Consider the following 56,192-nt stretch of genomic DNA (forward strand, 5'->3'; position numbering starts at 1 on the left):
GGCGGGCACAGCGGCGGGCACAGAAGCGGGCATCGCGGCGGGCACAGCGGCGGGCGCTGAGGCGGGCACAGGGGCGGGCACAGGGGCGGGCGCTGATGCCGGCGCCGACATGGCCGCGGAGGTGCGCTCGTTCACCGCCGCGGGCGGCCGGCTCGCCGTGATCGGCCGCCACCACCTGCCCGTGGACGCGGTGCTGCCCGACAACGCCGCCGGCGGCGCCACGCTGATGCGGCACCTGCTCGACCTGGGCCACCGTCGCCTGGGCGTGCTGGGCGGGCCGCCGAACCTCACCACGGTCGAGGACCGCCTGGCCGGGCTGCGCACGGCGTTCGGCGCTGCCGGGCTCGACTGGCGCTCGGTCCCCGTCGTGCACGGCGACTTCACCCGTGAGGGAGGCGCGGCGGCGACCGCCAGGCTGATGCGCGCGCACCCTGACCTGACGGCGGTGGTCGCGCTCAACGACCCGATGGCGGTGGGCGCGCTGTCCTGGCTGCTCAACAGCGGGCGGAGGGTGCCCGGGGAGATCTCGGTGGCCGGGTTCGACGACGCGCCGGTGGCGCGCGACGTCTATCCGGCGCTCACCACGATCAGGCTGCCCATGGCCGACATGGGCAGGCAGGCGCTCGACCTGGTGCTCAGGCCGCCGGCGAGCCGGCCGCGCCGCCGCCGCACCACGCACGAGCTGGTGGTGAGGGCCTCCACGGCCTCGCCGCACACGTGAGCGGAGCGAACCGCCGCACGCTGGAGCGGAGCCACCCGCCGCACGCTGGAGCGGGGCCACCCCGTGCGCTGGAGCGGAGTCACCCCGCCGCACGCTGGAGCGGAGCCACCCGTGAGCGGGACTAGCCGACGACCCGCATCTCGCCGCTCCCCGGGTCCGTCATGTGCAGCTCGCCGCCGAGCCGCTCGCTGAGCAGGTCGAGCACCTTACGGCTGGACATGACGGTCCACAGGTCGCCCGCGAGGTGCGGGGCGCCCGCGGGGGCGGCGCCCATCCAGGCGTCCTTGCCCGCCCGCGTGGCGAACGTCGTCACGACGAATTCGCCGTCAGGGGTCGTGCAGTGTCCTGAGCGGATGCCGGCGCCGTCGGCCTGCAGGCGCGGCTCGCACCCGACCCTGGCGGACAGCTGCTCGACGGTGAGGGGGGCGGCGCCGGCCCGCCCGCCCGCCGCGAGGTAGCCGCCGCTCCCGCCGCCCGCGGAGCAGGCGGCGACCAGTCCGGCCAGCAGCGCGAGCGCGGCGAGGCGTCGGGGTGCCGTCATGCGCGAAGGTACGCCTTCCACGGGGGTCAGCACGGTCAGGAGGCCGGCGTGGGCGTCTGGGAGACCCGGTGGTCGGTCAGGTGCAGGTCGCCGTCGAGCCGCTCCTGGATCGCCTCCAGCACCTCTAGCGGGCCCAGGACGGTCCAGCGGGGGCCGACGAGGTGGGGGTTGTACTCGGGTGCCCGGTCCATCCACTCGTCCTTGAGCGCCTCGGTCTTGAACGTGTTGACGAAGAACCTGCCATCCGTGGTCTTGCAGAACCCGGTGCGCAGGTCGTCGGCCTCGACCTGCATCTTCGGCTTGCAGCCGACCTTGGCGGAGAGCTGCTCGACGGTCAGCGGGGCCGCGGGCCTCTGGCTCTCGCCTGCTGCGACGTAGTCGCTCCAGCTCCCTGAGGAGCACCCGGCGACCAGCCCGGCCAGCAGCGCGAAAGCGGCCAAGCGTGGAAAAGTCGTCATGTGCGGAGGTACGCAAGACCCGGCACCCCGGTTCACCGCAGGATGACGCACCCGCGCGCGGCGAGCCGGCGCAGCACTTCCGGCTCGCCGTCGAGCTTGTTCCACCGCAGGTCGAGCTTGTCCAGCGGGGGCAGCCGGTCCGGCAGCCCGCGCAGCCGGTTGTTGCGCAGGTCGAGATGCCTGAGCCCGGGCGGCAACGCGTCGGGCAGCGCGCCGAGCAGGTTGTCGCGCAGGTCGAGCACCCGCAGCTCCTCCAGCTCGGCGACGGCCGCGGGCAACCGGGTCAGCCGGTTGCCCTGGAGGTGCAGCTCACGCAGCCGGGTCAGCCCGCCGACCGTCTCGGGCAACGACTCCAGGCGGTTGTCGTAGAGCCGCAGCTCCACCAGCGCGGCCATCCTTCCCAGCGCCTCCGGCAGGCGGGTGAGCCGGTTCGCGGTCAGGTTGAGGTAGGCGAGACGGTCGAGCCGCCCGATCGCCGCGGGGACCTCGGTGAACAGGTTGTCGCTCAGGTAGAGGTAGTCGGTGAGCGCCAGGTCGCCGAGCTCGGGCGGGATGGAGGTGAGCCGGTTGTGCCCGAGGTCGAGCATGCGCAGCCGGGCCAGCCCGCCGACGGCCGCGGGCACCTCGGTCAGCGCGTTCTCGGCCAGGTTGAGCGACTCCAGCCGGGTCAGCTTCCACAACGAGCCCGGCACCTCGGTCAGCGCGTTCCGGCCCGCCGCCAGGTGCCGCAGCCGCCCGCCGAGCCGCTCTGGCAGCGTGCGGACGCGGTTGCCGTACAGGGAGAGCGACTCCAGGCGCGGCGGGCAGGCCGGGACGGCCGTCAGCGCGTTGCCGTCGAGGTGCAGCGCGCGCAGCGCGGCCAGCCCCGACAGGTCGGGCAGGGCGCGCAGGCGGTTGCCGTCGAGCCTGAGCTCCTCCAGCGAGCCGAGCCCGGCCACCCATCCGGGCACCTCGGTGATCGCGTTCCAGGCCAGGTCGATCAGGCGGACGTCGTCGGGAACGTCGGGGAAGGAGGTCAGCCCCGCTCCGGGGGCACGCAGATCCGGCACGACACCGGATCATTCCATGGCGGCACGGAGCTCGCGGAGCTCGCGGAGCTCGAAGAGCTCGGACGGGGAGATGGGCATGCGGTCGACGTCGATGCCCTCGGCGTCCTCGACCGCCGAGGCGATGACCGCGGAGACGGGGATCACGCCGGCCTCGCCCGCGCCCTTGATGCCGAGGGGGTTCAGCGGCGAGGGCGTCTCCAGGTGGGCGGTCTCGACGTGCGGGATCTCGGTGGCGTACGGCATGAGGAAGTCCATGAAGGAGGCGTTCACCAGCTGGCCGTGCGAGTCGTACACCATGCGCTCGTAGAGCGCCCCGCCGATGCCCTGCGCCACTCCGCCGTGGATCTGCCCTTCGACGATCATGGGGTTGATCAGCCGCCCGCAGTCGTGCACGACGGCGTAGCGCACCACCTTGATCTCGGCGGTGTCGGGGTCGGTCTCGACGATGGCGGCGTGCATGCCCGACGCGAACGTGGACCTGACCGGCGAGTAGTAGTCGCGCCCCTCCAGGCCCGGCTCCTCCCCCTCGGCGACCGGCGGCCGGTCGGGGGAGGCCGTAGCGGAGAACTGGGTCGCCTTGGCCGCCTCGTCGTCGAAGGCGTACCTCAGCGGGTTGGCCAGCACGGCCACCGTGGACAGCGGGATCGACGCCGACGGCGCCCCCGCCACGTGCACCATCCCGTCGTCGATCGCCAGGTCCGCCGGGTCGGCCTCCAGCGCGTCGGCGGCGATGCGCAGCGCCTTCTCGCGTACTTTCCTGCAGGCGAGGGCGATGGCGTTGCCGCTCATGACGGCCGCGCGGGAGGCGAACGTGCCGACCGCGTAGCCGAACCTGCGGGTGTCGCCGGTGACCACGCTGACCCGCTCGATCGGCACGCCCAGCTCGGTGGCGGCGATCTGGGCGAACACCGTCTCGTGCCCCTGCCCCTGCGAGGTGAGCCCGGTGGAGACGTGCACCCGGCCGTCGGAGGTGACCTGCACGTGCCCGCCCTCGTAGGGGCCGACGCCGGTGCCCTCGACGTAGCAGCCTATGCCGATGCCGCGCCCGGGACGCCTCTCGTGCTCGTCCCAGCCGATCAGCTCCTTGATCATGCGGAGCATCTCCGGGTAGTTCCCGCTATCGTAGATCAGCGGGCGCCCGTCCTGGAAGGTCATGTGCTGGTCGTACGGGAACTCCTCCGGCCCGATGAAGTTGACCGCCCGCACCTCCGTGCGGTCCTTGCCCAGATGGCGGGCGATCTTGTCCATGGTCCGCTCCATGCAGAACACGGCCTGCGGCCTGCCCGCCCCCCGGTAGGGGGTGACCTGCACGGTGTTGGTGTAGACGGAGGTGAACGCGACGCGGTAGGCGCCGATCTTGTACGGTCCCAGCAGCTGGGTGGACGTCACGATCGGCACGATGATCCCGTAGGGCGTGTAGGCGCCGTGGTCGTGCCGGATCGTCACGTCCAGTCCGAGGACGCGGCCGTCGTCGTCGAAGCCGACCCGCACGTGCTGGATCTGCGCGCGCTCGTGGGCGGAGGAGATGAAGTGTTCCCTGCGGTCCTCCGCCCACTTGACCTCGCGCCCGAGCGTCATGGCGGCCCACGGCACGAGGATCTCCTCGGGCCACGGGTGCACGATCTTCACGCCGAAGCCGCCGCCGACGTCGGGCGCGATCACCTCGACGTGTGGCAGCGGCAGGCCGAGCGTGGCGGCGACGGCCATGCGGACGCTGGTGGAGGTCTGGGTGCTGGAGTAGACGCGCAGGTCCCTGCCGTCCCAGCGGGCGTAGACGCCGCGTCCTTCCAAAGGCATGCTGGCGCTGCGCTCGATGTCGAGCCGGAAGGAGAGCGTGTGCGGCGCGGCCTCGATCACCTCGCCGGCGCCGCGGCCGTCGGCCGCCGCGACCTCCTGCACGAGGTGGGCGCCGACGTTGCCGGGCACGTCCTCGTGCACGAGCGCGGCCCCCTGCACGGCCTCCTCCAGGCCGACGACGGGCTTGAGCGGCTCGTAGTCGACCTCGATGAGCGCGCAGGCGTCCTCGGCGGCATACCTGTCGCTCGCCACGACCATGACGACCGGCTCGCCGACGTGCCTGACCACGTCGCGGGCCAGCGGGTAGGCGGTGCGGCCGTGGGTGAGCGCCGGATGCGGGATCAGCAGCGGCAGCGCCCTGCCCACCCGCTCGGGCAGGTCCTCCCAGGTGTAGATCGCGACGAGCCCCGGCACGTCCAGGGCGGGGGCCACGTCGATGTCGCGGATGCGGGCGTGGGCGTGCGGCGAGCGGACGAAGGCGGCGGCGAGCGCGTCGCGGCCCAGGTCGTCGAGGTAGCGCCCCTGCCCGGTGAGCAGCCTGGGGTCCTCGCGCCGCTGCACGGGCTCCCCGAACAGCCTCGTCGTCATGTCTCCTCCGCCAGCAGCTCGGCGGCCCGGTGGACGGCCTTGACGATGTTCTGGTAGCCGGTGCACCGGCACAGGTTGCCCGAGATGCCCTCGACGATCTCGTCGTCCGACGGCGCCGGATTGTCCCTGAGGAACGCGGTGACCGTGCACAGGAACCCCGGCGTGCAGAACCCGCACTGCAGCCCGTGGCACTCCGCGAACGCCCGCTGCACCGGCGACAGCGCTGGTTTCACCTCCTCCACGTCGTGAGGGCGGCTCGGCCGCTCGGTGCCGCCGCCTTCCCCCGTCGCTCCGGTCGCCGCGCTCCCTGCGCTCCTCAGTCCACGCGGCGGCGCTCCCTCGCGGGCGAGGCCCTCTACGGTGGTGATCTCCTGCCCGTCCACGGTTACCGCGAACGTCAGGCACGACCGCACGGGCCGGCCGTCGAGCAGCACCGTGCAGCAGCCGCAGACGCCGTGCTCGCAGCCGACGTGGGTGCCGGTCAGGCCGAGGTCGTGGCGCAGGCAGTCGGACAACAACCGGCGGGCGGGCACGTTCACCCGCCTGGTCGCGCCGTTCACGACGAGCGTGATCTCATGCTCCACGGGCTGCCGCCCCTTCCCTGGCCGCGTTCCGCAGCGCCCGCTCGGCGAGCACGCCCACCAGGTGCCGCCGGTAGGCGGCCGAGGCGTGCACGTCGCTCTCCGGCTCGGTCTCCTCCTGTACGGCCCGCGCCGCCTCCGCCCAGCCGCCGGCCGCGCTCCCGGACGCTCCCGTCATGTCCACTTCCCCGAACGCCCCGGTCACGTCCGCTCCCCCACTTGCCCCGGGCACGTCCACTCCCCCGCACGCCCCGGTCACGTCCACGACGACGGGCACGGGTCCGACGCCGACGCAGGCGACCCTGGCGGCGGTGACGCGCGCGTCACCGTCCACCGTGACCACGGCGCAGACCCCGGCCAGCGCGTAGTCGCCGTGCCTGCGGGCCACCTCCTCGAAGGCGGTGCCGGTGCGCGGGGCCAGCGCGGGGAAGAACGCCGACACGGCCAGCTCGCCCGGCTCGACCGCCGACTCCAGGGGCCCGACGAAGAACTCCCGCGCCGGCACCTCCCGCTCCACGGCCCGGCCGTCCCAGCGGGCCAGCCGGACCGTGCCGTCCAGCACCGCCAGCACGGCCGGCAGCTCGGCGGCGGGGTCGGCGTGCACGAGGCTGCCCACCACCGTGCCCCGGTTGCGGATCGCCGGGTGGGCGACCAGCTTCAGCGCCCGCGTGAGCAGCGGGTGCGCTCCGGCGTGCTCGGCATCGGAGTGCCTGACCAGCGCGCCCACCCTGACGCCCGCCGGGGTAGCGTCGATCGCGGACAGGGAGCCGATCCGGTTGATGTCGACGAGATGCTCGGGCGCGGCCAGTCGCATGTTCATCAGGGGGATCAGGCTCTGCCCGCCGGCCAGCACCTTGCCGCGCACCTGCGCGAGCGTGCGCAGCGCCGCGCCGACGTCACGGGGTGCGTGGTACGCGAACGGCGGCGGCTTCACGCGGGCTCGCTCCCGGCCGGCACGGGGGCACGCCCGGCGATGGCCCTGAGCAAGTGGTAGCCGCCGAGCACCACGATGGTGCCGAGCGCGATGCCCTCCAAGGTGAAGTCGCCCCCGATGAAGTGCTGCACAGGTCCGATGGCCAGGATGATGCCCGCCCCGGTCGGAACCATGTTCACGGGGTCGGCGAAATCCACCCGGTTCTCGATCCAGATCTTCGCGCCGAGCAGCCCGATCATGCCGTAGAGGATCACGGTGACGCCGCCGAGCACGCCTCCGGGAGTGGCCGCGACCAGCGCGCCGAACTTGGGGCACAGGCCGAACAGGATCGCGATGACCCCCGCGATGTAGTAGGCGGCCGTGGAGTAGACCTTGGTGGCCGCCATGACGCCGATGTTCTCGGCGTACGTCGTGGTGGGCGAGCCGCCCACTGAGCTGGCGAGCGCGGTGGTGAGGCCGTCGGCCGCGACGGCGCGGCCCACGTACGGGTCGACGTCGGTGCCCGTCATCTCGCCGACCGCTTTGACGTGGCCGATGTTCTCGGCGATGAGCGCGATGATCGCGGGCAGTACGAGCAGCACGGCGGAGGTCTTGAAGTCGGGCCCGTGGAACTCCGGCAAGCCGATCCATTCCGCCTCGGCCACCGGCTCGAAGTTCACCCGGTCGTGCGGGAACGCCGTCGCCACGCAGTACGTGCCCTCGGACTCGCAGGCGGCCCCGGACGCGCCCCGCAGGTTCTGGCCGGGCAGCACCGACGTGATCGGCCCGGCCAGCCTGTCCAGCACCCAGGACAGCACGAACCCCGCGACGAGCCCGACCAGCACGCCGATCCGGCCGATGAACCCCTTGAACAGCACGATCACCACGAACGTGATCAGCATCGTGACGAGGGCGACCCAGTGGTCCTGCGGCCAGTAGGTGTCCGCCACCACGAACGCCAGCCCGAACCCGATCAGCATCACCACCGCGCCCGTGACCACGGGCGGGAAGACCCGGTGGATGATCTGCACGCCGAGGAAGTGGATGGCCAGCCCGGCCAGCGCCAGCACGAGCCCGGCGACCAGAATGGCGCCGGTCACGATCGCGTCCGCTCCCGCGGTGTCGCCTCCCGCCGCCGCCCTGATGGCGAACACCCCGCCGACGAAGGACGCGCTGGTGCCGAGGTAGCTCGGCACCTTGCCCTTCACGATCAGCAGGAACAGGATCGTCGAGACCCCTGACATCATCACGGCGATGTTCGGGTCCAGCCCCATCACCAGGGGGAAGACGAACGTCGCGCCGAACATCGCGATCACGTGCTGCGCCCCGAACCCCACCATCCGGGGCCAGCTCAGCCGCTCGTCGGGCCTGACCACCTCTCCCGGGGCCAGATGCTTGCCGTCACCGTGCTTGGTCCATCCCAAAACCATGAGAGCCCCTCTTGTACCGGGCGTTGCGCTGGGCCGGCGACACGCTTTCCGTTGCGGGCACATTAGGCCCGCCGGACCACTCCTACACGGGCATGATCTGCCAAATCTACGCCGGGAACCAGAGAAAAGCTCTCGCGCGCGGGCCTTCGGCGCCCGGGACGCCTGTCAGGTGCCGTGCGCCGCCCGCGCTCATTCGACCCGGATCGAGAACCCCTCGCCGCTGACCACCTGGCCCGACCGGATCTTGGCCCGCTTCCGCAGCTCCACCTCGCCGTCCACGAGCACCATGCCCTCGGCGACGAGCTGCTTGGCCATGCCGCCCGTCTCCGTGATGCCGCAGTATTTCAGCAGGTCGCACAGCGGGATGAAGTCGGAGCGCAGTTCGAAGTCCACGGGCCCCAAGCCTAGACGCACCACCCGCCGCCTAGATGCCGCGCATGCGCAGCACGTGCAGGGCCAGGGTGAGGTTGAGCCGCAGGTGGGGGTCGTCCGTGAAGCCGCCGAGCAGCCGCTCCAACTTCCCGATCCGGTAGCGCAGCGTGTTGTAGTGGAAATGCAGCCGCCTGGCCGTCTCGGCCACGTTCAGGTTGGTCTCCAGAAGGGCCTGGAGGGTGCGCCGCAGGTCGGCGTTCTCGGCGTCGTCGTCGGTGGCCAGCGGCCCGAGCGTCTCGCGGACGAACGCGTGCAGCTCGTCGGTGTCGTTCACCAGCGACAGCAGCCGGTAGACGCCGAGCTGATCGAAATGGGCCACCGCGCCGGGCCCGTGCAGCTGCCGCCCGACCCTGGCGGCCTTCAGCGCCTGCGCATAGGCCTCGGGCAGCGTCTCCGCGCCCGGGCTCGGCCGGGACGTGCCGGTCGAGAACGTCGCGGGCGGCGCGTCGGCGAAGGCGCAGGCGGCGTCCTTGGCCATCCTGGCCACGTCGGCGGAGGCGTCGACCACGGCCACCACCTCGTGCGAGAAACCCGCCACCGCCCCGTGCGGGTCGTGCCGCCTGATCGCGGCCGTCCAGCAGGCCACCAGCCGGTCCTGGGCGCTGCGCTCGTCGCCGTCGGGGTCGAGCTCGGCCACCAGCACGGTCACGGGCCGCGACAGGTCCCATCCGAACGCCCCGGCCCTGGCCGTGACCCGCTCGACCGTGCCGGCCCGTCCGGTGAGCACGTCGCGCAGGAAGTCGGCCCGGTACTTGCTCTCGACGGCGTTGACCGCCTCCTGGCGGGTGACGACGAGCGCGGCGACGGTGGCGGCGCGTTCGAGGATGCCGATGTCGCTGTCCCTGATGGCCGCGGACGGGCTGTAGGCGACGATCCTGCCGTGGTGGTGCCCTCCTGCCAGCACCGGCACCGAGGCGAACGACCGCGCCCGCCCCGCGTCCGGCGTACGGGCCGCCTCGGCCGCCGGGGAGCCCTCGTGGGTGATCGACTCGCACAGGACGGTCACGTGTCCGGCGGGCCCGGCGGCGGCCAGCACGCGGCCCGAACCGTCGACCGCGGCCACCGACACGTCGAGCAGGTTGGCCACCTCGGCGGTGACCTCGTTGAGCCCGCCTCCGGCCAGCACCACCTGCACCAGCGCCCGGTGCGCCTCCTCGGCGCGGGCGAGCACGGCGGCCTGGCGGTTGAGGATGTCGGTGAGCACCTGGTTGAGGATGTCGTCGAAGCCGACGTCGTTCGGGAGCAGGATGAGCGGGAAGCCGAGCCTGTCGGCCTGCTCGGCCATCTCGGCGGGCAGCTCGTCGACGTAGCGGCCCAGCTTGATCGCCAGGGCGGACAGGCCGCGCTCGTCCAGGTCGGCCACCAGCCTGCCGAGCGACTGCGGCGTGTTGCGCAGCGGGTAGCCGGTGGTGAGCAGCAGCTCGTGCGGCTTGACCCAGGCCAGGATGTCGGGCACTTCCATGACGTTGAGCCGCTGCACGATGCGGCCCAGCCCGCTCTCGCCCGCGATCAGCCTGGCATCGGCGAGGGTGGACACGCCGAGCACCTCGCCGACGGACACGCCATGGGTGATCGTTCCGGTGCTCGCCAGCCGGACGGGGGGCTCCATGGATGAGATTGTGACCCCGGAGACCGTCTGTCAGGAAGAGCCAACCTTCCCGCTCACTGTTGGCAAATTTACCCGTACGGAGGGTTCCCGGCCCGTTCTACGGTCAGGACCAGGGTCGGTTGGGAGGTTTGGTGACGGTCAGTACTCACGCGAGACGTACCCGCGTCCACGTCACGGGAGCGGCCAGCACGGCGGTACGTCCCGTCCTGGAGTCGTCCCGCCGCCCGGCGCGCGTGCTCGCCGCGTTTCCCGGCGGGATCTACCTGGAGGTCAGGACCGATCTCGAACCTTCCGTGATCGCGGTCATCACCGGCGAGGCGATCCGGCTGCCCAACTCCGTACTGCTGTCCGGCCCGCTCCCGAGAGTCACGGTGGGTGACGACGCCTCGGTGGGCGACCGTTCGATCGAGCTGGGCCCGCTCAACCTGACCGTCCGGCGCTGGTGGGATCCCTCGCCGCCGCTGGGCACGGTCGACCGGGCGAGCCTCGCGCGCGCCGCGGCCCGCCTGACCGACCCGCCCGAGCCCGGCCTGGCCGGCAACGCCGCGGTCGACATGCTGGCGGGCGGATGCGCCAAGGGCTGGCTGCTGGGCGCGGTGACGGCGGCCGAGCAGCTGGTGGGCCTGGGGCCGGGGCTCACGCCGAGCGGCGACGACGTCCTGGCCGGGCTGCTGGTGACGCTGCGGCATGTGGGCGCGGCGGCCGGCGTGGAGCGGGCGGTCTGGCTGGCCGGCTGGCTCGGCGCGACGGTCACCTTCGACGCCCGCACGCGGACGACGCCCATCTCGGCCACGCTGCTGCACTGCGCGGCCAGAGGCGCGGCCAGCCCCGAGGTGATCGGGGTCCTGCGCGGCATCGCCGGCACGCAGCCGCTCGAACCCGCGCTGCGGCGGCTGCACCGGCTCGGCCACACCTCGGGGGCCGATCTGGCGCAGGGCATCGCCATCGGGGTGAACGCGGTCCTCTCCTTGGGCGACCAGGAGCCGGGCCGGTGAACGACGCCGCTGCACGTGAAGTGGTGCTGGTACGGCGGGGGACTTATCACGACTCGGTGACCCTCATGCGGGTCAGCCGGGCACTGTCCGACATGCCGGGCGTGACGGCGGCCATGGTCGCCATGGCCACCGATCTCAACGTCTCCATCCTGCGCGAGCTGGGGTTCACGATCCCGGAGACCGACCCGGGCGACCTGCTGATCGCCGTACGCGCGAGCGACACCGAGGCCGCCGTCGAGGAGGCCGACCGGCAACTGACCACCTTCCAGCGGGCGGATCCGGCGCCGGAGCACCAGCCGCCGCTGACCACACGCTCGGCCGCGCGGACCCCGGCTGACCTGGTTCTCGTCTCCACGCCCGGCGAGCACGCCTTCGCCGAGGCGCTGGACGCCGTCGAGGCGGGCCTGCCCGTCATGATCTTCAGCGACGGCATGCCCGTGTGGCAGGAACGCCTGCTCAAGGAGCGGGCGCTCCTTCAGCGGGCCGGGGACGTCCTCGTGATGGGCCCCGACTGCGGCACGGCGGTGATCGGCGGCGTCGGCCTGGGCTTCGCGAACGTCCTCCGCCCCGGCCCCGTGGGCGTGGTGGCGGCCTCGGGCACCGGCGCGCAGCAGGTGACGTCCCTGCTCGACTGGGCGGGCACGGGCGTCAGCCACGTGCTCGGCGTGGGCGGCAGGGACCTGTCGGCCGAGGTGGGCGGCCTGTCGGCGATGCGGGCCCTGCGCATGCTGGACGACGATCCGGCCACCGAGCTGATCGTGCTCATCTCCAAGCCGCCGTCGCCGGAGGTGGCGCGGGCCGTGGAGGAGGCCGTGGGCCGGCTGCGCACGCCCGTCGTACGCGCGATGCTCCAGGAGGGCGCGCCCGACCTCACGGAGGCGACGGAGCGGGTGCTGCGCGCGCTCGGCAGGCCCGTCCCCGAATGGCCGTCCTGGCCGTCGTGGCCGGGCGGCCGCCCGGCCGCCAAGGCGATCAAGGGCTTCTACGCCGGCGGCACGCTCGGTGCGGAGGCCGCGATGATCGCCGGCTCCCGCGACATCGTCGACTACGGCGACGACGCCTACACCAGGGGACGCGCCCATCCCATGATCGACCCGGCGCTCCGCGTCGAGGCGCTCGCCCACACCCAGGACACCGACGTGGTGCTCATGGACGTCGTGCTCGGCCACGGCGCCGACCCCGACCCCGCCGCCTCGCTCGCGCACGCCGTAGCCCGCGCCCCCGCCACCGTCGTCGTCGCCCTCATCGGCACCGAGGGCGACCCCCAGGACCTGCACCGCCAGGCCGCCGCCTTCCGCGAGGCGGGCGCGGCCGTGTTCACCTCCAACGCCCAGGCCGCCCGGCACGCCAGGAGCCTGCTGTGACCCTGCTCTCCGCACCGCCCCGCGTCGTCACCGTCGGCGCCGGCCTCCTCGACGACGCGCTCAGGGCCCAGGCCGTGCCGACGGTCCCCGTGGCGTGGCGGCCGCCGCTGCCCGGCACTGCCGAGGCGCTGGCCAGGGTCCTCGCCGACCCGCGCAGGCACGCCGCCAACGAGCTGGCCGTCAGCCGGCTGACCTCCGCCCGCCCGCACCTGGTGGGCGTACGGCGCGCCTCCGAGGTGCTGGCGGAGGGGACGTTCCTGCACGCGGGCCCGCCCATCACGTGGGAGCGCGCGTCCGGCCCGATGCGCGGCGCCCTCATCGGCGCGATGCTGCTGGAGGGCCTGGCGGGCGACGAGCACGAGGCCGGGCGCGCGCTCGCCGCGGGCGGCGTCACGCTGCGCCCGTGCCACGAGCACGCCACCGTGGGCCCGATGGCGGGCGTGGTGAGCCCGTCCATGTGGTTGTTCGAAGTGCGCGACGAGGAGCACGGCGGCACCGCCTACTGCTCGCTCAACGAGGGCCTGGGCAAGGTGCTCCGCTACGGCGCGTACGGGCCGGAGGTGCTGGAGCGGCTGCGCTGGATGGACGAGGTGCTCGGCCCCGCCCTGGCCGCGGCGCTGGAGCGCACCGGGCCGCTCGACCTGCGTTCGCTGATCGCTCAGGCGCTGCAGATGGGCGACGAGTTGCACAACCGCAACCGCGCCGCCACCTCGCTGCTGCTGCGCGAGCTGGCACCCGCCGTGGTCGAGGCCGCCCCCGGCGCCGCCGCGCAGGTGCTGCGCTTCATCAACGGCAACGACCACTTCTTCCTCAACGCCGGCATGGCCGCGGCCAAGGTCAGCACCGACGCCGCCCGCGACGTGCCCGGTTCCTCGCTGGTGGTCGCGATGGCACGCAACGGCACCGACTTCGGCGTGCAGGTCTCGGGGCTGGGCGGACGCTGGTTCACCGGCCCGGCCGGCGTGCCCGACGGGCTTTATCTCGGCGCGTACGGCCCCGGCGACGCCAACCCGGACATCGGCGACTCCACCATCACCGAGACCTCCGGCCTGGGCGGCTTCGCGATGGCGGCCTCGCCCGCCATCGTGCGCTTCGTCGGCGGCGAGGTCTCCGACGCCGTCAGGGCCACCCGTTCGATGTACGAGATCACGCTCGCCGAGCATCCCGCCTACCAGATCCCGGGTCTCGGTTTCCGCGGCACTCCCGCCGGCATCGACGTCGCTCTGGTGGCCAGGACGGGCCTGCTGCCCGTCGTCAACACCGGGATCGCGGGACGCGTGGCAGGCACGGGTCAGGTCGGCGCGGGCCTGGTCAAGCCGCCCGCCGAGGCGTTCACCAGCGCGTTGCTGGCGTTGGCAGGCTCAGTAAGTGACCCCTTTGAATAGCGAAATAGCCGCACGTCAGCACTATTGTCAGGCAATGTCAGCTTCCCTTGCGGTTATAGCGCCGATATCGTAACGAACCTCAGGCCAGCAAGAAACCCGCTGCGGCCCCGGTGCCGCGCCTGGAAAAAGCCCATTGCGGCATGCGTCCGGCGGATTTCTCAGTGGCAATCTGCAAGTAGCGTGAGAACGCACGTGACGGATGAGGCGAAATGGGGGCGGGAACATGGCAGCCGACCGCTTGCTCAGCGGCCCCGGCGCGGAGGGAGGCCCCCCGAGCGGCACCCCGCAGAGCCAGGGCCGCCTGATCGGCCGGCGCTACCGGTTGATGTCGCCCGTCGGCAGGGGCGGCATGGGGATGGTGTGGCAGGCCCACGACGTCCTGCTCGACCGGGACGTCGCGGTGAAGGAGCTGATCCTGCCGTACGGCCTCGACCACGCGGGCAAGCAGGTGGCGCACCGGCGCATGCTGCGCGAGGCCAGGTCGGCCGCGCGGCTGACGCATCCCGGCATCGTGACCGTGCACGACGTCGTCGAGGAGGACGGCCGCCCCTGGATCGTGATGGAGCTGGTCCGCGCGTGGTCTCTCGAGCAGGCCGTACGCCAGAGCGGGCCGCTGCCGGTGATCCAGGCGGCCGAGATCGGCATCAGGGTGCTCGACGCTATCCGGCACGCCCACGCCGCCGGCATCATGCACCGCGACATCAAGCCCGGAAACGTGCTGCTGACCTCCGACCGGGTGGTGCTGACCGACTTCGGCATAGCGGCCATCGAGGGCGACGTGACGATCACGCAGACCGGGCTGCTCATGGGGTCGCCCGCGTACATCCCGCCGGAGCGCCTGTCCGGCCAGCCGATCACGCAGGCGGCCGACCTGTGGTCGTTCGGGGCCACGCTGTACGCCGCCGTCGAGGGGCGGCCGCCGTACGAAGGGCCCGACCCGATCGCGGTGCTCGGCGCGGTCCTCACGCAGGACCCGATCAGGCCGCAGCGGGCCGGGGCGCTGATGCCGGTGATCGAGGGCCTGCTGCGCAAGAGCCCCGCGGAGCGGCTGACCTCGGCCCAGGTCATCGAGATGCTGGAGACGGTGCTGCGCGCGCACGGCTCCACCAGGCCGCGCCCGCCGGAGACGTTGCCCAGCCAGGCCGACCCGACGCCCGCCGGGCTGCTGCCACCGCTCGAACACCCCTCGGGGCCGATGCCGTCGCGGATCGTGGAGACGCCCTCGGGGCCGGTGCGGGTGCCGTACGACCCGATGACCAGCCCGTCGGGCGGCTACTCGATGCCCTATGACGGGATGACGAGCCCGTCGGGCAGCCACAGCACCGACCAGTTATCGTCGGCGCCGGGGTTCGACGCGTTCGGCAGCCCTTCGGGGCCGCAGTGGCCGGACAGCGGCCCGCACTCACATGACGGCGCCCCTTCGCCCGGTGGCCCCTCGTCGCTCGGCGGCCCCTCGTCCTCGGGCGGCTTCCCCGTGGCCGGCGGCCCGCCCTCGCTCGACCGCACGCCTTCACCCGGCGGCCCCTCGTCGCTCGGCGGCCCCTCGTCCTCGGGCGGCTTCCCCGTGGCCGGCGGCCCGCCCTCGCTCGACGGCTCGCCTGCGCCCGGTGGCCCGTCCTCACTCGGCGGCTCGCCTTCACATGGTGGCCCGTCCTCGTCCGGCGGCTCGCCTTCACATGGTGGCCTGTTCTCGTCCGATGGCGCGCCCTCGTCAGGCGGGCCGGCCCCGTTCGGGCCGTACCGGTCCGTGGACGACTCCGCCGACGGCCTGGACGCGCCCTCAGGACCGCGGCCCCGGCCGATCCTGCCGCTGACGTCCGACAGCCGTACGTCCGGCGCGACCCCGTGGCCGCTGGCCTCCCCCGCCGACCTGCGCGAGCAGTCACGCGACCTGACGCACGACCTCGGCCGCAGCCGCCTGGCCGCGCCGCCCGGCGCCTCCCCGCGCACCGGCACGAGCAGGCGCAGGAGCGAGGACGACGGCGGCGGCGCGTGGGTGCGCGTCGGCCGGCCGACGCCGCTCACGTTCATCAGCGCGATCGTGGCGGTGGCCGTCGTCGCGGGCGCCGTAATGATCTTCCTGTCCGGCGGATCACCGCAGGAGCCGGCCGCGGTCACCGCCGCGACCGGGACCGCAAACGCCACGACGAGCCCGGCGGCCGCGGGCGGCGAGCCGTCCCCCGTGCCGGAGGGCTACGAGGAGCACACCGCTGCCGGGTTCGCGGCCGGCGTTCCGGAGGGGTGGAAGCCGGCGGAGTCCGACGGCAAGACCACGTTCGACGGGCCGGCGGACTCCGGCATGCGGATCGTGGTGGAGCGGGCGACGGCTCAGGCCGACGGCGGGCTGTCCCGGCTGAGCAGGGAGGAGTCCGAGGGCGGCAGGGAGAGCTACATCCAGGTGCAGTTGCGGGCCGTGTCCTACCGGGGATGGAAGGCCACCGACTGGGAGTACACCTACACCACCGCGAACGGCGTCCCCATGCACGCGCTGACCCGATACGTCACGATCGACGACAAGACCGGGTTCACGATCACATTCGACCTGCCCGAGCTGAAGTGGGACGACCAGGCCGGCACGCGCAAGGTGTTCCTCGACTCGTTCCGGCGAACCACCTGACATCGGCGCGATGGTGAGATCCCCCGCGGTGGATCCTCGGGTATTGCACTGGTCGTTCCAAAACTGGTAGCGTGCCGGGCATGGCGCGACCGAGGACGTTCGAGGAGGACCGTGCGGTCGAGGCCGCCATGCACGCGTTCTGGGGCGCGGGCTACGAGAACACCTCGACGCAGGCCCTGTGCGCGGCCACCGGCCTCGGGCGCAGCAGCATCTACAACACCTTCGCGAGCAAGCACGATCTGTTCCAGAAGGCGCTGCGCCACTACATGGACGGGCGCAACGCCAGGCTCGCCGAGCTGATGGACTCCGACCTGCCCGTCAAGGAGAAGGTCGGCACCGTGCTGGGGTGGGCGGTCGAGCCCGACCCCGAGGAGCCGGCCGGCTGCCTGGTGGTCAACTCGCAGGTCGAGATGGCCCCGCACGACCCGGAGATCGCCGAGTTGCTGCGGCTCGACAACGACAGGCGGGTGCGGATGATCCGCTCGGCGCTCGAGGTCGGCATCTCCCGGGGCGAGATCGACGCGGGCAAGGACGCGCTCGCCCTGGCGCACTTCGTCGTCGCCACGGTCAGCGGCATGCGCGTGGCCGCCTGCGGCGGCGCCGGCCGAGAAACCCTCGCGTCCATCGCGCGAACCGCGCTGGACGCGTTCTGAGTTTTTCTTTTCCTGATTTTGTACTGATCAATCTAAAATTGTGGAGGAATCGCCATGCCACTAGCGGTTTACATACTGGGCCTGTCGATATTCGCCCAGGGCACGTCGGAGCTCATGCTGGCCGGGCTGCTCCCGGAGATGGCCGACGACCTGCGCGTGTCCGTCCCCGAGGCGGGGCTGCTGATCTCGGCGTTCGCCATCGGGATGCTGGTCGGCGCTCCGGTGCTGGCCATCGCCACGCTGCGCTGGCCACGCCGTACGGCGCTGCTGACGTTCATGCTGGTCTTCGCCCTCACACACGTCGTGGGCGCGCTGACGTCCGACTACGCCGTCGTGTTCGCCACCCGCGTGGCCGGCGCCTTCGTGTACGCCGGTTTCTGGGCCGTGGCGGCGAGCACCGCGATCGGCCTGGTGCCCGCGAACGCCCGCGGCAAGGCGATGAGCATCCTGGCGGGCGGGCTGACGGTCGCCACCATCATCGGGTTGTCCGCGGGCACCGTCATCGGCCAGCACCTCGGCTGGCGGGCCGCGTTCTGGGCGGTAGCCGGGCTGTCGGCGCTCGCCGCGGTCGGCGTGTTCGCCACCATCCCCGGCGGCCGTCCCGAGGCCGGGGCGCGGCCGCGCGTACCGGTCGAGCTGCGCGCCATGCTGAACCCGCAGCTCTGGCTCGCCTACGGCACGATCGCGCTGACCACGGCGGCCCTCCTGGCCTCCTTCAGCTACCTGAGCGTCCTGCTGACGGGCACCACGGGCCTGCAGCCCGCCTGGGTCCCCGCCGTCCTGGCCCTGTACGGCGTCGGCGCGCTCATCGGGATCACGATCGGCGGCAGGACCGCCGACGCGCGGCCGTTCCTCGTCCTGTTCACCGGGGTCACGGGCCTCATCGCGACCTCCGCCGCGCTGGCCGCGTCCGCGGCCGTGCCCGTCCTCGCCATCGTGCTGGTCTTCCTGCTCGGCGTGTTCGGATTCGGAACCAACCCGGCGCTGAACGCCCGCCCGTTCGCCCTCGCCAAGGACGCCCCCACGCTGACCGCCGCGATGAACGTCTCCTCCTTCAACGTCGGCATCACCGTGGGCCCCTGGCTGGGCGGGCTGGCCATCGGCGCGGGATACGGCTACCCGTCCGTCGCCTGGATCGGCGCCGCCATCGGGGTGGCCGCGCTCGGCGCGGTCGCGCTGGCCGCGTCCGGGCACCGCAGGAGCGCGTCCCCTCAGGCCGCGCCGATCAGTGAGATACGGTCGGCCGTATGAAGCTGGGGAGCATTCGCTTTTATCCCGTCAAGTCGACCGCGGGCCATGACGTCGATGAAGCCGAGGTGCAGCCGTGGGGCTTGGCAGGCGACCGGCGCTACCTCATCACCGACCAGAACGGTGACATCCTGACCGCACGCGAGGAGCCGGCACTGCTGGCCTGCGTGGCCGAGCTCGACGGCGACACTCTCACGCTGACGGGCCCGCACGCCGCCCCGCTGCCGGTCATCCCGGCCACCCCGCCGCCCGCCGCGACATCCACTCCGATGTCCACCGCGACGTCCGCTCCGATGTCCACTCCGATGTCCACTCCGATGTCCACCGCGACGTCCGCTCCGATGTCCACGGTAGACGTGTGGGGCACCCCGGTGGAGCTCACCGACTGCGGCGACGACGCGGCCCGGTGGTTGTCGGAGCTCGCCGGGCAGCCGGTGCGGCTCAAGTGGCTCGACGACCCGACCCGCCGCCCGGTCAATCCGGCGTACGGACGGCCGGAGGACCGCGTGAGCCTGGCGGACGCCTATCCTCTGCTGCTCACCACCAGCGCCTCGCTCGCCCAGCTCAACGACTGGATCGCGGAGACGGCGCTCGAAGGCGGCGACGAGCCGCCCGCGCCGCTGCCCATGCACCGGTTCCGGCCGAACGTGGTGATCGACGGGGTCGGCACGCCCTTCGCCGAGGACGAGTGGAAGCGGTTGCGCATCGGGGACGTCGGCTTCCGGGTCACCAAGGGCTGCGACCGCTGCGTGCTGACCACGATCGACACCGCGACGCACACCAAGGGCAAGGAGCCCCTCAGGACGCTGGCCAGGCACCGCAAGTGGGACGGCAAGGTCTGGTTCGGGATCAACCTGATCCCCGACGGGCCCGGGCGCATCGCTGTGGGCGACGCCGTCACGATCCTCTGAACGATCGCAAGAAAACAGCTTTCTTCGCGAAAAATCGGGATGCTGTCGTCTTTGGGGCGCTGTTGGGGGTTATGTCAGACTTCACTGGTGACAAGTGCCCCCATCCAGCCCGCGACGCTGCCCTCTGACCGGATCCCGAGCATTCAGCGTCGCACCCTGGCGGTCCTCTCCGCGACGCAGATCGTGGGCGGCGTGGGCGTGGCGGTCGGGCTGGCGCTCAGCTCGGTGGTCGTGGACGAGCTGTCGGGATCCACGGTGATCAGCGGCTTCGCCGGCACGGCCACCGTGCTCGGCGCGGCGCTGCTGGCCCTGCCCACGGCCAGGGCATCGGGCAGCGGCGGGCGGCGGGCCGGCCTGTCGCTCGCCTATCTCGCGGCGCTGGCCGGCTGCTTGATCTCCGTGGCCGCCATCGGCCTCGGCTCGTGGCCGCTGCTGCTGGCGGGGCTGGTGCTGGTGGGCGGCGGCAGCGCGGGCAGCCTGGCGGCGCGCTACTCCGCCACCGACCTGTCGCCGAAGGGCCGCTCCGCCAGGCACCTGTCGCTGGTCGTCTGGGCCTCCACCATCGGCTCCGTAGCAGGTCCCAATCTGGCCGAGCCCGCCGACGAGATCGGCATGCGGCTGGGGATGGCGGAGAAGGCGGGGCCGTTCGCGTTCGCCGCGCTGGCGTTCGCCCTGGCCCTGGTCATCATCTTCGGGCTGCTCAGGCCCGACCCGCTCAAGCTGGCGCGCGGCCTGCAGGACGACGGGCAGGACAAGCCCGGCCCCGGCCGCAACCGGACCATCAGGACGGCCTGGGAGACGCTGCGTACGACCCCGATGGCCCGCACGGCGCTGATCATGATCGCGATCAGCCACACCGCGATGGTGTCGGTCATGTCGATGACCCCGGTCAAGCTCCACCACGACGGCTCCAACCTGGACGTCATCGGTTTGGTGATCAGCCTGCACATCGCAGGCATGTACATGCTGTCGCCGGTCGTCGGCTGGCTGGCCGACAAGGCGGGCAAGCTGCCGGTGCTCATGCTCGGCATGGCCTTGCTGCTGTGCGCGGCCACGCTTGCGGGCACGGCGGGGCACCGGGTGTGGCAGGTGACGGCGGCGCTGGTGCTGCTCGGGCTGGGCTGGTCGTGCGGCCTGGTGTCGGGCTCCGCCCTGGTCACGGAGTCCGTCCCGATCTCCCGCCGCCCGGCCGTACAGGGCCTGTCGGACCTGCTGATGAACGTCTGCGGCGCCACGGGCACGATCGTCGCCGGGGCGATCGTGGGCCTGCTCGGCTACGGCATGCTCGGCCTGGTCGTCGGCGTCATGGTCGCCCTGGCCGGCTTCTGGCTCGTCACCATCTGGCGCGGCACCTCCGCCGACTAGTCAGCCGTGGTCGCCGGAAAGGCGGCACGCCGCAAGGAACGCACCCGTGCCGCAGGGCGACCCGCCTCAAAAGCCGCAGGACGACCCGCCTCAACAACGCACCCGTGCCCGTGCCGCAGCGCGACCCGCCGCAGATGACGCACCCACCCCGAAGCAGCGCGCAGGCCGGGCACCTCACCATCTGGCGCGCAGCAGCGCCGTCCGCTTCTTCGGCCACCCCGGTCGACGCCGCTCGCGACGCGCTGCACCTCGCCGGGGACGCGATGGGAGCAGCCCGCGCTCGGCCTGCGGCTCCCGCCTGGTACGCACCGGCGCGCGGGTTACTGTTCGCCGCCGCATTCGAGCTGCTGCTCGGCCCGTGGACCGATCAGGCTCCGTTCCTGGCCGCCGGCCTGCTCGCCGTGCTGGCGTTCCTGGGCGTGCACGCAGCGGTGGTCAGTCGTGGTGGGGTCATCACCATGCCCGGCGGCACGATCGGACAGCGGGTGCTGCGCCAGCTGATCCCGGCCGCCGCGTTCGGCTCCGGCTGGCTGATGGCCATCCCGTTCGGACAGGCCGGAGGCGCCGTTGCCTCCGCCGTACTGGGCGGCGCCGCGCTCTGGGCGGTCACCGTCCGGGAAGAAGGCGAGGCCCGGTCATGAGAGCCGAGCACGATCCGCCGCCCGCGCTGGACGTGACGATCCAGCACCCCACGCGGCTGGCCGTCATGGCGTTCCTGTCGGGTTGCCTGGAGGCGGAGTTCGCTGCGGTCCGTGACTACGCCCGGATTTCCGACGCCAGTGTCAGCCGGATCGTCTCCGCCCTCCAGGACGCCGGCTATGTCAAGGTGCGCAAGGGCTGTGTCGGCAAGCGTCCCCGCACCTGGCTCTCCCTTTCCCGCGAAGGCCGCCAGGCTCTCGCCGGCCACCTGGACGCGCTCCAGAGCATCGCCGAGACCGCGAGGCGGACCGCCACCGACCCCGGCGCCAGATCGACGACCCCGTAGGCAGGATCAGCAGGGCGGGGACAGGCGCCCGTTCAGGAAGGCGGCAGGCCACGTCGACGCACCGCGCCGCGCGGGCGGCCCACCGCGAGGACCGTGCCGGAGGGCGGCGTGCCGTGCGGTTTGTCTATTTGGCGTCGGCGTAGGAGGCGACCGCCACGGCCTCCATGGGAAAGCGCACCGGCGTCTGCCCGAACAGCAGCCTGCTCGCCTCGGCCGCCGCCGAGGACACCGCCGCCATCACCTCGTCGGCCTGCTCCAGCGGGCAGTGCACCATCACCTCGTCGTGCTGGAAGAACACCAGCCTGGCCGGCTCGGGCAGCAGCCCCCGCAGCACCGCCATCAGCGCCAGCGCCCACTCGGCGGCCGTGCCCTGCACCACGAAGTTGCGCGTGAACCGCCCTCGGTCCCTGGCCGCCCGCGCGCCCTCGGGCCCCGACACCAGTTCCTTCCACCGCGCCGACGGAGGCGGGCAGGTGCGCCCGAGCCAGGAGCGCACGAGCCGCCCCTCCTCGCCCGCCTTCGCCGCGTCCTCGACGAACTGGTAGGCCTTGGGGAAACGCTGCCGCATCACCGCCAGCAGCTTGGATGCGTCGCCGCTGGTGCCGCCGTACATGGCGGACAGCATCGCGATCTTGGCGTTGGCCCGCTCGCCCCCGAACGACTGCGCCAGCGCCGAATAGAGGTCGATCTCCCCCGCCGCCCTGGCCAGCCCTCCGTCGCCGGCCATCGCCGCCAGCACCCGCGGCTCCAGCTGGGCGGCGTCGGCGACGATCAGTGCCCACCCCTCGTCGGCCACCACCACCCGCCGCATCACCTTGGGGATCTGCAGCGCCCCGCCGCCGCTGGTGGCCCACCGCCCGGAGACCACCCCGCCCACCACGTATTCGGGGCGGAAGCGGCCGTCGCGCACCCACTGGTCGGCCCACGCCCACCCGTGGGCGCTGAACAGCCTGGCCAGCTCCTTGTAGGCCAGCAGCGGCGCCACGGCGGGGTGGTCGACGCGTTTCAGCTCCCACGACCTGGTCGTCTTCAGCGTCACCCCCGCCCCCTTGAACGCCTTGACCAGCTGCTGCACCGAGTCGGGGTTGACCGGGTGACCGAACGCCGCCGCCACCTCCGAGGCCAGGGCCTGCAGCTTGGCCGGCCGCATGCCGTGCACGGGACGCGGGCCGAGCAGCTCGGTCAGCAGCTCGTCGTGCACGTCCACGCGCCAGGGCATGCCGTCGTGCGCCATCTCGGCCGCGATGAGCGCCCCCGCGGACTCCGCGGCGACCAGCAGCCGGAACCTGCCGGGCTCGGGCAGCGCCGCGATGCGTCCGAGCTGGCCGGCCAGCACCTCCGCCACCGCCTCCGCGCCGAGCGGCTCGGGCGCGAACAGCGTGCCGGACGATCTCGGCTCGTCATCGGGCACCGCCAGCCCGTGGAGCCTGGCGTGCGCGGCCCTGGCGGAGCGGGCCTCGCCGTGGCGGCCCTCGTGCGCCAGCAGCAGCCCCTCGGTGAGCGCGATGTCGTGGCAGCGCGCGACCCGCACGCCCCCCGCCACCAGGGGCGTGTAGTCCTCCCTGGCGTCGGCCCAGACCCAGCGCGGACGCTCGGCCGCCTCGAGCTCGGCGACGGCCCGCGCCAGATCGGCGGGACGGCGAGGAGAGCCACCGACCGGGAGCAGCGTCTCCCCCGCGACCACGACATGCACGCGGTCAAGAGTGCCAAACGCCTCCGACAAAGCCGGGCACGGGCCGGGTGTGGCTCACGCGAGGCTGATGCGCACCTCGTCCTCCAGCGGCGGATCCAGCTCCTGCCCCAGGCACCCGGTGGCGGCGAAGCAGCGCAGAGTCAGCTCGTCCGGCGTGACCGTGACGTGCATCAGCTGCTTGAAGAAGGGCGGGGTGTCCCAGTCGGACAGCTCGGACAGGTAGCGGTGGAACACCTTGTCCACGGGCAGCCTGAACGGCCACGACCAGCCCCCGAGCAGCCGCGCCGCCCACCGCATCCTCCGGGTGATCACGACGGTGCCCTGCGGGGTCCTGACCGGCTGGTTCCTGATGTGCTCCGACATGACGCACGCGGCCTCCGCGGGCGTGAGGTAGAGCCACTTCATCCGCAGCCTGGTGGCGTAGAGCTGGCTGTAGAACGACAACGAGTCGCCGCGCAGCGGGTAGCACCTGAAGTCGTCCTCGTGCACGCCGGCCACGTCGACCCGCTGGATGGTGTGCGTCGCGTGCATGAACGCGCCGCCGCCTCCTGACACGATGTACTGGATCACCCGGTCGCCCACCTTGACCGGATAGCGCTGGTAGTTGTGCACGTCGCCGCCGATGGCCGCGACGTACCGGTGCGCGGGGTCGCGCACGATGTCGTCGATCGTGCCGCCTTCCTCCAGCGGCGACGGCTTGTAGGCGTTGGCGGTGTAGATGGGCTTGCCCGTCACGAGGATCTTGGGCCGGGGGTCGAGCGAGACACGCCGCAGCCACGCGGTCTGCCCCTTGTCGATGGTGTTCTTGATGCCGGTGTCGACCCCCACGATGAGCAGGTCGTCGCTCTCGATCGCCCAGTACGGCCCCGGCTGCGTCGCCTGTTGCGACGGCCTGCCCCTGAGCTTCCGCGCGCCGGCCAGCCGCGCCTCGTCGATCGGCTCCGGCTTGCGCCACAGCAGCCCGCGGATCCCGCGGTCGGGCTTCGGTTTGAGCTCGGCGTCGCAGAAGACCCGCATGAACCCGCCGAGTCCGTCGTACCAGTCGTGGTTGCCGGGGATGGCGTAAATGGGGGCGTCGTAGTCCTTGTACGGACGGAAGAACTTGTCGTCGTACTCGTTGCCCGATCCCGTCGGATAGACCACATCGCTCGCAATGACGGCGAACGACGTCCCCCGCCCGAGTTTCAACATCCCCGGAACAACGGCGTACTGAGAAGCATCTCCCTCCCCGGTATCACCGAGCAGCAGAAAACTAAAATTCCGCCCGACAGGTGCCTTGATACGAAATTCCGGATCAATCCCGCGCGCTTCCTGAGCCGCCACCCACTGCGCCCGCACCTGCCCGGACGGATCGCCTAACAACCCGGCGAGCACCTCGTTACGCGAGCGCCACAACGTCCGGGGATTGAGCCAGCTGAAACCTCGCCTGTCCGGTCTGAGCTGCGCGAACGTCCCCACCTGCGGGCACGCCCACCCGGCGCCCGCCTCCGACACCCGCGAGGAAAGCTGCTTTGCGCGTTCGGCCGCGACTTCCACCATGACCACATCTTTACCGTGATCTACCGATCACGCATCTTGAACGCTCCGTGCAGCCAGGGACGCGGAGGGTGCACCATGGTGTACCCTCACCCCCCAAGCAAGCGGTTGGGACCGCCGAGGGGAGGCTCCCATGACCCGTAACGGCCCTGATGACGCGACCCGCAGAGGCACATCCGAAGTGGACGCTATTGAGGGTTTACTGGCTTATGCCCAGACTCGACCCAGGTGGGGTAAGGCGGCGTTCAAGAGCTTGAGCGAAGCCATCGCCAGGAGCCGGGTTCTGGTCGGGGAGTCGCCGGAGGAATACTCGGGCCTGCTGGCCAGGTGCCTGAGCACGGGGGCGAGGCTGCTGCTCGGGCGCGGGCGGGCCATGGAGGCCCTGCCGCTGGCCGAGGAGGCGGTGGCGCTCAACCGTCCGAGGGGCGGCGCCCCGCTGGTGGCCTCGCTGCACCGGCTCGCCGCCGTGCTGGAGGCCCTTCACCGCTACAGCGAGGCCGCCGCGCTGGTGGCGGAGGCCGACCAGATCCTCCCGCCCGAATGACCGTTCACCGCCACCACCCGTGCCCCGCACGCGTACGCCTCCCCTGCCGGTCACCCGCTCGGCCGCGCGCCTCGGGAACGGGCGCGCACGGGAGGCCGCGCGCCTGCCCCTCACAGCTGCCGTACCCGCCGCGGGCCATCACGCCGGCGTGGCCGGGGGGACGAGCACGCCCGGGTTGAGGATGCCCGCGGGATCCAGCCGGGTCTTGACCGCGTCCAGGACGCTCACACCGACGGGACCCAGCTCGGCCGCGTACGCGTCGCGATGGTCGCGGCCGACCCCGTGGTGGTGCGTGATGGTGCCGCCCGCCTCGACGATGGCCGCGTTCACCTCCGCCTTGGCCCGCTCCCACTGGGCGACCGGGTCGGCGTCCTGCGGGGTCACGACGGTGAAGTACAGCGAGGCGCCGGTCTCGTACGCGTGGGAGACGTGGCACATGACGAGCGGCGAGCCGAGCGCCCCCAGCAGGGCGAGCCGCACCGCGTCGTAGAGGCGCGGCAGGTTCGCCCAGAACCCGGCCGTCTCCAGCGTCTCGACGGCGGCGCCGGCCGCGAGCAGCGAGTCGCGCAGGTACGGCGCCGAGAACCGGCCGCGCTCCCACGCCTCGCCGGGGCCCGCGCCGAGCGGTTCGCCGCCCAGCCGCGCCAGCAGGGCGGAGACGGCCGCCCGCCGCCCTGTCTCCGAGGCGCCCTCGTGGCCCGCGATCAGCAGGCAGCCGGAGCCGCCTGAGCCGATGGCGTCCGGCTCGGCCAGGCCGATCATGGTCTCGGTCTCGTCGGACAGCCGCAGCACGGCCGGCACGGGCCCCTCCTGCGCCAGCGTCCGCACGGCCGCGGAGCCGGCCGCGAACGACGCGAACCGCCAACCCTCGTAGCGGCGCTCGGCGGGCGCGCGGCGCACCCGCAGGCGCAGGGACGTGATGACGCCGAAGGCGCCTTCGGAGCCGAGGACGAGCTGCCGCAGGTCGGGCCCGGCCGCCGACTTGGGGGCGCGGCCGAGGTCCAGGGTGCCCGCCGGGGTGGCGACGGTGAGGCCCATGACCATGTCGTCGAAGCGCCCGTATCCGGCGGAGGCCTGGCCGCTGGAGCGGGCGGCCGCGAAGCCGCCGAGCGTGGCGTACTCGAAGGACTGGGGGAAGTGCCCGAGCGTCAGCCCGCGCGCGGCGAGCAGCCGCTCCGCCTCGGCGGCCCGCACGCCCGGCTCGAACTCGGCCACCATCGACTCCGTGTCGACCGCGCGCAGCCGGTCGAGCCTGGCCAGGTCGAGCGCGACGACTCCGGCGAATCCGGCGCGGGCGGCCGCGAGCCCTCCCACGACCGAGGTGCCGCCGCCGAAGGGCACGACCGCGATCCGCTCGGCGGAGCACAGCCGCAGCAGGCCTGCGACCTCCTCGTGCGAGCCGGGCAGCACCACGGCGTCGGGCGCGTCGGAGCCGTCGCCCGCGCGCATCCGCAGCAGGTCGGGGGTGGACTTGCCGCGCGTGTGCCGCACGCGGGCCTCGTGCGTGGTCAGGACGTGCTCGGCGCCGGCCACCCCGGCGAGCGCCTCGACCAGCGGCCCCGGCAGGGCGACCGGCGGGACCCGCACCGCCTCCAGCGCGACGGCGGGGACGGCGGGCGCTCGCACGCCGAGCAGGTCGTGCAGCAGCGTGCGGACCTGCTCGGGCAGCTCCCGGGCGCGGGCGGGGTCGCCCCATCCCGACCACGACATGGGTTCTCCAGGCATGGGTACACTGTGACACATGACGTCGATTCGTCACAATGACGGGGTGCTGGACGCCGCCCGCGACTGCGTGCTGGCCTACGGAGTGCGCAGGACGACCCTCACGGACGTGGCGCGCAGGGCCGGGGTCTCACGGATGACGCTCTACCGCCGCTGGCCCGACGTGCGCACGCTGGTCGCCGACGTGATGACCAGGGAGTGGGTGCGGGTGATCGCGGGGCTGGACATGTCCGATCCGGTCCGCGCGGTCGTCGCGGGCGTACGGGGGCTGCGCGCGCACCCGTTGTGGCGCAAGATCGTGGAGGCGGATCCCGAGCTGCTCCTCCCCTACCTGCTCGACCGGCGCGGCGCGACCCACGAGGCCGTGCTGGAGGTGCTGGAGCGGGGCTTCGGCGATCCGCGCAAGGCGAGAGCGGTGCTGCTGGTGGCCCAGTCGTTCCTGCTGTCCGCTCCGACCATGCTCGACCCCGTGACCGTGGACGACCTCGACGACGAACTCGCCGCCTTGCTGGAGGGATACCTTGACCCACGAGAGAGCCGCTGAACGCGCCGCCGCCGCGGTCCCGGCCCGGCGCGACGGAAGGGCTGCGGGCTGATGGGCGAGCCCGCCGCGGGGAGCTCGCTGAACGCCCGCAGACGCGCCCGCGAGCTGCGCCGGGTCGCCGAGGAGCGGGTGGACGTGCTGGTTGTGGGGCTCGGCGCGACCGGCGCGGGCGCCGCGCTCGACGCCGCGTCCCGCGGGCTGAGCGTGGCCGCGATCGACGCCCACGACCTGGCGTTCGGCACGTCCAGGTGGAGCTCGAAGCTCATCCACGGCGGGCTGCGCTACCTCGCCAGGGGACAGGTCGACGTGGCTCACGAGAGCGCGGCCGAGCGCGGCGTCCTGCTCCGCACGACGGCTCCGCACCTGGTCAAGGCACACCCGTACGTGCTGCCGCTGACGCCCGCGGTCTCGCGTCGGCAGGCGGCCATGGTGGCGGCCGGCTACCGGATGGGCGACGCGCTGCGGGCCGCCGCCCGCACGCCGCGCCGCCTGCTGCCCGGTCCCACGCGGCTCACCGCGGCCCGCACCCGCACCCTGGCGCCCGTGCTCAGCGGCGACGGCCTGCGCGGCGCGCTGCTGTCGTGGGACGGCCGGCTGCTCGACGACGCGCGGCTGGTGGTGGCGATCGCCAGGACCGCCGCCGCCCACGGGGCTCGCGTGCTGACCCGCTGCCGCGCGCTGCGGCTCACGGAAGAGGGCGCCGACGTACGCGACGAGCTGACGGGCGAGGAGTTCACCGTCCGGGCCAGAGCGGTGATCAACGCGACGGGCGCGTGGGCGGGATCGCTGGACCCGCAGGTGAGGCTGCGTCCGTCCCGCGGCACCCACCTCGTCCTGTCGCCCGGCACGCTGCCCGGGCTGATCGCGGGCATGCACGTGCCCATCCCGGGAGAGGGCAACCGGTTCGCGCTCGTGCTCCCCCAGCACGACGGCCGCGTCTACGTCGGGCTCACGGACGAGCCGGTGGACGGGCCGGTGCCGGACGTCCCCGAGGCGCCCGAGGAAGACGTCAGAACGCTCCTGGAGGTGCTGAACGGCGTTCTTGAGGCCCCGGTGACCAGAGAGGCGGTTGCGGGCGCGTACGCGGGCCTCAGGCCCCTCCTGGCGGCCGGCGGGCGGACGGCCGACCTGTCCCGGAGGCACGCGGTCCTGTCCGGCGGGGGCGTCGTCACGGTCGTCGGGGGCAAGCTGACGACATATCGCCGTATGGCCGAGGACGCGGTGGATCGAGCGGTCTCGGACACGAGGTTGCCGGCCGGGCGGAGCCGTACGAAGAAGATCCCGCTCGTGGGGGCGGGTCCGCAGCCGTCCGGGGTGCCCGTGCGGCTGGCCGAGCGGTACGGCGGCGAGGCGCAGGCCGTGCACGAGCTCGTCAAGGCGCACCCGGAGGAGGTCGGGCTCGGCATCACCAAGGGCGAGCTGCTGTGGTCGGTCCGGCACGAGGGCGCCCTCGACGAGGGCGACCTGCTGGACCGGCGGACCAGGATCGGCCTGGTCAAGCGGGACAGGGACCGCGCACTGCCCGCGACACGGGACGTACTGCGCGGAACACCCCACGCCTGATGGCACCAACCCGTTAGATTAGGCTTACCTAATCTGATCGGGGAAGGGGAACCGGCGTTGGCGACGGGCTGCGAGCATCCCATCGGGTGCCACACGGGGGAGGTGCCCACACTGGCGAGCGCGACCGTGGGGGCCAGGCTCTGGCTGCTCATCGAATACACCGGCGCCTGGCCCTCGCGCCTGGAAAACTTCGAACTTCCTCAAGAAATCTCCGAACTCGTCCGCCGGGCACTCGAACGCGATATCAGGCCCCAGCTGATCCGCCGCCCGGGAAAGCGGACCCGCCCGCAGGAGCAGGGCATCCGTGTGCTACTGGGTCACGCGACCGGCGAGCGTCCGTGGCTCGCAGGGGGCGTCGTCGCAGGTCCCGACGATCTTGACCTGGATGCTTTCGTGGCCGGAGTGGTCCCGGAGTCCTGCATACTTGAAGACGAGCCGGTATTTCTGGTCTGCACGCACGCCAAGCGCAATGTGTGCTGCGCCCGCATTGGATTGCCCCTCGCTCGGTCACTGGCCGAATCTTTGCCGGACAGAGTGTGGGAAACGTCACACGTTGGCGGCGATCGCTACGCCGCCAACCTCGTGTGCTTGCCACACGGAATTTTCTACGGCAGCATGTCTCAGGCTGCTGCACTGGCAGCGGCTAACGCGTACCGGTCGGGCGAGATCATTCTCGACCGCTACCGGGGACGCGCAGGCATCCCTGAGCCATTGCAAGCCGTGGAACACTTCGCCCGAGCCCATACGGGAGAGTGTTCCGTCGGCGCAGTGGCCGTGGAATCCTCCAGGTCGGACGGCGACGTCACCAAAGCCATCGTGCGCTGCGGCGACGTCCGGTTCCAGGTTGTGGTTGAGCCATCGGCGTTCACAGCGCCGTGTGGTACGGCTTGCGCCGAGACGATCACCACCTACCGGCTGGTTTCGCTGGACAGGCTCACGCCTGTACGGTACGCCACGCCCGCTCTCGCCTGACCAGGGAACATCACGGCCCGACCTTGCGTTGGAACAGTGACGCCAAAAGCGTCCAATGCGGCTCAATTCCGAAATACCTCTCACGAAGGTGGTTTTCTCATGTCTCAGGTACGTCGGCAGCTCGCCCGCCCGCGCCCCAGCTGGGGTTGGCAGGATGATGCCGCGTGCCGGGGTGAGGACCTCGTGCTCTTCTTCGGCCCCGATGGGGAGCGGCAGCCCGAGCGGGACGTACGTGAGCGGAAGGCCAAGGCGATCTGCGCCCAGTGCCCCGTCCGCACCGAGTGCCTTGACTACGCGCTGTCCCGGCCCGAGAAGTACGGCACGTGGGGCGGTCTCAACGAGGACGAGCGCGCGAGCGAGCGTCGCCGTCGTATGCGCCGCGCGGCCAGCGCCGGCATCTCCGCCGCCTGACACACACCCGGCTGCGTCACCAGCACCGCGTGATCACGCAGTTGTCCCGATGAACCAGAGCCTGGCCCTCCATGTCCAGGCTCTGGCGAACCCGGTCGGGACAACTGCCTGATCAGGCACCTCACCCAGGCACATCCACAGCTTCACCCGACGGTCCGGCCGGGCGACACCCCGGCCAGGACCCGCGGCCGGCCATGCGGCGATCCAGTCCCGCACATCGGCGGCCTCCCCGGTCCATGCGGCCATCAATCCCATGCACCGGCGGTCCTTCCACCGGTCCATGCGGCCACCAGTCCCACGTACCGGCGGTCTTCACCGGTCCATGCGGCTGTCGGTTCCGCACGCCGGCGGTCCTCCCCGGTTCAGGCGGCCAGTCCCGCGCACCGGCGGTCCTCCCCCGTCCATGCGGCGACCCAGTCCATGCGGCGACCCAGTCCCGCGCGCCGGCAGCGACCCCACTCGGGATCCACCGGCTGGCGGCCTCGCCGACGGCCGGCCACGCCTCTTCGTCGTCGAACGCGGCAACCTCGAAACGGCGCCTCCGCCGCGCCCACGGTCGAGTGACCGAAATGCATCGCCGGGCAGACCGTAACCCGGCCTGCCCGGCGACGAACGCCCGCCTCAGACGATCAGGTCGTCGAACTCCCCGTCTTTCGCTCCGAGCACGAACGCGGTGATCTCAGCCTGCGTGTAGACGAGCGCGGGGCCCTCGGGAAAACGTGAGTTGCGCATCGCTATCTCCCCCGTGGGCAGGCTGGCGACCTCGACGCAGTTGCCGTTGGGGTTGCTCTGCTTGCTCTTGCGCCAGACGACGGGAAGGCGGCCGGCGGGCGTTCCGTTCCGGAACTCGTGCATGGGGGCGGCTCCTCGCGATCTTACGGATGCACGTGCATCCGCGCTTGCGAGTTGACAATACGACAGCGTGCCGAGGCACATATACCGGACGACCAAAAATCCTGGTATGCCGTGGATCACAGGGATATCAGCAGCTCAGCCGGAAATAAGTCGCTCCAGGAAGCGCCGGGTCGCCCTGGGCTCCTCGGCCTGGATGCTCAGCCGATCCATGACCTCCATGTAGTGGTCGGAATCGGCGGGCTTGTCCAGGTAGAGGGCGCTGGTGAGCTGCTCCATGTACACCACGTCGGGCAGCTCACGCTCCGGGAAGCGCAGGATGCTGAAGGGACCGCCGGCCGCCGCGTGACCGCCGCGGTCGAACGGCATGATCTGCACGGTGACGTTGCGCTCGGCCGTGACGTCGAGGAGGAACACGATCTGCTCCCGCATCGTCTCGGGGCCGCCCAGCGTGCGCCGCACGACGGCCTCGTCGATCACCGCCCAGAGCGTGAGGCCGCTGTCCAGCCGCCTCTGCCGGGCCATGCGCAGCGCCACCCGGCGGTCGAGCTCCGACCGCGCGGCCTTCTCGTGGGCCAGTTCGATGACCGCTCTGGCGTAGGCGGGGGTCTGGAGCAGCCCGGGAACGAACTGGTTCTCGTAGGTGCGGATGCTGGAGGCGGCGCCCTCCAGACCGATGTAGACCTCGAACCATGACGGCAGCAGGTCGCCGTACTTGTGCCACCAGCCGGGGGCGTTGGCCTGCTTGGCCAGGGCGAGCAGCGGCTCGCGCTCGGCGGGGTCGGTGACGCCGTAGAGGGTGAGCAGATCGGCCACGTCGCGCTGCTTGAAGCTGACCTGGCCGAGCTCCAGCCGGCTGATCTTGGCGTGGGATGCGCGAATCGAGTACCCCGCGTCCTCGCGCGAGATACCCTTCTCCGTGCGGAGCCTGCGGAGTTGGGTGCCGAGCAGGATTCGCAGCACCGTCGGGCTTCCGGGGGAATGGCTGAGCAGCCTTCCCTCCGCGCTCTGTGCGCTCACGCACCGCTCCTAGATCATCTGCACGTGCAGATGCGATTCGCATCCGTAAACTACGAAAAGTCTTGCATCGGTAAGCACTCCCCGTAAAGATGGGCATTGGATCACCAGACCGCGCTTCGGGGGCCTGAATGACGACTTTCGACGCTCGGCCGCAAGCCGCCATCGGTTCCCGGCCTCCAGGATGGCTCTCGTCCGTCCTGGTAGACGGTCATGCCGGTGAGTGCGACGCCGTCTTCCCCTTCCGCCAGCGACTCGAGCCCTCGTGCGTGGCGACCGCCCGGCGCTTCGTCGACCAGACGCTCGCCGCGTGGGGCGTGATGGAGGTGGCCTTCGACGCGCAGCTCGTGGTCTCGGAGCTGGTGACCAACGCCATGCGGCACGGCGGCGGGGTGGCACAGCTGCGCCTGCTGTCTCATGGCGCGGAGCTCGCCTGCGTGGTGGCGGACCACAGCCACACCGTGCCGGTGGCCGCCGCGCCCGACGTGTTCTCGGAGTTCGGGCGAGGGCTGCGGCTGGTGGACGCCCTCTGCTCCGCCTGGGGCTGGCTCTCCCCCAGTGGCTCGCGCAAGCTCGTCTGGGCCGTCCTCGTCGGCTGACCGTGCCTCCCGCCGCTCATCGGCGTACGCCATTCACCGTGATCCCGCCTCGCGGAGCAGCTCGAGTACATCGTCGTCGCTGAGCTGGTCGAAGCGCTCGTACCACTGGCCGACCGCCATGAAGTCGACCGGCGCCAGCAGCACGACCACCTCGTCGGCCTCCTTCCGCAGGGACCTGACGGTGTCGCGCGCACCGACCGGCACGGCCAGCGTCACCTTGTCGGGCTTGGCCGTGCCGACCGCCCTGAGCGCGGCCCGCGCGGTGCCGCCGGTCGCCAGGCCGTCGTCCACCACGATCACTTCGCGTCCCTCCAGCGGGGGCAGCGGGCGGTCACCCCGGTAGACGCTCACCCGGCGGGCCAGCTCGCGCCGCTCCTGCTCGACCACGTCCGCGACGGACTCGGGGGTCAGGCCGAGCCGGCGCAGCAGCATCAGGTCGAACACGGGCTCGCCGCCCTCGGCCACCGCGCCGACGCCCAGCTCGGGCTGCCCCGGATAGCCGATCTTCCTGGTCACGAGCACGTCGAGCACGGCGCCCAGCCGGCGCGCGATGGGCTCGGCCACCGCCACCCCGCCGCGGGGCAGCGCGAGCACCACGGGGTCGTGGGCGTCCCGCAGCCGTTCAGCGAGCAGCGCACCAGCCTCTGCCCGGTCTGCGAAAAGCATCATGACTTCTGCCTACCCGCCGACGCCGTCTCCTCGCCTTCGCACGCCCGCCCCGGGGCGACGAACGGCCGCCCCGGCGTGGACCGGCGGCGCGAGGCGCGCGGCCCGGCCGCGCGGGCCGCGCGAGCCCGTGAGGCCGCACAGGCCCGCGAGCCGCACGGGCCCGCAAGTCGGCACAGACCGCAAGTCGGCACGGACCCGCAAGTCAGCACAGACCGCAAGTCGGCACGGACCCGCAAGTCAGCACGGACCCGCAAGTCAGCACGGACCCGCAAGTCGGCCGGGCGGCGAGGAGCGGGCGGTCAGGGCCGGTTGCGGCCCGAGCGGCGCATCTCCTTCGTGATGACCTTCCACTTGTTCTGCTGCTCCTTACGGAGCCGCGCGTCGGTCCTGGCCGCCATCCACGCCGCCTCCCGCTGCAGCTTGCGCCAGCTCTCCAGGCGCCGCTCCGGCAGCTCGCCGCTGTCCAGGGCGGCCAGCACCGCGCACCCGGGCTCTCCCGAGTGGCCGCAGTCGCCGAACCTGCACTGCTCCGCGAGCGCCTCGATGTCGGCGAAGACGAGGTCGACGCCCTCGCCGATGTCGTAGAGGCCTATCCTGCGGATGCCCGGCGTGTCGATGATCAGCCCGCCGCCGGGCAGCGGGAACAGCTCTCTGTGCACGGTGGTGTGCCGGCCGCGCCCGTCGGCGGCGCGCACCTGCTGGGTCTCCATGACGGGCTCCCCGGCCAGGGCGTTGACCAGGGTGGACTTGCCGGCGCCCGACGGGCCGAGGATGACGGCCGTACGGGAGCCCTGGAGGTAGTCGCCGGCCAGCCGCACGCCGTCGCCGCTCAGCGAGGAGACGGCGTGCACGTCGACGCCGGGCGCGGCCACCCGCACGTCGGCGAGCAACTGGTCGAGGCCCTGCTCGAACAGGTCGGACTTGGTGATGAGCACGACGGGCGTGCCCCCGGACTCCCAGGCCAGGGCGACGAGCCGCTCGATGCGGCCCAGGTCGGCGAAATCGGTGGAGTGCATGGACGGCTCGGCCACGAAGACGACGTCGACGTTGGCCGCGAGCACCTGGCCCTGGCCGTCGCCTGACAGGCCGCCGACCGAGGTGCGGCCGACGCCTCCCCGGATGAACGCGGTCGTCCTCGGCAGGACCTCGTCGAGCTCGTAGCGGCCCTCGTGGAGCCAGGACAGCGCGACCCAGTCGCCGACGCACGGCAGCGCCACCGGGTCGGTGGCGGCCGCCCTGCGCACGTGAGCGGCGTATTTGGCGTGATGCTGGCCGTCGGCCGCGATCACTTCGGCGGCGCCGCGATCGACGCGGGCGACGCGGGCGGGAACGGTGCCGGCGGGCAGCTCGGCGGCGCGCGAATCGCTCCAGCCGAGCAGGGAAAGATCGTATGACAACGTGGTGAGCCTTTGATGCGAGAAGGAACCGGGCAGCTCAGACGAGGGCCCGGAGGTGGACGGACAGCATGTCGCTCGGAACGACCCGCATAAGTCCTCACCTCCCCGATCGGTTGCTGCTGCGACTCTACGCACCCGGCCCCGACGTGCGCAATCGCATTAAGTATCGCGTTCCGTTGAACCGTGCCAGGGGGACCGGCCGTACCACCTGCCGACGGACGCGAGAAAGGGGAATGATGCGGATCAGCACGTATCCCCCGCCCTCGGCCGACGGGGCCCTCCCGATGGGCAGGCCGCGCTTACGACACTGGCTCCGGCGGGTGCGACCGGATGACGCGGTGCTCGACGACGCGGTGCCGGACGACGAGGTGGTCGTGTCCGCGCTCTACCGGGAATATCACAGGCCGCTGCTGGCCTTCGTGATCAGGCTCACGGCCGGCGATCGGCAGTGGGCGGAAGACGTGGTGCAGGAGACCATGATCCGTGCCTGGCGCAGTGCGGAGCGGCTCGACCCTGACGCGGTCTCGCTCATGCCCTGGCTCGCCACGGTCGCCAGACGTATCGTGATCGATGACCGGCGGCGCAGGGACGCCCGCCCGCAGGAGTCGGGCGACGGTCAGCTGGAGAGCATGTCCGTGCCCGACGAGATGGAGGGACTGCTGCGCCAGGTGGTCGTGTCGGAGGCGCTGAAGGCGCTGTCGCCGGCACATCGCGAGATCCTCAACGAGACGATCCTGCGGGATCGCTCGGTCAACGACGCCGCGCAGGCGCTCGGCATCCCGGTGGGCACCGTGAAGTCCCGCGTCTACTACGCCGTGCGCGCGCTGCGGATCGCGCTGGAGGAGCGGGGGGTGACGGCATGACCTCCCGCGTCGAGCACACCGACGTCGGCGCCTACGCCCTCGGCCTCCTGGAGGAGGACGACCGTTTCGCCTTCGAGGCCCACCTTCTCGGGTGTCCCGCCTGCCGGTCCGAGCTGGCTGACCTGGCCGGCGTGGCGAGCGTGCTGCACGGCATCGGCCCCCTTCCCGAGGACCCCCGCCCGCCGTCCTCCGGCGACCTCACAGGGCAGGGCGACGTGGTCGGCCGCCTCCGGCGCAGGAAGGCGGCCCACAGGCGGCAGCGCAAAGGGACGTTCGCCGCCGGGATGGCGGCGGCCGTCACGCTGGTCGCCGGCGGGCTGACCATCGGCACGCAGCTCAGCGCGGGCGAACCACCGGTCGCGCAGGGTGAGGCGGGGAACATGGGCCCGGCCGAGCAGTTCTTCGCCGGCGGCACCCCCATCGAGGGCAAAGGCGTCGACGGGGTGACCGGCGGGCTGGTCGTGGAGTCCAAGGCCTGGGGCACCCACGCGGCGCTCAAACTGGCCGGGGTCAAAGGGCCGCTGGAATGCGAGCTGATCTCGGTCGGCAAGAAGGGAGAGCGGCGGGTGATGACCGGATGGTCCGTACCTCCAGCCGGGTACGGAGTTCCGGGCTCGCCCGACCCCCTCTACATGCACGGCGGCAGTGCCACGCCGCTGAAGGACGTCGACCGCTTCGAGGTGGTCACCTCGACCGGCAGGAAACTGCTCACCATCGAGGCCTGACCATCGCCGTCGCGGGCGGGGCACTCCGGCCCGCCCCGCCCGCCCGGCGCCCCGCCGCACCCGGAGCCCGTGCGGCGGGGCGCCACGTCACGTCAGAGCGGCCACGTCCGACACCGGGAACAGGCAGGCCGCGGTGTGACCGGGGCTCTCCTGGGGCGCCAGCGGCGGGCGGGTGGCCGAGCACTCCGCGCGGGCGGCCGGGCAGCGGGTGTGGAAGCTGCACCCGGACGGCGGATCGGCGGGCGACGGCGGGTCGCCCTTGAGCACGATGCGCCGCCGCGTCCGCTCCACCTTCGGGTCGGCCACGGGCGCGGCCGACAGCAGGCTGTGCGTGTACGGGTGGCGCGGCGCCGTGAACAGCGTCTCCGTGCCGGCCAGCTCGACGATCCTGCCGAGGTTCATGACGGCGACGCGGGTGGCGATCTGCCGCATGATCGACAGGTCGTGGGAGACGAACAGGTACGTCAGCCCGCGCTCGGCCTGCAGCCGCTTCATCAGGTTGATGATCTGGGCCTGGATGGAGACGTCGAGCGCGCTGACCGGCTCGTCGCAGATGACCAGCTTCGGCTCCAGTGCCAGGGCGCGGGCGATGCCGATCCGCTGCCGCTGGCCGCCGGAGAACTCGTGCGGGAAGCGGTCCTGGCTGCCCGCCTCCAGCCCGACGGCGTCGAGCAGCTCGGCGACGCGCTCGCGGGCGGCGGCCGAGCGGCGGCGCACCCGGCCGTGGGTGACCAGCGGCTCGGCGACGATCTCGCCGACGCGCATGCGGGGGTTCAGGCTGGCGTACGGGTCCTGCAGCACGACCTGCATGTCCTCGCGCACCGCCAGCAGCTCCTTTTGGCGCAGGCCGAGGAGTTCCCTGCCGTCGAACCAGATCTCGCCGCCGCTGGCCTCGACCAGCCGCAGGATGAGCCGGGTCAGCGTGGTCTTGCCGCAGCCGGACTCGCCCACCAGGCCGAGCGTCTCGCCCGGGTGCACGTCGAAGGACACGTCGTCCACGGCGACCACCTTCGAGCTGAACTCCTTGCGCACGTGGCGCAGCGACAGCAGCGGCTCGGCCATCTACGGGCTCCCTTCGAGCAGGCAGGCGGCGCTGTGCCCCGGCGCGCGTTCCAGCAGCGGCGGCACCTGGGTGGCGCACTCGGGCATGGCCAGCGCGCAGCGGGGGTGGAAGGCGCATCCGCCGGGCGGCGCGAACAGGTTGGGCGGGCTGCCGGGGATCGGGTCGAGCGGCGCGCCGCCCGGCACGTCCGAGCGGGGCATGGAGCGCAGCAGCGCCTTCGTGTACGGCATGCGCGGCCCGTCGAAGACGTCGTCCACGGCGGCCAGCTCGACCGGGCGGCCGCCGTACATGACCAGGACCTGGTCCGCGGAGCGGGCCACCACGCCGAGGTCGTGCGTGATGAGCACGATGGCCATGCCGAACCGTTCCTGGAGCGCCGCGAGCAGCTCCATGATCTGGGCCTGGACCGTGACGTCGAGGGCGGTCGTCGGCTCGTCGGCGATGAGGATCTTGGGGCGGCAGGCGAGCGCGATCGCGATCATGACGCGCTGGCGCATGCCGCCGGAGAACTGGTGCGGGTACTCCCCCGCCCGCTGCTCGGGGTGGGGGATGCCGACCTCGCGCAGCGCCTCCACGGCCTGGGCCCGGGCCTCGGAGCGGGACAGGCCCTGGTGCAGGCGGAGCGACTCGGCGATCTGCGCGCCCACGGTCTTGAGCGGGTTGAGGCTGGTCATGGGGTCCTGGAACACCATGGCGATCTCGTTGCCGCGGATCCTGCGCATCTCCCGCTCGGGCAGCCTGAGCAGGTCACGGCCGCCCGCGAGGATCTCGCCGCCGGTGTAGTGGCAGGGAGGCGTGGGGTGCAGGCGCAGGATCGACAGGGCGGTCGCGGTCTTGCCGCTGCCCGACTCGCCGACCACGGCCAGCGTCTGGCCGGCCTCGACCGACAGTGACACCCCGTTGACCGGTTTGACCGTGCCCGCGTCCAGGCGGAACTCCACGTGCAGGTCGTTGATCTCCAGCAGGCTCACCCGATGCCTCCCCGGAAGATCCGCAGCAGCTCGGCGGGGTCGGCCTCCACCGTCCCCTGGGGCGGGCGCGCGGCCTGGGCGAGGGCGCTCGGCTGCTTGAGCGCGCCCCCGGTGACCACGCTGACCACGGTGTCGCCCTCGGACACCCAGCCCTGGGCGCGGGCGCGCAGCAGCGCGGCGGTGGAGGCCGCGGCGGACGGCTCGGCCGAGACCCCCTCCTCGCCGAGCAGCCGCATCGCCTCGAACAGGTCGTTGTCGTCGACGGCGACGACCCGGCCGCCGGAGTCGTAGACGGCGCGCAGCACCCGCGAGCCGCCCTGGATGGGGGCGTCGCCGGCGATGCTCTGGGCGACGGTCTTGTTCGCGTCGCCGTGGCGGCCGGCGACCGTCTTGCCCTCCGCGAAGGCGCGGACGAGCGGCGCGGAGGCGGCCGGCTGCACGCCCACCATCTTCGGCAGCCGGTCGATGAGCCCGAGCCGCTTCAGCTCGCGAAAGCCCTTCCAGGCGCCGTAGAGCCCGCCGCCGGTGCCGACCGGGTGCACCATCACGTCGGGCGCCCGCCAGCCGAGCGCCTCGCAGATCTCGTACGCGTACGTCTTCATGCCCTCGTGGCGCACGGGGTTGATGAAGTTGACGAAGCAGTAGAACCCGGCCTCCGACAGGGCGCTCACCCCGGCGAAGATCTCCAGGCTGGAGCGGTAGCGCAGGCGCAGCACGCGGGCCCCGCTGAGGCTGATGGCCGCGATCTTGGACTCGTTGGCGACGTCCTCGACCAGGACCGTGGCCTCGATGCCGGCCCTGGCCGCGTAGGCGGCGAACGACGCGCCGGCGTTGCCCGAGCTGTAGGTGAACGCCTGCCGCACGCCCAGCGCCCTGGCGAAGCCGACGGCGACGGAGAACCCCCTGTCCTTGAAGCTGCCGGTGGGCATGAGCGTGTCGTTCTTGATCAGCAGGCCGGGCAGGCCGATGTGGCGGCCCAGCCGCCTGGTTCGCATCAGCGGGGTGTCGCCCTCGCCGAGGTGGAGGGGTTCGGCGTGCTCGGGCAGCGGGAGCAGATCCGACCAGCGCCACAACCCCAGGTGGCGGCGGCTCGCCGCGCTGTCCAGAATGTCCTGCGGCTTGGCGGGGCCGAGATCGTACTCGATCTCCAGCAGGCCGCCGCAGGCCTCGCAGAGCAGGGCGGGGGTCTTCAGCGGGAAGGTGGCGTGGCAGTCGTCGCACCTGTAGTGCGTGGCGAGGTTCATCGGGTGTATGCCTTCGGGTCGGCGACGTCGCGGAGGAGGTCGCCGGTGACGTTGATCGCGAGTGTTGTCATCATGATGGCAGCGCCGCTGAAGACCGCGATCCACCAGGCGCTGCGCAGATAGAGCTGGCCGTCGGCCAGCAGGCTGCCCCACGTGGGCACGCTGGGCGGCACGCCGAGCCCCAGATAGCTGAGCGACGCCTCCGCGACGATCATCGCCGCCACCTGGAGGGTGCCGATGGTGGCCAGAGGGGCGACGATGTTGGGCACGAGGTGGCGGACCATGATCTGCGGCCCGGTGTCGCCGATGGCCCTGGCCGCGGTGACGAACTCGCGTTCACGCAGGGAGAGCACCTCGGCGCGGACCACACGGGCGTACGACACCCAGCCGGTCAGGCCGAGCACGAGGATCATGAAGAACAGGCTCGGGCCGAGCACCGCGATGATGGCCAGCGCCAGCAGGATCGACGGGAACGCGAGCTGCACGTCGGCCAGGCGCATGAACACCTGCTCGCGCCAGCCGCGGTAGTAGCCGCTGACGACCCCGATCACGGCGCCGACCACGCCGGACAGCACGGTGGCGGCCAGGCCGACGAGGAGCGAGACGCGGGTGCCGTACATGATGCGGCTGAGCACGTCGCGGCCCAGCTTGTCGGTGCCCAGCAGGTAGCCGGGCTCGCTGCCGCTCATCCAGAACGGCGGGCGCAGCTTCAGCTCGAGGTTCTGCAGGTTCGGGTCGTGCGGGGAGATCAGCGGCGCGAACAGGCCGACGAACACGACGAGGACGATGACGCCCACGGCGACCTTGGCGGCGTGGTTGCGGCGCAGCGCGCGCAGGACTGCGGTCGGCATCAGCTCAACCTCACCCGGGGGTCCAGCAGGGCGTACGACAGGTCCACGATCAGGTTCACGACGACGAACACGGCCGCCAGGAACAACACCGTGGCCTGCATCAGCGGATAGTCGCGGTACGTGATCGCCTCCACGGTCAGCCGCCCGATGCCCGGCCAGGAGAACACCTGCTCGGTGAGGATGGCGCCGCCGAGCAGGCTGCCGACCTCCAGGCCGACGACGGTGACGACCGGCAGCGACGCGTTGCGCAGGCCGTGCGAGGTGACCGCCCTGAACCCGGACAGGCCCTTGGCCCTGGCGGTGCGGATGTAGTCCTCGCCGAGCACGTCGATCAGCGAGGACCGCAGCAGCCTGGCGATCATCGCGGCCGAGTAGAGGCCGAGCGTGACCGCGGGCAGCACCAGGTGGGCGGGCGAGCCGGTGCCCGAGGCGGGCAGCCATTGGAGGTTGACCGCGAAGATGAGGATGAGCAGGATGCCCACCCAGAACGCGGGGGTGGACTGGCCGACCAGCACCGAGGCCATGACGGAGGTGTCGGTCGCGCTGCCCCGCTTGACGGCCGCGACGATCCCGGCCGGGATCGACACGACCAGGGTGAACGCCAGGGCGGCCACGGCCAGGTCGACCGTGAGCGGCAGCCGTTCCATGATGACCTCGAACGCGGGGCGGTGGAAGAACACCGACTGGCCGAAGTCGAGGCTGAGCAGGCCCGTCATGTAGGAGACGTACTGCTCGGGCAGCGGCCGGTCGAAGCCGAGGCTCGCCCGCAGCGTGGCCTCCTGCTCGGCGGTGGCCTCCGGGGGCAACATCTGCTGCACGGGGTCGCCGGCCAGCCGGACGATGAAGAACGAGACGGTGGCCACGCAGAACAGCACGAGCAGGGTGTGGCCGATCCGCCGGACGACGAATCCGGTCATGAGGTCGCGAGCTTGGCGTTCGCCATCGCGAGGGTGCCGTTGGCGTTGCTCTTCCACTGCACCTTGTCGCTGACCGCGTACAGGATGCTCGCCTGATAGAGGTAGAGGAACGGCGACTCCTCGATCAGCATCTTCTGCAGCTCGGTGAACGCCTCCTGGCGCACCTCAGGGTCGACCGACTGCTCCTCCTTGTCGATGAGCGCGTCGGCCTTCGGGTTGTTCCAGCGGCTCTGGCGCCGGTCGTGCCGGACGAACGACTGCAGGTTGCTGGAGGCATCCATGGTCCAGCCGGAGTTACCGACGAAGTACATCGCGCCGAGCGCTTTGCGGTTGTCCGATACCAGGCGACCCTTGAACGTGGCCGGGTCGAGCAGCGACACCTCGGCCCTGACGCCGACCTTGGCCAGCTGCCCCGAGATGGCCTGGGCGATGTCCTTGTCGGCCGTGGAGGACGAGAGCTTGAGCGCGAACCCGTCCGGGTGCCCGGCCGCGGCGAGCAGGCTCTTGGCCTTGGCCACGTCGTGCTGGTACGGCTGGATCGCGGGGTCGAAGCCGAACGCCTGCTTGGGGATGAACGTCGGGGTGCGTTCCGCTGCGCCGTTGAGCACCGACGCGATGAGGGTGTCCACGTCGAGCGCGTGGTTGAGCGCCTGGCGCACCCGCTTGTCCTTCAGCGGGCCCTCTTCGGTGTCGAGCGAGACGAAGAACGTGCGCACGCCCGGCCTGGTGACGACCTTGAAGCCGGGGGCGTCGCCGAGCTGCTGCGCGGCGTCGGGGGTCAGGCCGGTCACGATGTCCACCTCGCCCGACTGGAGCGCGGCCAGCGACGACGACGGATCCGGCATGATCTTGAAGACGAGCTGCTCGACGGCGGGCTTGCCGTTCCAGTAGTCCGGATTGGCCTTGAGCGTGATCTGGCTGTCGCGCTGCCACTGCTCGAACGTGAACGGGCCGGTGCCGACCGGGTGCTCGGCGAAGGCCTTCTCGCCCTTCTCCTTGATGTGCTTCGGCGGCACGATCACGCCGCCGAACAGCGACAGCTTGGCCGGCAGGATCGGGTCCGGCTCCTTGGTGACCAGGTCGACCGTGTGCGTGTCGATCACCTTCGCGCCGGTGACCAGGCGCAGCTCGACGATGGGCGACTGGGTGTCCGGGTTGATCAGGCGCTCGATGCTGTACGCGACGGCGGCGGCGTCGCAGGGCTCGCCGTTGTGGAAGGTGACGTTCTTGCGCAGGTGGAAGCGCCAGGTCCGGTCGTCCTTGGACTCCCAGCGTTCGGCCAGGCCGCCGGAGAGCTTGTCGTCGGTGTCCCGGACGGTGAGCGTGTCGAAGATGTTGATCAGCACGTTCATGGAGGGCAGGTCGCCCTGCTTCTGCGGGTCGAGGGTGGTGGCGTCGGAGGCGAGGGAGACCCGCAGTGCGGTCCCGGCGCTTCCCTGCCCGCCGCCGGAGGGCTTCGTGCTGGCGCAGGCCCCGAGGGAAACCGTCGCCGCGGCCAGGCCGCCGATCTTGAACAGGTCCCGGCGGGCCAGCAACGCACGGTCGAACATAAGCCCCCGCCTCCCTTTCTTGCGTTTCACATGGTGAAATGGCGTATCACGTGGTTGAATATGACCCGTTTCGGTTATGTCAGTCAACCCTTTTGGGACAGTCACCATGAATTCGGTGGAGAAGACGCTCGTCGTCTTAGGAGCCCTGGCCGGCCACGATCAACCCCGCCGCCTGGCGGACATCGCCCAGCGGACCGGCATCAACAAGACGACCGTGCACCGGATCCTGCAGATCTTCATCGCCCAGGGGTACGCCGTCTCGCACGGCGACGGCACGTACGCGTCGGGGCCCGCCATCCTCGCGCTGGCCGGGGCGGCGCTCACCGACCGGGACATGACGACCCTCGTACGGCCGATCCTGGAGAACCTGCAGCGCAACACCTCGCACACCGTGCACTTCGCGATCCGCAGCGGCTCCTCGGCCGTCTACCTGGCCAAGGTCGAGTCGCAGCAGCCGTACCGGATGGCCTCGCGCGTCGGGACGCAGATCCCGCTGCACTGCACCGCGATCGGCAAGGCGATCCTCGCCCACCTGCCGGAGGAGGAGGTGCGCGCGGTGCTGGCGGCGACCGCGCCGCTGATCAGCAACACGCCCGCCACGATCACGGACCCCGGCCTGCTCATGGCCGAGCTGGAGGCGGTGCGGCAGCGCGGGTACGCGGTCGACGACGAGGAGAACGAGCCCAACGTGCGATGCGTCGGAGCGGTGGTGCACGACGCGGCGGGGACGGCGGTGGGCGCGGTCAGCGTGGCGGGACTGACGCTCAATCTGAACGAGAACGATGTGCCGCTGCTCGGACCGCTGGTGGTGGCCGCCGCCGCCCGGGTCTCCGCGGCGCTGGGGAGGAACGTATGACAGCCGGCCGTATTCTGGCCAGGGCCCGCGACAAGGGCGAGTTCTCGGGCGCCGCCTGGGCCTACGGCACGTCCGCGGGGCCGGTGGGGCGAGACACGCTCGGCACGCTGCGCTGGGACGGCGCCCCGGTGGGCGACGACACGCTGTGGGACCTCGCCTCGCTCACCAAACCGATCGTCGGGCTCGCGGTGATGGCGCTGGTGGAGACGGGCGAGCTCACCCTGGACGACACCGTCGTGTCCCACCTGCCCGGCTACGCCGGCACGGACAAGGCCTCCGTCACCGTGTTCGAGCTGCTCACCCACACCTCGCGCATCCCCGGCCGGCAGCCGCTCTACCGCCGCTGCCCCACCCGGGAGGACCTGCTCGACGCGCTCATCCGCCTGCCGCTGCGCGAGCGGCCGGGCGTCGAGTACAGCTCCCAGGGTTTCATGATTCTCGGCCTGGTCGCGGAGAGCGCCGCCGGGGTGCCGCTCGACCAGCTCGTACGCGAGCGCGTCACCACTCCCCTGGGCATGGACGGCACCCGCTTCCTGCTTCCCGAGCACGACCGGGCCCGGGCGGCGGCCACCGAGGACTGCCCGTGGCGGGGCCGCATCGTGCAGGGCACCGTGCACGACGAGAACGCCGAGGTGCTCGGAGGCGTCGCCGGCCACGCGGGCATGTTCGGCACCCTGGACGACCTGGCCAGGCTGGGCCGGGCGCTGTGCAGGGGCGGCGACGGCGTCATCGCGCCGCGCACGCTGGCCGTCATGACCGGCACCAGGACCGGCGGCAGGGCGCTGGCCTGGCAGGGCCACGAACCGCACCTGAGCAGCGGCGGCGACCTGCTCACCGCGTCGGCCTACGGGCACAACGGGTTCACGGGGACGAGCCTGTGGGTGGATCCCGACCTGGACTTCTACGCCGTGCTGCTGACCAACCGCGTGCATCCGAGCCGGGCGTCGGACGGGATCGCCCGCATCCGCCGCACGTTCCACAACGCCGCCGTCACGAGGGCGCTGGCATGAGCGGCGACGTACGCCTTCCCGCCGCCCTCGACACACCCCTGCGCGTGCTCGCGCCGCCGCCCTCCGCCGGCGGGACCGGCCGCCTGTCGCTGGTGGACGGGCGGGCCCGCCTGACGCTGGCGGACGGGCGGGCCCGCCGGACACGACCGGAGCGCGGCAACGAGGCAACTACACCGGCGGGCCCTGGTGGCGAGCTCTGCATCGGTCCCGGCTGGGTGGACCTGCACGCCCACGTCTACGACGCGATGACGCAGATAAGCGTGCCGCCCGACCGGGCCGGCCTGGACGCGGGCGTGCACGTGGTCGCCGACGCGGGCAGCGCGGGCCAGGCCACCATCGACGGTCTCGTCCGCTACGTCGTCCCGGCGGCCAGGACGCAGGTGCGCGCCTGGCTCAACATCGGCTCCCACGGCCTGGTCCACCTGCGCGAGACGGCCGACCCGGCGTTCATCGACGTGGACGCCACGCTCGCCGCCATCGACCGGCACCGCGACGTCGTGTGCGGGGTGAAGGTGCGCTCCAGCGGCGCGATCGTCGGCGCGATGGGCCTGCAGCCGCTCCAGCTCGGCCGCCTGGTGGCCAGGGAGGCGGGCCTGCCGCTGCTGGTGCACGTGGGCGAGGCCCCGCCGCTGATCGGCGACGTGCTCGACCTCCTGGACGCCGGAGACGTCGTCACCCACTGCTACCACGGCAAGACCGGCGCCCCGTGGCTCGCCGGCGGCGCCCCGGCTCCTGCCCTGGCCCGCGCCCTCGATCGCGGCGTGCTGCTGGACGTGGGGCACGGCGCGGCCAGCTTCAGCTTCGGTGTGGCCGCCCGCGCGGTCGCGGCCGGCTTCCCGCCGCACACGATCAGCACCGACGTCCACGTACGCAACATCGCCGGCCCGGTGCACGACCTGGCCACCACGCTCACCAAGCTGCTGCACTGCGGCATGGGGCTGGAACGGGCGATCGAGGCGGTCACGGCCACGCCACGCCGCGTCCTGCGCATGGAGCAGCCATGGCTCGGCGACGACGGCACGATCCGCCACGCCACGATCTTCCGCCTGGCCGGCGCCGCTCCCCCGGGCCGCGCCTACGTGGACGCGTGCGGCGACACCGCGCGCCCGGACCGCCACGTAATTCCGGTCGCCACCGTAGGGGAGGGTGTCCTGGCCGAGCTGTGACCGCACCGCGTGCGCGCCCGGCGGCCGTGACGGGACCGGTCCCGGTGGGGAGCTGAGACGGTGAGCGCGTTCCTGATGTGCGCGGGAAGGGGCTCGATGGATGCTCAGATGTCGGAGCGTATGCCGACAAGCGTGGTGCTCTCCTTCGTGGGGGTCTGGTTCCAGGTCATCGCGGGCGTGTTCGGCGCCTTCGTGATGCTGTCGCTGCTCAGCGGCCGGCTCGACCACGGCCAGGAGGTGCAGAACGCGGGCCTGGTACGCGGCCTCGTCCTTTTCTCCCTCGTCGTGACGGCCGTCCTCGCCGTCTCGGGGTTCCTCGCGTCGAAGCGGTATCGCTGGACCCGCATCGTCATCCTGGCCGCGGAGGCCGTGGCCGTGCTGGACTCCTTGATCGGGCTCGTCAGCGGAGGCGGGATCCCCATGCTCGTCAAGCTCGTGCTCGCCCTCACGATCGGCGCCGTCCTGCTGACCGACAAGGGGCTCGACTGGTTCGACCGGTGAACCGGGGCGCCCCCCTGACCACGTCCATGGTCAAGGGGGCGCCGTAACGGCGGCCCGCCCCTGCGGGTCAGCGGGCGTCACCCTGGAGTCCCTCAGCGGGTGCGGCGGTCGGCGTGCCGCCGGCACCGCCGTAACGGACGGATCTTCGCAGACCAGGGCGAGCGCCCGCTGTGCTCTGCCGTGACGGACGGATCCTTAGAGGCCGGGCGCGGGGAACTGCGCGGTGAGCTCGCTCACCTCGTGGTGGACGCGCGTGATGACGTCGTCGGCGTCGCCCTTGGCGAGGGCGGTGACGACCTCGTCCATCCAGGCGCCGATCTGCCGCATCTCCGCCTCGCCCATGCCGCGCGAGGTGACCGACGGCGTGCCGATGCGGATGCCCGACGGGTCGAACGGCTTGCGCGTGTCGAACGGCACCGTGTTGTAGTTGGTCTCCAGGCCCGCGCGGTCGAGCGCCTGCGCGGCCGGCTTGCCACCGATGCCCTTGGGCGTGAGGTCGAGCAGGATCAGGTGGTTGTCGGTGCCGCCGGAGACGAGGTCGAAGCCGCGCGAGGCGAGCTCGTCGGCCAGGGCCTTGGCGTTGGCGACGATCTGGTGGGCGTAGTCGCGGAAGGCCGGCTGGGCGGCCTCGTGCAGCGCGACGGCGATGGCGGCCGTGGTGTGGTTGTGCGGGCCGCCCTGCAGGCCGGGGAAGACGGCCTTGTTGAGCGCCTTGGCGTGCTCTTCCGAGTCGGCCATGAGCATGGCGCCGCGCGGGCCGCGCAGCGTCTTGTGCGTGGTCGTGGAGATCACGTCGGCGTGGCCGGCCGGCGACGGGTGCGCGCCGCCCGCGACCAGGCCCGCGATGTGGGCGATGTCGGCGGCCAGCACGGCGCCGACCTCGCGGGCGATCGAGGCGAAGCCCTCGAAGTCGATCGTGCGCGGGATCGCGGTGCCGCCGCAGAAGATGAGCTTCGGCCGGTGCTCCAGGGCGAGCTGCCGCACCTCGTCGAGGTCGATGCGGCCGGTGTCCTTGCGCACGCCGTAGCGGACCGGGTTGAACCACTTGCCGGTGGCCGAGACGGACCAGCCGTGGGTGAGGTGGCCGCCGAACGGCAGGCCCATGCCCATCACGGTGTCGCCGGGCTGCAGGAACGCCATGTAGACGGCGAGGTTGGCGGGCGAGCCGGAGTAGGGCTGGACGTTGGCGTGGCCGACGCCGAAGACCGCCTTGGCGCGCTCGATGGCGAGGGTCTCGATCTGGTCGATGACCTGCTGGCCCTCGTAGTAGCGCTTGCCTGCGTAGCCTTCGCTGTACTTGTTCGTCAGGACGGTGCCGGTGGCCTCGAGCACGGCCTTGGACACGTAGTTTTCGGACGCGATGAGCTTGACGGTGTCGGCCTGCCGCCGCTCCTCCGCCTTGATGAGCTCGGCGAGCTGCGGGTCGACGCTAGAGAGAGAACTCATGATTCTCCTGTCATCATTGACAATCTGCGAAGACCCAGGCGCACGGCCTCCGCTCCTTTCGCTCCCCGGTGGTCGTTCCCACCCAATGCGCCAGTCGCGTCTCGTCCTAGACGATAGCGGAAGCGGCCGGATGGCGGATCACGCGTTGCTCGCCCGGCCCATGCCCGGCCAGAGCCGGTCGACCTCGGCGTTCAGGATGGCGCCGATGAGCACGGCCAGCGCGGTGATGTACAACCACAGCAGCAGGGCGATGGGCGCGGCCAGGGAGCCGTAGACGGAGACGGGCGAGAACCACGCGGCCAGCACGGACCTCAGCACCGCCGCGCAGACGATCCACAGGAACAACGCCAGGATCGCGCCGGGCAGCTCGCGGTACCACTTCGTGCGCACCGGCACGCTCACGTGGTAGAGCACGGTCAGGAACAGCACCGAGCCGACGATCACGACCGGCCAGTAGAGCAGATCGATGAGGATGCCGTATTCGCCGGGCAGGGTGTCTCTCAGCAACGTGGGGCCGATGACCAGGATCGGCATGACGATGATGCCGATGACCAGGCCCACGATGTAGAGGCCGAACGACATCAGCCTGGTGCGGATGATGCCGCGCTCCTCGCCCAGCCCGTAGGCGACGGAGATGAGGTCGACGTAGACGTAGAGGGCCCTGGAGCCGGACCACAGGGACAGCAGGAAACCGAGCGAGATGATCGACACCTTGCCGGCGTCGTCGCTGAGCACGTCGGTGATCAGCGGGTTGACGACCTTGGTGACGGCGTCGTCGGTGAAAAGCAGTCCGGCCTGTGCGATCACCCAGGTCTTGACCTGGGTGACCACTCCCGGCCCCAGCCAGGTGCCGAGCTTGCCGATCACGCCGATCAGGCCCAGCACGAAAGGCGGCAGCGACAGCAGCGCGAAGAACGCCGCCTCACCCGCGAGCCCGGTCACCCGGTAGTTGACTCCGGCGTTGGTCGACGCACGGACGATCGCCCACGACTTGGTGTCGAGCACCCAGCTCAGCCTGGCCCGGGCATTGGAGGCGAGCCCCCTTTTCGGCCGGGAAGGCGCTTCGGTGGACGTCATGGCACCCAACGGTATTCGCAGTTACTCTTCGGCACAGCCTAGCCAATGGACACTGCCCATCAGCCCGCCGCCCTACCAAAGTGCCTGGTCGAAACCGTGGTGGCGGTTGCCCCCATTAGACGCCGCGCACCCCGCCCGTGGCTAGTCGTTGTCGACGATGCGCGCACCCAGCGGGAGGAGGGAGACGGGGATCAGCTTGATGTTCGCCACGCCCATCGGGATGCCGATGATGGAGATGAACAGCGGGATCGAGGTCACGACGTGGCCGATGGCCAGCCAGATGCCGGCGACCACGCACCAGATGATGTTGCCGAGCAACGAGAACACGCCCGCGTCAGGGTCGCGCACGACGGTCCTGCCGAACGGCCACAGCGCGTACGCGGCGATCCTGAACGAGGCGATGCCGAACGGAATCGTGATGATCAGGATGCAGCAGATGATCCCGGCCAGTGCGTAGCCCATGGCCAGCCAGATTCCGGCGAACACGAGCCAGATGACGTTCAGGAGTGTGCGCATGCTCACAGCATGTCACTGGTCCTGCCGTGCGCGTCATCCGGAATCGACCCTGACATCACCCCGAGACGGGCGCGCGGCCCCTTCCTGGAGGTCCCGCGAACGCCTGCGCGATCTCCATCCATTCCCTCGCCGGGTCCCCCGTCATCGCCAGCGCGGTGTCCGACAGGTGGATGCGCTGGGTGACGGCCAGGCAGAAGTCGAGCACCGGCCCGCGTACGACGCTCTCCGCGTCGTCCGGGCCCGCCGTCCATGTGGCGCCGTCCGGCATGGTGAGCTCCGCGCGCACCGGCTCGGCGGGAGGGGGCAGGCCGCGCACGGCGAAGCTGTACGGCCTGGCCCTGAAGCCGATGGAGGCCACGTGCCGGAGCCGGGCCGTGGGCGGCCTGGTGACGCCGAGCGCGTCGGCCACGTCCTGGCCGTGGGCCCACGTCTCCATCAGCCGCGCGGTGACGAAGGAGGCCGCCGACATGTCGGGCCCGTACCACGGCACCCGGTCGCGGGCGCCGAGCGTGGTGAACACCTCGATGCTGCGGGCCCGCGCCGTGCGGAACCAGGCGAGCAGGTCGGCGGGCGCTCTCCCGCGCGCCTCCAGCACCAGGTCGTCGACCCAGCGGTCGACCGGTCCATGACCTACCAGCGCGGCGCGGTGGCCGTCGGGGTCGGTGACCGCCCGGACGGCCGCGTCGTCGAACCAGGCCAGATGGCTCACCTGGTCGCGGATCGCCCACCCCTCGGCGGGCGTGGGGCGTTCCCAGTCGTCGCGCAGGGGCCGCAGCAGCGCCTCGAAGGACGCGGTCTCGGCACGCAGATCGTCGATCAACCCGGCCATGAGGTCCACGCGCGCCAGCCTAACCGGAACCACCTTCTGGGAGAATAATGCAGGTGTGATCTGCGACAGCTGCAAGGACAGACGCCACGACGACTGCCGCGGCGGCTCGTGGTGCGACTGCCAGCACCAGACCGCGGAGCAGGCCAAGGAGACGGAGCTGGACTGGCCGCGCCAGGGCTGAACGATCCCACACTCTGGACCCCTTCTTGGACATCCCGGACGGCCGGGGTATCTTCGTTGTATGCCAGCGGACCCCATGCTCGTCGGTCGACGCCACGTCGACCTCCTGCGTGTCCGCAGTGCCATCTGTTGCGACGCCCGCTAACCGCAATCTTTCTTTTGCCGCTGAGCGCGTCGCATTCCCTCCTGCACCCCTGCCCTCGATGACGAGGCGGGAGGACCATAGCGCGCGCCCATGAACCGAAGGACGCGCAATGAGCACTCCTGCCAGCCGCACTCCCGCCAGCCGCCATCACCGGCGCCCGCGCGGCGAAGGCCAGTGGGCTCTCGGTTACCGCGAGCCGCTCAACAAGAACGAAGAGAACAAGAAGAACGACGACGGGCTCAACGTCCGCCAGCGCATCATCGACGTCTACGCCAAGCGGGGCTTCGACTCCATCGACCCGGCCGACCTGCGCGGCCGCATGCGCTGGTACGGCCTCTACACCCAGCGCAGGCCCGGCGTCGACGGAGGAAAGACGGCGATTCTCGAGCCCGAGGAGCTCGACGACCGCTACTTCATGATGCGCGTGCGCATCGACGGCGGGCAGCTCGACCTGGCCCAGCTGCGCACGATCGCCGACATCTCCAACGAGTACGCCCGCGGCACCGCCGACCTGACCGACCGCCAGAACATCCAGCTCCACTGGATCGAGATCGAGTCGGTGCCGGACATCTGGGAGCGCCTGGAGGCCGTGGGCCTGTCCACCACGGAGGCCTGCGGCGACACCCCGCGGGTGATCCTCGGGTGCCCGCTGGCCGGCATCGACACCGGCGAGGTGCTGGACGCCACGGAGCAGATCCGTGAGCTGAAGGAGCGCGTCATCGGCAACCCGGCCTACTCCAACCTGCCGCGCAAGTTCAAGACGGCGCTGAGCGGCTGCCCCGCCCACTGCACGGTCCACGAGATCAACGACGTGGCGTTCGTCGGGGTGGTCAACGAGCGCGGCGAGGCCGGCTACGACCTGTGGGTCGGCGGCGGCCTGTCGACCAACCCGATGCTGGCCAAGCGGCTGGGCGTGTTCGTCCGGCCCGACCAGGTGGGCGACGTGCACGAGGGCGTCACCGGGATCTTCCGCGACTACGGCTACCGGCGGCTGCGGCACAGGGCCAGGCTCAAGTTCCTGGTCAACGACTGGGGCGTGGAGAAGTTCCGTGAGGTGCTGGAGCAGGAATACCTCAAGGAGCCGCTGCCCGACGGGCCCGCCCCCGAGCCGCCTCGCGGCAGCCGGCGCGACCACGTCGGCGTCTTCCCGCAGAAGGACGGCGCCTTCTACGTCGGCTTCGCGCCCAAGGTGGGCCGGGTCGACGGCGACAAGCTCCATCAGATCGCCGACATCGCCGAGCGGCACGGCTCCGGCCGCGTCCGCACGACGATCGAGCAGAAGATGGTCATCCTCGACGTCGCCCCTGACCAGGTCGACTCCCTCGTGGCCGAGCTGGAGGCCGCCGACCTGCGGGTCAGGCCGTCCACGTTCCGCCGCCAGACGATGGCCTGCACCGGCATCGAGTTCTGCAAGCTGGCCATCGTCGAGACCAAGACGGCGGCCGCCGACCTGATCGACGAGCTGGAGCGCCGGCTGCCGTCGTTCGACGAGCCGCTGACCATCAACGTCAACGGCTGCCCCAACGCGTGCGCCCGCACCCAGACCGCCGACATCGGCCTGAAGGGCCAGCTCGTGGTCGACGAGAACGGCGAGCAGGTCGAGGGCTTCCAGATCCACCTGGGCGGCTCGCTGGGCGTCGACTCCGGCTTCGGCCGCAAGGTCAGAGGGCTGAAGACCACCGCCAAGGCGCTGCCCGACTACGTCGCGCGGGTCGTGTCCCACTACGACGACCAGAAGAAGGAAGGCGAGTCGTTCGCCGACTGGGTGCAGCGAGCGGACGAGGCCGACCTGAAATGACCACACGAGCGGTTCCCTTCCACTGCCCGTACTGCGGCGACGAGGACCTCGAACCCTACGAGGGCGAGCTCGACGACGCCGGGCACGGCACGGGCGGCAGCTGGTACTGCCGGGCCTGCGCTCGTGCTTTCAAGCTGAAGTTTCTCGGGATCGGAGTGAGGATATGACGCTGGTCGACATCGAGGTCGTATTAAGAGATCAACGCGGCGCGCTCGACCTGCAGGACATCGTCGAGTCCGCCGCGACCGCCCTGGAGGGCGCCCCGGCTCGCGAGATCATCCGTTGGGCGGCGGCGACCTTCGGCGAGCGTCTGTGCCTGACCTCCTCCATGAGCGACGCGCTGCTCATCGACCTGGTGAGCCGGGTCAAACCAGGCGTTGACGTGTTGTTCATCGACACCGGCTACCACTTCGCCGAGACGATCGGCACGCGGGACGCCGTGCGGCAGGTCTATGACGTCAATGTGATCGACATCAAGCCGTCGCGGACGGTCGACGAGCAGGACCGCGACCTCGGCCCGCGCCTGTTCGGCCGCAACCCCGACCTCTGCTGCTACCTGCGCAAGGTGGAGCCGCTCAACCGGGCGCTGGAGCCGTACCTCGCGTGGATCTCCGGCATCCGCCGCGACGAGTCGCCGAGCCGGACGAACACCAAGGTCGTCGAGTGGGACGCCAAGCGGCAGATGGTCAAGGTCAACCCGATCGCCGCCTGGACGCAGGACGACGTCGACAACTACATCACCGACAACGGGGTGCTGATCAACCCGTTGCACTACGACAACTACCCCTCGATCGGCTGCGCGCCCTGCACGCGGCAGGTCGCGGAGGGCGAGGATCCGCGCAGCGGTCGCTGGGCGGGCCTGGGGAAGGTCGAATGCGGCATTCACCTGTGATCCCCGACAGGGGCTCCGTCCCGTTGGCAGGCGGGGCGGCCCCCGGCCGCGTGCCACTGGTGGCGGTGGCGCACGGGTCACGTGACCCGCGCGCCGCCGCCACCGTGGCCGCGCTGCTCGACCGGGTGCGCCTGGAGCGTCCCGACGTGCCCGTACGGGTGGCCTATCTCGACCACTGCGCCCCCACGCTCGGGCAGGCGCTGGACGGGCTGGACGAGGCCGTGGTGCTGCCGCTGCTGCTCACCGAGGCGTACCACAGCCGGGTCGACCTGCCCGCGGCGCTCAACGAGGTCAGGGCGCGCCATCCGCGCCTGCGCGTGCACTACGGCACCACGCTCGGGCCGCACCCGCTGCTGCCGGCCGCGCTAGAGCGGCGGCTGGCCGGGGCGGGCGTGCCCGCGGGCGACCCGGACACGGCGGTGGTGCTGGTGTCGGCCGGTTCGAGCGACGCCAGGGCCAACGCGGTGGTCTCGGGGATGGCCGGGCGGTGGCGGCGCTCCGGCTGGTGGTCGGTGTCGGCCGCCTACGCCTCCGCGGCCGATCCGTCGCCCGCCGAGGCGGTCTCCGCGCTGCTGCGCTCCGGCGCGCCGCGGGTGGTCGTCTCCCCCTACCTGCTGGCGCCCGGCTACTTCGCCGACAAGGTGCGGCAGGTCACGCTGGAGGCGGGCGCCGAGGTCGTGGCCGACGTGCTCGGGCCCGCACCCGAACTGGTCGGCGTGCTGCTCGAACGGTACGAAGCGGCCCAGCGGCGGCCGGTGCCCGTCGCCGGCTGAGCGCCCTCCGCCCCGTCGCGGCCCGACGGGGGTGATCCGTCGTGTGCCGAGCACCCTCCGCCCCGTCGCGGCCCTCCTGGGGCGGCGGTGGGGCGGCGGAATCAGTAGCCGCGGCCGAGGTCGCGGTTCATGTCGCGCACCTGCCTGTGCAGATCGCGCGTCTCGTCGCGCATCTGCCTGTGCAGCTCGCGGGTCTCGTGGCGGAGCTGCCTGCCCAGCTCGCGCCAGTCCTCCCCGTGCAACATCTGCCAGTGCTCCCGCCAGGCCGAGAACTTGCGCTTGAGCGGCTTCGCACGCGAGTCGCCGACCACCTTGACGTCGCCCATCACGGCGTACGCCTGCACGCGCACGACGGGCACGTTCGCTCCCTGCGCGCCCTCCAGGACGTCCACCTTCTTGTCGCCCATGATGGCCACGCCGTCGAGGTCCACGTTCACCCCGTCGGGCACGATGATCTTCACGTCGCCCATCACGGAGACGGCCGTGATGTCGACCGAGTTCGTACGCACCTCCGCCTCGCGCAGGTCGAGCACCACGTCCCCCATCACGGCGACCGCGCCGAGCTCCTGGTCGATCCGCCAGGTGCCGCGCCGCTTGGAGTCGCCCATGATGCCCACGAACCAGCGCCTCTTGCGTCCCGTGGGGGCCGGCGGGGCAGCCGCGGGCGCGCCGCCCGCGGGCAGGTCCTGGGTGAGCAGGGCCAGCTCGGCTTGCGTGGCCGCGGTGTACGCGGCTTCCGTGCGGTCGGTCAGCTCGGCGAGTGTGAGCCTGCCCTCCACCGAGGCGACACGGAGTTGTTCGACGACGGCCTCGCGCTCGGCGTCCGACGCGCGGACCTCACCCGGATCAGTCATACTCGCAACATATCGCGACTTGTCCGCCATCGCGCTCCACGGGAGGAAACTGTCTCGCCTCTGACCATGCGCGTTGCCGTGGAGTTTGAACCTCCGGAGGCCAGGACGCGTACCACGCCATGACACGGGGCCCTGGCATGGCCCGGGGCGCGGCCGGACCAGGCTAGGGTCCCTGTCATGCATGAGGAACAGCTCTACCGCGCGGCGTTGAACGGCGATTCCGAGACCGTGGGCAAGCTGCTGGCCGGCGGCGCCGACCCCAACACCCCCAGCGAGGGCGAGGAGGAGGGCCTGCCACTGTGCGCGGCCGCGGCCTGGGACCGCACCGAGGTGGCCACGACGCTGCTGACGGCCGGTGCCGAGGTCGACGGCAGGGAGACCGGCGGCTGGACGGCGCTGCTGTGGGCCGCCGCCAACGGGCACGCCGCCACCGTCAGGGTGCTGATCGAGGCGGGCGCCGAGGTCGACGCGACCAACGACGACGGCGACACCCCGCTGTCGCTGGCCGCCAGGCGCGGCGCGCTGGGCGTGGTGCAGGTGCTGCTGGAGGCGGGCGCCGACGCCGGGAAGTACGACGGCGACGGCGACACGCCGCTCGACATCGCGGCCGACTGGGTGGGCGTGCACCTGGAGAGCGCCCTGCTCGACCAGATCGAGCAGGAGGGCTGGGAACACACCGTGACCCGCCAGCACACCAAGGACGGCACCGAGCTGGTCACCGTGACCGGCCGCTCGCCCGACGGCACGCAGACGGAGCAGGTGCAGGCGCAGCGCGGCCACGCCGCCGTCGCGACCCTGCTGGAG

The 56,192-nt window shown here is 71.9% G+C and carries 57 protein-coding genes and 1 riboswitch (1 of these 58 running past the window's edge); of the genes, 30 read left to right on the plus strand and 27 right to left on the minus strand.

Annotated features, from left to right (window positions below):
* Nucleotides 1-721, plus strand: a 721-nt coding sequence (locus tag E1292_RS12200) for a LacI family DNA-binding transcriptional regulator (protein ID WP_132595130.1), incomplete at its 5' end; no start/stop codon positions are given.
* Nucleotides 722-842: 121 nt separating this feature from the next.
* Here E1292_RS12200 and E1292_RS12205 read toward each other — a convergent pair.
* The 9 genes from E1292_RS12205 to E1292_RS12245 all read right to left on the minus strand — a co-directional run bounded on the left by E1292_RS12205 (nt 843) and on the right by E1292_RS12245 (nt 10,119).
* Nucleotides 843-1,262 carry a hypothetical protein gene (locus tag E1292_RS12205; protein ID WP_132595132.1) on the minus strand — a complete coding sequence of 140 codons (420 nt, stop codon included), beginning with the start codon at nt 1,260-1,262 and terminating at the stop codon, nt 843-845.
* 35 nt (nt 1,263-1,297) lie between these two features.
* Nucleotides 1,298-1,702 carry a hypothetical protein gene (locus E1292_RS12210; protein ID WP_246090074.1) on the minus strand — a complete coding sequence of 135 codons (405 nt, stop codon included), beginning with the start codon at nt 1,700-1,702 and terminating at the stop codon, nt 1,298-1,300.
* A 50-nt stretch (nt 1,703-1,752) separates the two neighbouring features.
* On the minus strand, nt 1,753-2,769 hold the full coding sequence (locus tag E1292_RS12215; RefSeq protein ID WP_246090075.1) for a leucine-rich repeat domain-containing protein: 1,017 nt from the start codon (nt 2,767-2,769) through the stop codon (nt 1,753-1,755).
* A 9-nt stretch (nt 2,770-2,778) separates the two neighbouring features.
* On the minus strand, nt 2,779-5,154 hold the full coding sequence (gene cutA / locus E1292_RS12220; RefSeq protein ID WP_132595136.1) for an aerobic carbon-monoxide dehydrogenase large subunit: 2,376 nt from the start codon (nt 5,152-5,154) through the stop codon (nt 2,779-2,781).
* Entirely contained in the window at nt 5,151-5,738 is a 588-nt protein-coding gene (locus tag E1292_RS12225; protein WP_132595138.1) for a (2Fe-2S)-binding protein, read from the minus strand. The genes cutA and E1292_RS12225 overlap by 4 nt, the downstream gene beginning before the upstream one ends.
* Entirely contained in the window at nt 5,728-6,669 is a 942-nt protein-coding gene (locus tag E1292_RS12230; RefSeq protein WP_132595140.1) for an FAD binding domain-containing protein, read from the minus strand. The genes E1292_RS12225 and E1292_RS12230 overlap by 11 nt, the downstream gene beginning before the upstream one ends.
* Nucleotides 6,666-8,078 (minus strand): uracil-xanthine permease family protein, encoded by a 1,413-nt coding sequence (locus E1292_RS12235; RefSeq protein ID WP_132595142.1) that lies wholly within the window; start codon nt 8,076-8,078, stop codon nt 6,666-6,668. Before E1292_RS12235 ends, E1292_RS12230 begins: the two co-directional genes overlap by 4 nt.
* A gap of 189 nt (nt 8,079-8,267) precedes the next feature.
* On the minus strand, nt 8,268-8,471 hold the full coding sequence (locus E1292_RS12240; RefSeq protein ID WP_220446781.1) for an RNA-binding S4 domain-containing protein: 204 nt from the start codon (nt 8,469-8,471) through the stop codon (nt 8,268-8,270).
* A 31-nt stretch (nt 8,472-8,502) separates the two neighbouring features.
* Nucleotides 8,503-10,119 (minus strand): PucR family transcriptional regulator, encoded by a 1,617-nt coding sequence (locus E1292_RS12245; protein WP_132595144.1) that lies wholly within the window; start codon nt 10,117-10,119, stop codon nt 8,503-8,505.
* Nucleotides 10,120-10,250: 131 nt separating this feature from the next.
* Here E1292_RS12245 and E1292_RS12250 point away from each other — a divergent pair, with 131 nt between their 5' ends.
* The 10 genes from E1292_RS12250 to E1292_RS12295 all read left to right on the plus strand — a co-directional run bounded on the left by E1292_RS12250 (nt 10,251) and on the right by E1292_RS12295 (nt 21,642).
* On the plus strand, nt 10,251-11,114 hold the full coding sequence (locus E1292_RS12250; RefSeq protein WP_246090076.1) for an oxamate carbamoyltransferase subunit AllH family protein: 864 nt from the start codon (nt 10,251-10,253) through the stop codon (nt 11,112-11,114).
* Nucleotides 11,111-12,478 carry an AllF/FdrA family protein gene (locus tag E1292_RS12255; RefSeq protein WP_246090077.1) on the plus strand — a complete coding sequence of 456 codons (1,368 nt, stop codon included), beginning with the start codon at nt 11,111-11,113 and terminating at the stop codon, nt 12,476-12,478. Before E1292_RS12250 ends, E1292_RS12255 begins: the two co-directional genes overlap by 4 nt.
* The gene (locus E1292_RS12260) at nt 12,475-13,863 is read left to right on the plus strand and encodes a YlbE family protein (RefSeq protein WP_132595148.1); all 1,389 of its coding nucleotides are present in this window, start codon (nt 12,475-12,477) and stop codon (nt 13,861-13,863) included. Before E1292_RS12255 ends, E1292_RS12260 begins: the two co-directional genes overlap by 4 nt.
* Nucleotides 13,864-14,086: 223 nt before the next feature.
* Complete coding sequence (locus tag E1292_RS52620; RefSeq protein ID WP_220446782.1) at nt 14,087-16,480, plus strand: serine/threonine-protein kinase; 2,394 nt, start codon at nt 14,087-14,089, stop codon at nt 16,478-16,480.
* 80 nt (nt 16,481-16,560) lie between these two features.
* Nucleotides 16,561-17,133 (plus strand): TetR/AcrR family transcriptional regulator, encoded by a 573-nt coding sequence (locus E1292_RS12270; RefSeq protein WP_132595150.1) that lies wholly within the window; start codon nt 16,561-16,563, stop codon nt 17,131-17,133.
* 54 nt (nt 17,134-17,187) lie between these two features.
* A complete protein-coding gene (locus E1292_RS12275; protein WP_132595152.1) occupies nt 17,188-18,384 on the plus strand; it encodes a Cmx/CmrA family chloramphenicol efflux MFS transporter in 1,197 nt (398 codons plus the stop codon).
* Nucleotides 18,381-19,292 carry an MOSC domain-containing protein gene (locus E1292_RS12280; protein WP_132595154.1) on the plus strand — a complete coding sequence of 304 codons (912 nt, stop codon included), beginning with the start codon at nt 18,381-18,383 and terminating at the stop codon, nt 19,290-19,292. The genes E1292_RS12275 and E1292_RS12280 overlap by 4 nt, the downstream gene beginning before the upstream one ends.
* Before the next feature lie 87 nt (nt 19,293-19,379).
* Entirely contained in the window at nt 19,380-20,657 is a 1,278-nt protein-coding gene (locus E1292_RS12285; RefSeq protein WP_246090078.1) for an MFS transporter, read from the plus strand.
* Between the two features lie 104 nt (nt 20,658-20,761).
* On the plus strand, nt 20,762-21,298 hold the full coding sequence (locus E1292_RS12290; RefSeq protein ID WP_132595158.1) for a hypothetical protein: 537 nt from the start codon (nt 20,762-20,764) through the stop codon (nt 21,296-21,298).
* Entirely contained in the window at nt 21,295-21,642 is a 348-nt protein-coding gene (locus E1292_RS12295; protein WP_132595160.1) for a transcriptional regulator, read from the plus strand. The genes E1292_RS12290 and E1292_RS12295 overlap by 4 nt, the downstream gene beginning before the upstream one ends.
* 124 nt (nt 21,643-21,766) lie before the next feature.
* On the opposite strand, the gene E1292_RS12300 is transcribed toward E1292_RS12295, so the two are convergent.
* Complete coding sequence (locus E1292_RS12300) at nt 21,767-23,335, minus strand: bifunctional 3'-5' exonuclease/DNA polymerase (protein ID WP_132595162.1); 1,569 nt, start codon at nt 23,333-23,335, stop codon at nt 21,767-21,769.
* Between the two features lie 54 nt (nt 23,336-23,389).
* On the minus strand, nt 23,390-24,829 hold the full coding sequence (locus E1292_RS12305; RefSeq protein ID WP_342775642.1) for a metallophosphoesterase family protein: 1,440 nt from the start codon (nt 24,827-24,829) through the stop codon (nt 23,390-23,392).
* Between the two features lie 295 nt (nt 24,830-25,124).
* Between E1292_RS12305 and E1292_RS12310 the strand changes: the two genes are divergently transcribed.
* Nucleotides 25,125-25,415, plus strand: a complete 291-nt coding sequence (locus tag E1292_RS12310; RefSeq protein WP_132595166.1) for a hypothetical protein — start codon at nt 25,125-25,127, stop codon at nt 25,413-25,415.
* A gap of 138 nt (nt 25,416-25,553) precedes the next feature.
* Here the strand turns inward: E1292_RS12310 and E1292_RS12315 are convergent, their stop codons facing one another.
* A complete protein-coding gene (locus E1292_RS12315) occupies nt 25,554-27,125 on the minus strand; it encodes an FAD-binding oxidoreductase (RefSeq protein ID WP_132595258.1) in 1,572 nt (523 codons plus the stop codon).
* A 31-nt stretch (nt 27,126-27,156) separates the two neighbouring features.
* On the opposite strand from E1292_RS12315, the gene E1292_RS12320 reads away from it, so the two are divergent.
* From E1292_RS12320 to E1292_RS12335, 4 genes are all read left to right on the plus strand, one after another.
* Nucleotides 27,157-27,681, plus strand: coding sequence for a TetR/AcrR family transcriptional regulator (locus E1292_RS12320; RefSeq protein WP_132595168.1), 525 nt, complete (start codon nt 27,157-27,159; stop codon nt 27,679-27,681).
* A 51-nt stretch (nt 27,682-27,732) separates the two neighbouring features.
* A complete protein-coding gene (locus E1292_RS12325; protein ID WP_132595170.1) occupies nt 27,733-29,244 on the plus strand; it encodes a glycerol-3-phosphate dehydrogenase/oxidase in 1,512 nt (503 codons plus the stop codon).
* 102 nt (nt 29,245-29,346) lie between these two features.
* Nucleotides 29,347-30,216: a sucrase ferredoxin gene (locus E1292_RS12330; RefSeq protein WP_246090079.1), complete on the plus strand. Its 870-nt coding sequence runs from the start codon at nt 29,347-29,349 to the stop codon at nt 30,214-30,216.
* A gap of 99 nt (nt 30,217-30,315) precedes the next feature.
* Nucleotides 30,316-30,627, plus strand: a complete 312-nt coding sequence (locus tag E1292_RS12335) for a WhiB family transcriptional regulator (RefSeq protein ID WP_101784355.1) — start codon at nt 30,316-30,318, stop codon at nt 30,625-30,627.
* A gap of 621 nt (nt 30,628-31,248) precedes the next feature.
* Here E1292_RS12335 and E1292_RS12340 read toward each other — a convergent pair.
* On the minus strand, nt 31,249-31,482 hold the full coding sequence (locus E1292_RS12340) for a DUF397 domain-containing protein (protein ID WP_132595174.1): 234 nt from the start codon (nt 31,480-31,482) through the stop codon (nt 31,249-31,251).
* A 135-nt stretch (nt 31,483-31,617) separates the two neighbouring features.
* Nucleotides 31,618-32,499: a Sco1979 family transcriptional regulator gene (locus E1292_RS12345; protein WP_220446784.1), complete on the minus strand. Its 882-nt coding sequence runs from the start codon at nt 32,497-32,499 to the stop codon at nt 31,618-31,620.
* Nucleotides 32,500-32,765: 266 nt separating this feature from the next.
* Between E1292_RS12345 and E1292_RS12350 the strand changes: the two genes are divergently transcribed.
* Nucleotides 32,766-33,095 (plus strand): ATP-binding protein, encoded by a 330-nt coding sequence (locus E1292_RS12350; RefSeq protein WP_220446785.1) that lies wholly within the window; start codon nt 32,766-32,768, stop codon nt 33,093-33,095.
* Between the two features lie 33 nt (nt 33,096-33,128).
* Here the strand turns inward: E1292_RS12350 and E1292_RS12355 are convergent, their stop codons facing one another.
* Together E1292_RS12355 and rsgA are read right to left on the minus strand one after the other, a co-directional pair.
* Nucleotides 33,129-33,764 (minus strand): phosphoribosyltransferase, encoded by a 636-nt coding sequence (locus E1292_RS12355; RefSeq protein WP_220446786.1) that lies wholly within the window; start codon nt 33,762-33,764, stop codon nt 33,129-33,131.
* A 299-nt stretch (nt 33,765-34,063) separates the two neighbouring features.
* On the minus strand, nt 34,064-35,161 hold the full coding sequence (gene rsgA / locus E1292_RS12360; RefSeq protein ID WP_132595178.1) for a ribosome small subunit-dependent GTPase A: 1,098 nt from the start codon (nt 35,159-35,161) through the stop codon (nt 34,064-34,066).
* 236 nt (nt 35,162-35,397) lie between these two features.
* On the opposite strand from rsgA, the gene E1292_RS12365 reads away from it, so the two are divergent.
* Both E1292_RS12365 and E1292_RS12370 read left to right on the plus strand, forming a co-directional pair.
* On the plus strand, nt 35,398-36,024 hold the full coding sequence (locus tag E1292_RS12365) for a sigma-70 family RNA polymerase sigma factor (protein ID WP_132595180.1): 627 nt from the start codon (nt 35,398-35,400) through the stop codon (nt 36,022-36,024).
* Nucleotides 36,021-36,749: an anti-sigma factor family protein gene (locus E1292_RS12370; RefSeq protein WP_132595182.1), complete on the plus strand. Its 729-nt coding sequence runs from the start codon at nt 36,021-36,023 to the stop codon at nt 36,747-36,749. Before E1292_RS12365 ends, E1292_RS12370 begins: the two co-directional genes overlap by 4 nt.
* An 87-nt stretch (nt 36,750-36,836) precedes the next feature.
* On the opposite strand, the gene E1292_RS12375 is transcribed toward E1292_RS12370, so the two are convergent.
* Genes E1292_RS12375 through E1292_RS12400 form a run of 6 tightly spaced genes read right to left on the minus strand, consistent with a single transcriptional unit; the run spans nt 36,837 to nt 43,345 of the window.
* Nucleotides 36,837-37,811, minus strand: coding sequence for an ABC transporter ATP-binding protein (locus E1292_RS12375; RefSeq protein WP_132595184.1), 975 nt, complete (start codon nt 37,809-37,811; stop codon nt 36,837-36,839).
* A complete protein-coding gene (locus tag E1292_RS12380) occupies nt 37,812-38,783 on the minus strand; it encodes an ABC transporter ATP-binding protein (RefSeq protein ID WP_132595186.1) in 972 nt (323 codons plus the stop codon).
* Nucleotides 38,780-40,027: a threonine synthase gene (locus E1292_RS12385; protein ID WP_132595188.1), complete on the minus strand. Its 1,248-nt coding sequence runs from the start codon at nt 40,025-40,027 to the stop codon at nt 38,780-38,782. Before E1292_RS12385 ends, E1292_RS12380 begins: the two co-directional genes overlap by 4 nt.
* Nucleotides 40,024-40,878 (minus strand): ABC transporter permease, encoded by an 855-nt coding sequence (locus E1292_RS12390; RefSeq protein WP_132595190.1) that lies wholly within the window; start codon nt 40,876-40,878, stop codon nt 40,024-40,026. The genes E1292_RS12385 and E1292_RS12390 overlap by 4 nt, the downstream gene beginning before the upstream one ends.
* On the minus strand, nt 40,878-41,795 hold the full coding sequence (locus tag E1292_RS12395) for an ABC transporter permease (RefSeq protein WP_132595192.1): 918 nt from the start codon (nt 41,793-41,795) through the stop codon (nt 40,878-40,880). Before E1292_RS12395 ends, E1292_RS12390 begins: the two co-directional genes overlap by 1 nt.
* Nucleotides 41,792-43,345: an ABC transporter substrate-binding protein gene (locus E1292_RS12400; protein WP_132595194.1), complete on the minus strand. Its 1,554-nt coding sequence runs from the start codon at nt 43,343-43,345 to the stop codon at nt 41,792-41,794. Before E1292_RS12400 ends, E1292_RS12395 begins: the two co-directional genes overlap by 4 nt.
* A gap of 115 nt (nt 43,346-43,460) precedes the next feature.
* Here E1292_RS12400 and E1292_RS12405 point away from each other — a divergent pair, with 115 nt between their 5' ends.
* The 4 genes from E1292_RS12405 (at nt 43,461) to E1292_RS12420 (ending at nt 46,878) form a co-directional block, all read left to right on the plus strand.
* Nucleotides 43,461-44,201, plus strand: coding sequence for an IclR family transcriptional regulator (locus tag E1292_RS12405; RefSeq protein ID WP_132595196.1), 741 nt, complete (start codon nt 43,461-43,463; stop codon nt 44,199-44,201).
* Nucleotides 44,198-45,211: a serine hydrolase domain-containing protein gene (locus tag E1292_RS12410; protein WP_132595198.1), complete on the plus strand. Its 1,014-nt coding sequence runs from the start codon at nt 44,198-44,200 to the stop codon at nt 45,209-45,211. Before E1292_RS12405 ends, E1292_RS12410 begins: the two co-directional genes overlap by 4 nt.
* Nucleotides 45,208-46,377 carry an amidohydrolase family protein gene (locus E1292_RS12415; RefSeq protein ID WP_132595200.1) on the plus strand — a complete coding sequence of 390 codons (1,170 nt, stop codon included), beginning with the start codon at nt 45,208-45,210 and terminating at the stop codon, nt 46,375-46,377. Before E1292_RS12410 ends, E1292_RS12415 begins: the two co-directional genes overlap by 4 nt.
* Before the next feature lie 108 nt (nt 46,378-46,485).
* Nucleotides 46,486-46,878 (plus strand): hypothetical protein, encoded by a 393-nt coding sequence (locus tag E1292_RS12420; protein ID WP_132595202.1) that lies wholly within the window; start codon nt 46,486-46,488, stop codon nt 46,876-46,878.
* A gap of 195 nt (nt 46,879-47,073) precedes the next feature.
* Here E1292_RS12420 and glyA read toward each other — a convergent pair whose 3' ends face one another.
* The 4 genes from glyA to E1292_RS12440 form a co-directional block, all read right to left on the minus strand.
* Nucleotides 47,074-48,348, minus strand: a complete 1,275-nt coding sequence (glyA, locus tag E1292_RS12425) for a serine hydroxymethyltransferase (protein ID WP_439331885.1) — start codon at nt 48,346-48,348, stop codon at nt 47,074-47,076.
* A gap of 1 nt (nt 48,349) precedes the next feature.
* Nucleotides 48,350-48,432, minus strand: a riboswitch (ZMP/ZTP riboswitch).
* A gap of 30 nt (nt 48,433-48,462) precedes the next feature.
* On the minus strand, nt 48,463-49,401 hold the full coding sequence (locus E1292_RS12430) for a YihY/virulence factor BrkB family protein (protein WP_246090080.1): 939 nt from the start codon (nt 49,399-49,401) through the stop codon (nt 48,463-48,465).
* Between the two features lie 141 nt (nt 49,402-49,542).
* A complete protein-coding gene (locus E1292_RS12435) occupies nt 49,543-49,917 on the minus strand; it encodes a YccF domain-containing protein (RefSeq protein ID WP_132595206.1) in 375 nt (124 codons plus the stop codon).
* Nucleotides 49,918-49,972: 55 nt separating this feature from the next.
* Nucleotides 49,973-50,746 carry a TIGR03084 family metal-binding protein gene (locus tag E1292_RS12440; RefSeq protein ID WP_165974494.1) on the minus strand — a complete coding sequence of 258 codons (774 nt, stop codon included), beginning with the start codon at nt 50,744-50,746 and terminating at the stop codon, nt 49,973-49,975.
* A 55-nt stretch (nt 50,747-50,801) separates the two neighbouring features.
* On the opposite strand from E1292_RS12440, the gene E1292_RS54855 reads away from it, so the two are divergent.
* The 6 genes from E1292_RS54855 to E1292_RS12460 all read left to right on the plus strand — a co-directional run bounded on the left by E1292_RS54855 (nt 50,802) and on the right by E1292_RS12460 (nt 54,534).
* Entirely contained in the window at nt 50,802-50,927 is a 126-nt protein-coding gene (locus tag E1292_RS54855) for a hypothetical protein (RefSeq protein WP_281284016.1), read from the plus strand.
* Nucleotides 50,928-50,987: 60 nt separating this feature from the next.
* Entirely contained in the window at nt 50,988-51,071 is an 84-nt protein-coding gene (locus E1292_RS55720) for a putative leader peptide (protein ID WP_354532976.1), read from the plus strand.
* Nucleotides 51,072-51,180: 109 nt separating this feature from the next.
* Nucleotides 51,181-52,869: a nitrite/sulfite reductase gene (locus E1292_RS12445; RefSeq protein ID WP_132595210.1), complete on the plus strand. Its 1,689-nt coding sequence runs from the start codon at nt 51,181-51,183 to the stop codon at nt 52,867-52,869.
* The gene (locus E1292_RS12450; protein WP_132595212.1) at nt 52,866-53,036 is read left to right on the plus strand and encodes an Insertion element protein; all 171 of its coding nucleotides are present in this window, start codon (nt 52,866-52,868) and stop codon (nt 53,034-53,036) included. The genes E1292_RS12445 and E1292_RS12450 overlap by 4 nt, the downstream gene beginning before the upstream one ends.
* Nucleotides 53,033-53,761: a phosphoadenylyl-sulfate reductase gene (locus E1292_RS12455; protein ID WP_132595214.1), complete on the plus strand. Its 729-nt coding sequence runs from the start codon at nt 53,033-53,035 to the stop codon at nt 53,759-53,761. Before E1292_RS12450 ends, E1292_RS12455 begins: the two co-directional genes overlap by 4 nt.
* Nucleotides 53,743-54,534 (plus strand): sirohydrochlorin chelatase, encoded by a 792-nt coding sequence (locus tag E1292_RS12460; RefSeq protein WP_132595216.1) that lies wholly within the window; start codon nt 53,743-53,745, stop codon nt 54,532-54,534. Before E1292_RS12455 ends, E1292_RS12460 begins: the two co-directional genes overlap by 19 nt.
* A 101-nt stretch (nt 54,535-54,635) precedes the next feature.
* Here E1292_RS12460 and E1292_RS12465 read toward each other — a convergent pair whose 3' ends face one another.
* Entirely contained in the window at nt 54,636-55,388 is a 753-nt protein-coding gene (locus E1292_RS12465; RefSeq protein WP_132595218.1) for a DUF1707 SHOCT-like domain-containing protein, read from the minus strand.
* A gap of 177 nt (nt 55,389-55,565) precedes the next feature.
* Between E1292_RS12465 and E1292_RS12470 the strand changes: the two genes are divergently transcribed.
* Nucleotides 55,566-56,192, plus strand: the beginning of a protein-coding gene (locus tag E1292_RS12470; protein WP_246090081.1) for an ankyrin repeat domain-containing protein. The gene runs 723 nt beyond the window's last position; 627 of the gene's 1,350 nt are visible here — the first part of the coding sequence; the start codon lies at nt 55,566-55,568; its stop codon lies beyond the right edge, outside the window.

Source organism: Nonomuraea deserti (assembly GCF_004348685.1).
GTDB lineage: Bacteria > Actinomycetota > Actinomycetes > Streptosporangiales > Streptosporangiaceae > Nonomuraea > Nonomuraea deserti.

Excerpts from the sequence above, each read along its gene's own strand:
- E1292_RS12205 (WP_132595132.1), bottom strand. The coding sequence starts at position 1,262 with ATGACGGCACCCCGACGCCTCGCCGCGCTCGCGCTGCTGGCCGGACTG.
- cutA (WP_132595136.1), bottom strand. The coding sequence starts at position 5,154 with ATGACGACGAGGCTGTTCGGGGAGCCCGTGCAGCGGCGCGAGGACCCC.
- E1292_RS12235 (WP_132595142.1), bottom strand. The coding sequence starts at position 8,078 with ATGGTTTTGGGATGGACCAAGCACGGTGACGGCAAGCATCTGGCCCCG.
- E1292_RS12245 (WP_132595144.1), bottom strand. The coding sequence starts at position 10,119 with ATGGAGCCCCCCGTCCGGCTGGCGAGCACCGGAACGATCACCCATGGC.
- E1292_RS52620 (WP_220446782.1), top strand. The coding sequence starts at position 14,087 with ATGGCAGCCGACCGCTTGCTCAGCGGCCCCGGCGCGGAGGGAGGCCCC.
- E1292_RS12270 (WP_132595150.1), top strand. The coding sequence starts at position 16,561 with ATGGCGCGACCGAGGACGTTCGAGGAGGACCGTGCGGTCGAGGCCGCC.
- E1292_RS12275 (WP_132595152.1), top strand. The coding sequence starts at position 17,188 with ATGCCACTAGCGGTTTACATACTGGGCCTGTCGATATTCGCCCAGGGC.
- E1292_RS12280 (WP_132595154.1), top strand. The coding sequence starts at position 18,381 with ATGAAGCTGGGGAGCATTCGCTTTTATCCCGTCAAGTCGACCGCGGGC.
- E1292_RS12295 (WP_132595160.1), top strand. The coding sequence starts at position 21,295 with ATGAGAGCCGAGCACGATCCGCCGCCCGCGCTGGACGTGACGATCCAG.
- E1292_RS12315 (WP_132595258.1), bottom strand. The coding sequence starts at position 27,125 with ATGTCGTGGTCGGGATGGGGCGACCCCGCCCGCGCCCGGGAGCTGCCC.
- E1292_RS12320 (WP_132595168.1), top strand. The coding sequence starts at position 27,157 with ATGACGTCGATTCGTCACAATGACGGGGTGCTGGACGCCGCCCGCGAC.
- E1292_RS12325 (WP_132595170.1), top strand. The coding sequence starts at position 27,733 with ATGGGCGAGCCCGCCGCGGGGAGCTCGCTGAACGCCCGCAGACGCGCC.
- E1292_RS12335 (WP_101784355.1), top strand. The coding sequence starts at position 30,316 with ATGTCTCAGGTACGTCGGCAGCTCGCCCGCCCGCGCCCCAGCTGGGGT.
- E1292_RS12340 (WP_132595174.1), bottom strand. The coding sequence starts at position 31,482 with ATGCACGAGTTCCGGAACGGAACGCCCGCCGGCCGCCTTCCCGTCGTC.
- E1292_RS12355 (WP_220446786.1), bottom strand. The coding sequence starts at position 33,764 with ATGATGCTTTTCGCAGACCGGGCAGAGGCTGGTGCGCTGCTCGCTGAA.
- E1292_RS12365 (WP_132595180.1), top strand. The coding sequence starts at position 35,398 with ATGCGGATCAGCACGTATCCCCCGCCCTCGGCCGACGGGGCCCTCCCG.
- E1292_RS12370 (WP_132595182.1), top strand. The coding sequence starts at position 36,021 with ATGACCTCCCGCGTCGAGCACACCGACGTCGGCGCCTACGCCCTCGGC.
- E1292_RS12375 (WP_132595184.1), bottom strand. The coding sequence starts at position 37,811 with ATGGCCGAGCCGCTGCTGTCGCTGCGCCACGTGCGCAAGGAGTTCAGC.
- E1292_RS12385 (WP_132595188.1), bottom strand. The coding sequence starts at position 40,027 with ATGAACCTCGCCACGCACTACAGGTGCGACGACTGCCACGCCACCTTC.
- E1292_RS12390 (WP_132595190.1), bottom strand. The coding sequence starts at position 40,878 with ATGCCGACCGCAGTCCTGCGCGCGCTGCGCCGCAACCACGCCGCCAAG.
- E1292_RS12395 (WP_132595192.1), bottom strand. The coding sequence starts at position 41,795 with ATGACCGGATTCGTCGTCCGGCGGATCGGCCACACCCTGCTCGTGCTG.
- E1292_RS12400 (WP_132595194.1), bottom strand. The coding sequence starts at position 43,345 with ATGTTCGACCGTGCGTTGCTGGCCCGCCGGGACCTGTTCAAGATCGGC.
- E1292_RS12410 (WP_132595198.1), top strand. The coding sequence starts at position 44,198 with ATGACAGCCGGCCGTATTCTGGCCAGGGCCCGCGACAAGGGCGAGTTC.
- E1292_RS12415 (WP_132595200.1), top strand. The coding sequence starts at position 45,208 with ATGAGCGGCGACGTACGCCTTCCCGCCGCCCTCGACACACCCCTGCGC.
- E1292_RS12420 (WP_132595202.1), top strand. The coding sequence starts at position 46,486 with ATGTCGGAGCGTATGCCGACAAGCGTGGTGCTCTCCTTCGTGGGGGTC.
- E1292_RS12430 (WP_246090080.1), bottom strand. The coding sequence starts at position 49,401 with ATGACGTCCACCGAAGCGCCTTCCCGGCCGAAAAGGGGGCTCGCCTCC.
- E1292_RS12435 (WP_132595206.1), bottom strand. The coding sequence starts at position 49,917 with ATGCGCACACTCCTGAACGTCATCTGGCTCGTGTTCGCCGGAATCTGG.
- E1292_RS12440 (WP_165974494.1), bottom strand. The coding sequence starts at position 50,746 with ATGGCCGGGTTGATCGACGATCTGCGTGCCGAGACCGCGTCCTTCGAG.
- E1292_RS55720 (WP_354532976.1), top strand. The coding sequence starts at position 50,988 with ATGCCAGCGGACCCCATGCTCGTCGGTCGACGCCACGTCGACCTCCTG.
- E1292_RS12445 (WP_132595210.1), top strand. The coding sequence starts at position 51,181 with ATGAGCACTCCTGCCAGCCGCACTCCCGCCAGCCGCCATCACCGGCGC.
- E1292_RS12450 (WP_132595212.1), top strand. The coding sequence starts at position 52,866 with ATGACCACACGAGCGGTTCCCTTCCACTGCCCGTACTGCGGCGACGAG.
- E1292_RS12455 (WP_132595214.1), top strand. The coding sequence starts at position 53,033 with ATGACGCTGGTCGACATCGAGGTCGTATTAAGAGATCAACGCGGCGCG.
- E1292_RS12460 (WP_132595216.1), top strand. The coding sequence starts at position 53,743 with ATGCGGCATTCACCTGTGATCCCCGACAGGGGCTCCGTCCCGTTGGCA.
- E1292_RS12465 (WP_132595218.1), bottom strand. The coding sequence starts at position 55,388 with ATGACTGATCCGGGTGAGGTCCGCGCGTCGGACGCCGAGCGCGAGGCC.